23 protein-coding genes are annotated in these 42185 nt (G+C 36.3%); all 23 read right to left on the bottom strand.

Going from position 1 to position 42185, the window contains the following annotated elements; genetic code table 11:
- Positions 1-1537: KS-MAT linker domain-containing protein (locus ACTNDN_RS18315; protein WP_441131701.1), on the bottom strand; the 1537-nt coding region annotated here is incomplete at its 3' end.
- A gap of 37 nt (positions 1538-1574) precedes the next feature.
- The gene (locus ACTNDN_RS18310; RefSeq protein WP_441131699.1) at positions 1575-12227 is read right to left on the bottom strand and encodes an SDR family NAD(P)-dependent oxidoreductase; all 10653 of its coding nucleotides are present in this window, start codon (positions 12225-12227) and stop codon (positions 1575-1577) included.
- Positions 12228-12749: 522 nt separating this feature from the next.
- Complete coding sequence (locus tag ACTNDN_RS18305; protein ID WP_441131697.1) at positions 12750-13475, bottom strand: hypothetical protein; 726 nt, start codon at positions 13473-13475, stop codon at positions 12750-12752.
- Positions 13463-14200 (bottom strand): hypothetical protein, encoded by a 738-nt coding sequence (locus ACTNDN_RS18300; protein WP_441131695.1) that lies wholly within the window; start codon positions 14198-14200, stop codon positions 13463-13465. The genes ACTNDN_RS18305 and ACTNDN_RS18300 overlap by 13 nt, the downstream gene beginning before the upstream one ends.
- A 2-nt stretch (positions 14201-14202) precedes the next feature.
- The gene (locus ACTNDN_RS18295; protein ID WP_441131694.1) at positions 14203-15132 is read right to left on the bottom strand and encodes an ABC transporter ATP-binding protein; all 930 of its coding nucleotides are present in this window, start codon (positions 15130-15132) and stop codon (positions 14203-14205) included.
- Positions 15133-15316: 184 nt separating this feature from the next.
- Entirely contained in the window at positions 15317-20233 is a 4917-nt protein-coding gene (locus ACTNDN_RS18290) for a beta-ketoacyl synthase N-terminal-like domain-containing protein (protein ID WP_441131692.1), read from the bottom strand.
- 35 nt (positions 20234-20268) lie between these two features.
- Positions 20269-21081 carry a hypothetical protein gene (locus ACTNDN_RS18285; protein WP_441131691.1) on the bottom strand — a complete coding sequence of 271 codons (813 nt, stop codon included), beginning with the start codon at positions 21079-21081 and terminating at the stop codon, positions 20269-20271.
- 57 nt (positions 21082-21138) lie between these two features.
- The gene (locus ACTNDN_RS18280) at positions 21139-22416 is read right to left on the bottom strand and encodes a beta-ketoacyl synthase N-terminal-like domain-containing protein (RefSeq protein WP_441131690.1); all 1278 of its coding nucleotides are present in this window, start codon (positions 22414-22416) and stop codon (positions 21139-21141) included.
- Between the two features lie 33 nt (positions 22417-22449).
- Entirely contained in the window at positions 22450-22710 is a 261-nt protein-coding gene (locus tag ACTNDN_RS18275; protein ID WP_031536442.1) for an acyl carrier protein, read from the bottom strand.
- A 211-nt stretch (positions 22711-22921) separates the two neighbouring features.
- Positions 22922-23698 carry a polyketide synthase gene (locus ACTNDN_RS18270; protein ID WP_031536443.1) on the bottom strand — a complete coding sequence of 259 codons (777 nt, stop codon included), beginning with the start codon at positions 23696-23698 and terminating at the stop codon, positions 22922-22924.
- Complete coding sequence (locus ACTNDN_RS18265; RefSeq protein ID WP_031536444.1) at positions 23699-24457, bottom strand: enoyl-CoA hydratase/isomerase; 759 nt, start codon at positions 24455-24457, stop codon at positions 23699-23701. It abuts the gene before it with no gap.
- Positions 24458-24501: 44 nt separating this feature from the next.
- Complete coding sequence (locus ACTNDN_RS18260; protein WP_031536445.1) at positions 24502-25395, bottom strand: sensor histidine kinase; 894 nt, start codon at positions 25393-25395, stop codon at positions 24502-24504.
- An 18-nt stretch (positions 25396-25413) separates the two neighbouring features.
- Complete coding sequence (locus ACTNDN_RS18255; protein WP_031536446.1) at positions 25414-26214, bottom strand: ABC transporter permease; 801 nt, start codon at positions 26212-26214, stop codon at positions 25414-25416.
- Positions 26207-27130, bottom strand: coding sequence for an ABC transporter ATP-binding protein (locus ACTNDN_RS18250; RefSeq protein ID WP_031536447.1), 924 nt, complete (start codon positions 27128-27130; stop codon positions 26207-26209). The genes ACTNDN_RS18255 and ACTNDN_RS18250 overlap by 8 nt, the downstream gene beginning before the upstream one ends.
- An 82-nt stretch (positions 27131-27212) precedes the next feature.
- A complete protein-coding gene (locus tag ACTNDN_RS18245; protein WP_031536448.1) occupies positions 27213-27893 on the bottom strand; it encodes a response regulator transcription factor in 681 nt (226 codons plus the stop codon).
- A 435-nt stretch (positions 27894-28328) separates the two neighbouring features.
- Positions 28329-31241, bottom strand: a complete 2913-nt coding sequence (locus tag ACTNDN_RS18240) for a glycosyl hydrolase 115 family protein (protein ID WP_441131687.1) — start codon at positions 31239-31241, stop codon at positions 28329-28331.
- A gap of 185 nt (positions 31242-31426) precedes the next feature.
- Entirely contained in the window at positions 31427-32767 is a 1341-nt protein-coding gene (locus ACTNDN_RS18235; protein ID WP_441131686.1) for an amidohydrolase family protein, read from the bottom strand.
- A gap of 12 nt (positions 32768-32779) precedes the next feature.
- A complete protein-coding gene (locus ACTNDN_RS18230) occupies positions 32780-34024 on the bottom strand; it encodes a Zn-dependent hydrolase (protein WP_441131684.1) in 1245 nt (414 codons plus the stop codon).
- 107 nt (positions 34025-34131) lie between these two features.
- On the bottom strand, positions 34132-35466 hold the full coding sequence (locus ACTNDN_RS18225; protein WP_441131683.1) for a YjiH family protein: 1335 nt from the start codon (positions 35464-35466) through the stop codon (positions 34132-34134).
- A gap of 85 nt (positions 35467-35551) precedes the next feature.
- A complete protein-coding gene (gene hutI, locus ACTNDN_RS18220) occupies positions 35552-36826 on the bottom strand; it encodes an imidazolonepropionase (protein ID WP_441131682.1) in 1275 nt (424 codons plus the stop codon).
- Between the two features lie 3 nt (positions 36827-36829).
- On the bottom strand, positions 36830-38509 hold the full coding sequence (gene hutU, locus ACTNDN_RS18215) for a urocanate hydratase (RefSeq protein WP_235252014.1): 1680 nt from the start codon (positions 38507-38509) through the stop codon (positions 36830-36832).
- A gap of 463 nt (positions 38510-38972) precedes the next feature.
- Positions 38973-40439: a helix-turn-helix domain-containing protein gene (locus ACTNDN_RS18210; protein ID WP_349204738.1), complete on the bottom strand. Its 1467-nt coding sequence runs from the start codon at positions 40437-40439 to the stop codon at positions 38973-38975.
- A gap of 83 nt (positions 40440-40522) precedes the next feature.
- Positions 40523-42022: a histidine ammonia-lyase gene (gene hutH / locus ACTNDN_RS18205; protein ID WP_031536456.1), complete on the bottom strand. Its 1500-nt coding sequence runs from the start codon at positions 42020-42022 to the stop codon at positions 40523-40525.
- Between the last annotated feature and the right edge of the window lie 163 nt (positions 42023-42185).

The raw sequence follows: 42185 nt of genomic DNA, 5'->3' as shown, positions 1-42185 counted from the left end.
TTATTTCCGTATCAGGGCTAAGTTGTTTTATTGACTTTTCTATCATTTGACGACGATTTTCATCCGTCACAAAAATAACTAAGGTTCTAAGGGTTTTTTCTTTTAGCGTTAATGCTGATTCCTGCCATGTTTCCTCAAACGTCATCATTTCATTCTGTTCTATAGATACAGGTTTTTGTTCCACTGGACGATACTCTTCCATATCCCTTGTTTCAAATCTAAGTCCAGTAATGGACGCCACTACTTTTTCTGATTCATCATATAACCTAATATCAAGCTCAGAAACTACATCTCTATCTGAATTTTTTGTACTAATCATCCCCCATACTGGCTGTCTGGATTGTACAGAAATTTCTATCTTTTTCATCGTGATCGCTCTACTTGAACCCTTTTTATTTACATTCACTGTTTCCAAACAGGCCTCAAGCATTCCTGCATGTAATACCTCTAATTCCTTGTACCCGTTATCGCTTTTTTCTTCTATCTTCTTAAAACGAACCAAAAGCTTTCTATCTTCGTCATGATCTGACCAAATCTCTTCCATATACTTTTCTATTCTTTTACTAGCTTTGTCAGTGTTTATTGTATGTTTAGTTTGAAAACGTGAACGTAAATCCTGTAGTTGTGGGACAGCTTCCATTGCTTCCTTTCTGCTTAATTTTCCTTCACTATTCACTTCTGGCTCCTCTTCAGAAGCCTCATTTTGTGCATATATCTCCCATTCAAGATCACCATTAATACTCGGGTAAAGCGCTATATGAACCATCGTGTTTTTATCTATTATCGCTGGTTCTATCCATTCAACATCCTTTAAAACCAAGATAGAATCCTTCGTAACCGTCATGGAACGCTTAGCAGCGACCCTAATCATCTCTAGGTGTGCTAATTCCGATAAATAGTGATTACCCTCATCAATAGAATGAATAAAATCCTCTATACCAGAAAATTTGGAACTGAACCGTTGGCCACTAAGATCGGATGTATTTTCCTGAACTAAAGGATGGATAGTGCCAGATTGAGAGGATGGTATCAAAGATTGTTTCATTTCAGTCGGAATCCAGTACTTCTCTTTTGCAAATGGATAGGTGGGTAGACTAATCGAATGCGGTCTAACTTCCATGCTATGATAATATTTTGTCCAATCTATCCAAACACCCTTCGTCCATAAATCAAGAACTTTACCGTATTTCCTATTTTTTAATAGTTTATCTACAGCATGTTCAAATTCCTCTTCTTTACTAAAAACAGTTGCAATTTCTTTATTACTATTTGTGGATCCGCGATAAGAATCGACTATGTTTTTATCACTAGCTATATATATATCCAGTTTTCCCATAAGATCTGCGATACTATGCACTAATAAGGCTAAACGTTCTTCCATATGTTCTCGTCCAACAGAAAGTGTAAAGCTAATATTTATAAGGTCTTTATCCGTCAATTTCTTTTTATCAATTGCTGCAGCCAACTGACGAACTTGTTCTAGAAGTCGCTCATTATCCTTAGCAGACAATAAAATGATTGTGGGTTGTAGTAACATTTTTTCCCCTCTTTCTAAACAAGAATTAGTAGATTCTTTACATTTCATATTCTTCAATTACAACATGTGCATTTGATCCTCCTGCACCAAATGAAGATACACCTGCAATTCGAGGGTATTCTTTCTTTATACCGTTTTGTTCTATAACCGGCCTATTCCACTCTTTTAGTTCTCTTTGGACGTAAAACGGACTCTTTTCAAAATCAATATATGGATTTAATTCATCCGCATTAAGAGATGGCGCAATTTGACCGTGTTTCATTTGCAGAATTGTTTTCATTACTCCAGCAATACCCGCAGCCCCTTCCAAGTGCCCAATGTTAGATTTTGCTGAACCAATGGCACAGAATTGCAAATCGTCTGTATCACTTCGAAACGCATGTGAAAGTCCTGCAATTTCAATTGGATCCCCTAGTTCTGTACCTGTTCCATGAGCTTCAATATAACTAACAACTCGAGCATTAACACCTGCCTTATCCAATGCATCACGAACCAGTTTAGCCTGTGCCTTAGGATTGGGAACTGTATAACCGTTCGTTTTCCCACCATGATTAATACTTGTTCCTCTGATAACAGCGCAAATATTATCACCGTCTTGAATTGCTTTTGAAAGGGGTTTTAAGAGTATTACTCCAACACCCTCACCAGGTACAAAACCATTCGCTTCCTTTCCAAAACTCTTACACCTTCCATCTTTTGATAACATATTTTTTTCACAGAGTAGTACATATGTTGATGGATGTGTATATACATTAACACCTCCAGCTACAGCCATTTCGCAATGACCACGTCTAATGTTCTCGCAAGCTTCATGTATAGCCGATAATGAGGAAGAACACATTGTATCAATTGGTAAGCTTGGTCCTTGTAAATCAAAAATATATGAAATACGATTAGCTACTGAACTAAAAGAAGTGCTCGGATGAATCCTCTCCTCTTGTCTCCATATATCCGGTCCATATAAATCAAATCCTGTTCTTGTTATTCCTATAAATACCCCCACATTACCTTTATGTTGTCGCTTAATCCTTTCCCTACTATAACCAGCATCTTCAAAAGTTCTCCAGCATTCTTGCAAGATTAATCTTTCCTGTGGATCCATGTTTATCGCTTCTCGTGGAGAAATTTTAAAGAAAAGAGGATCAAATTCGGTAAAGCCATCAATAAATCCGCCCCATTTACAATAGCTCTTTCTTTGCTCCAAAGCTTTTTTTACATCACTTACGTAAAATTCATCTAAAGACCATCGATCTTGTGGAATTTCAGTAATACTATCTTTCCCTGCTTTTAAATTCTCCCAATATTCATCGAGATCATTGGCTCCTGGGACTCGTCCGCTCATTCCAATAATAGCAATTGGCATATCTGTATTAACATTTTCCTGATACTTCCGATAAGAGTCTTGATTTAAGAAGTTTATTTTGCCAAACTTCTTACTTTTTAAATTATCAGCCTTAGAATTATCCACATTCTTTGTTGAAGAACCATTTAAATTCACAAGTTTCTCTTCGCTAATTTCAAACAAATTCATAAATACTTCCTTTTGGTTACTTATCAAGTATTCGACCAATTCATCAATACTTTTACACTCAAAAAACAGAGTGCTGTCTATATTCTTAAAAACCTTACGGAAAGAATAGGTTAAATGTTTAACCATTATAGAATCTATACCATATTTTTCAAGTTCTTCTCTTGTATCTAATTGCTGATGTGGAATCTTAAGTGCTTCTCCAACCAATTTCTTTATATACGTTGTACTCTTTTCTAATAATAGGTAATCATTTACGGTACTATTCTTTTCTTGCTTTGATTCTTGATATGGAATTTCTTTACTACTAGAATCAATTATTCTACCTTCCACCATTGTATTCGCCTTCGACTTGTCATGTCTCATATATAGGATCTGGCTCTCTGGGTAACACAAAATAGAATCTAGATTTCCCATAGCTTCTATAGGTTCAATTGGACTCATACCAGACATGGATAGTCTAATCTTATAAGCTTCAGAAAGTGACTCACCAACGCCAACATTCCCCCAATATCCCCAATTAATTGTTTTCACTTTGCATGACATTTCTTTAGAAAGCCTTTGTGCAAAACCATCTTTAAATGTACAGCCTGTGGCATAGCCACTTTGTCCACCTAATTTACTAAAAGATGCAACAGATGAAAAATAAAGAATTAAATCAAGTGGCTCATTCTCAAATACCATTGCCATATGGACACTCGCATTTATTTTTACTCCAATAATAGTTTTATACATATCTATATCCATTTCAGAAATACTTTTATCAAGTATTCCAACAGCTGAATGTACCATTCCATTAACAAATGGATATTTTTTCTTTATTTCTTTATATACACTTTTCATAGAGTCTAAATTCGTAGCATCTGCTGATAGATAATATGGTTCTTGTCCTATTAAACTAAGTCTCTTAATTTTTTCATCTATTTCCTTATTCTTTTTACTTCGACCAATCCAAATGATTTTTGCTTGGAAGTTGCGAATCATATATTCACTCCATAATTCTCCAATCCCGCCAGCACCACCTATAACGACGTAAACACCACCTTTACGATAAATGGTATTTTGACTTACTGTAGGATGAATTGTTTCTCTGTAATCCACAAGTTCCATTGTGTACCACTTATTACCTCTACTCGCCACTGCGTTCCCTTCAATATTTGGTGGGATAGATAATATCCTACTAATTGGCCAGTTTTGTGTGGTTCCAAGATCGATTAAACGAACACTCCAGTTAGGAAATTCTTTAGCAACTGAACCTACTAATCCATGTACGCCCGTATGTGTTGGATTAACTACGTCATCCTCTAAAACGGGTAGAGATTTATACGTAATAAAGGTTAATTCCAACTCCTTATCGGCATATCCAAGTTTATGCAGAGCCTTTATCATTTTAAATAGAAAAAGTACACCGAATTCTTGTTCCTTTACTATTTCTTCGTCAATAACAGACTTAGTTTCATGAAGTGGATCAATCCAAACGATATGATTTAAATTCTCATAAACTATCAAACTATCCACCATTTCATCAATGGAATATTCACCACTCCCAATATTCCATATTGCCCCCTTCGGACATGAACGTAAAAATTCTGTTCTCACTTCCTCTGTGCCGCCTGTAATTAAAATATCCCTATTATATGGTAATCCCCCTTTAGTTTCCATTAGGATTTCATTCCATCTTGGAATCATTATTACATTTTCTTTACTTTCATTAAGTCTTGCATAATGCTTGTTTCGTGACATCGAAGCAATATTTATCTTATTTTCATCATCAGAGGTTTTCACCTGGTATTCTTCTGATAAAGTATAGGTATAATTATTTAATTTCACGCAAATTTTTCCCTCATCATCACATAACACGATATCTACCTTTTGGGGTGATTCTAGTATTGAATTGTGGCTATCTTCATGTAAGCTTATATATATCCACATTTTACTGACATAGGCACTAATAATTTCGAGTTCCTTCAGAGCTTTTCCAACAGGTTTTCTCACAGTTATTATGTCATGCGATTTATTGTGATGTAGGGTAAGACCTATAACTGATTGTAATGCAGAATCAATCAATTTAGGATGCAGCATATATAAGTTCATAGGCTCACTTTCGTTAGTTGACATTTCTACTTTAGCTAAAACAATCTTCTCACCCATGTATAGTTTCTTAATTCCACTAAATCTACTATTATCTATCTCTGCAGCCTCTAATATTCTATAATATTCATTTGAATTTAAAATACCGCGGTCACAGTTCTCTTTTATATTTTTGATATCTAAATAGTCGACCACATTCTTTTGTGTGAAACTACCTTTTCCCTGACAGTATACAGATTGTTCCTTCTCATTTTTGCTATATATTTCATATGCAAGTGTTTTGTCATCTTCCAGATATACTTCTGTATACACTTCTCCCTGATTAACATCAGAATTATTATCAAACCACTTTATATCTTGAAGTGTTATCCCTGCTGTTTCTTCAACGAAATCACTTCCAGCATCTATTAAAGCCATTCTTGCCATCTCTAAGTGAACTCCCTTAGATTTTCCAAAAACCACATTGTCCATAAGGTTGCTTAAGTAATCTTGATAATCCTCAAAATTAGTACGATAGCACTGTCTTGATAAGGACGATACATTTTGATGAAGTAGAGGATGAATTATTCCTATTTTTGATTGACTTATAGTTTTAGACACTTCTGCTTTTTCGACCCAGTAATTCTGCCTTACAAACGAATAGGTAGGAAGATTAACTTTAGTTAGTTTTACATTACTTAGAATTTCTTCACATGATACTTCATACCCCAAACAGTAATATTCGGCCAATGCATAAAGATTTTCTTTATACGCTTTGGAATCATCTTCCATATTTATACATTCCTCAATTAAATCCTCTATTGTTCTAGAAATAGCTGCCTGACTAGTAAAGTCTCTTGTCACTATTCCCTTAAAAAAACTAGGCGTAATTCCATCTTTCTCTACTTGTCTAAATACTTGGAAAGCTTCCTGTGCATCCTTTATTACTACTGCACATCGATGTTGAAAATGTTGTCTTCCCTCCATCAATGTATAGCTTATATTTGCCATTTCTGATGACCTCATATCCTGATTTTGTTCAAACATCACTTTTATATCATGGATTTTCTGCTGTAATGCTTCTGAAGTCTTTGCTGATATGGCAAGCAAATAGTAAGGTATTACTTTTTGCTTAGTCTGACAATTTTTTTCTTTTTCTTCTGGAATATAACTTTGAACCACAACATGAGCATTTGTACCACTCATGCCGAAAGAACTAACAGCACTAAGTCGCTTCTTTCCATCTCTATCCTTCCATTCCCTATTCTCTCTATTGACATAAAACGGGCTGTTTTCCCAATGAATATAATCATTTAGTTGCTCACAGTTGATACTCGCGGGAATTGTTTCATGCTTTAATGCCATGACAGCGCTAATAAGGCTTACTATTCCTGATGCAGCAAGGGTATGTCCGATATTTGGCTTAACAGATGTTAGTGCACAGTAACTGTTTTCTTCTGTAAAATCTTTAAATGCCTCTATAAGTGCATTTATTTCTACAGGATCACCAAGCCTTGTCCCCGTTCCATGGGTAACAATATATTCCATATCTTTCGGGTTAATTTTAAAATGATTATATACTTCTCTGATGAGTCTGCTTTGTGAACTCCCGCTTGGAGCTGTTATGCCGTTCGTCTTCCCATCATAGTTGATGCCATTCCCCACAATATTTGCGTAAATAGGATTGCGGTCCTCTTCTGCTTTCGACAGTCTTTTTAATACGACGACACCGATCGCCTCAGCTGGTACCATTCCGTTTGCCCGTTTGTCAAAGGCATAACACTTTCCATCTTCCGAAAGCATTCCCGCTTTAATCATACTTGTGTAAAGATCCGGGGTAATCATAAGATTTATTCCTGCAACAATGGCAGTATCACATTCTCCATTTCGGAGGCTCTGACATGCTTGATGTACGGCTACAAGCCCTGAGGAACATGCTGTATTGATTGCCATATTTGGTCCGTCCAAGTTTAAGAAATAAGAAAGTCGAGCTGCAAGTATAGCATTATGATTGGAGGTAATCCCCCCTTCATCTCCAGCTATTATCTTGTAATCCCCTTCTTCTATTCCTACAAATATACCAACCTTTTCATTTTCAAATGACTTAGATCCATATCCTGCATCCTCTAATGCTTTCCATGTTTCCTGAAGTAATATCCGCTGTCTCGGATCCATATGTACCGCTTCACGAGGGGATATTTCAAAAAATAAAGGATCAAATTCTGCCATTCCTGGCATTACTCCAAACTTTTTATCAATTCCATCAGCCACTGCCCATTCAGTACGTTCATGAGATACCTTGCGAATTACTTCCTTCCCTTCAACTAGTATGGACCAAAGCTCGTTTATACTTCGTGATTCTGGGAATCTTCCACTCATTCCAATAATTGCAATTGGCTCTTCTCTACTCAAACTACGAGTTTTCTCGCCAAAATTCTTGCTCCTTATCTTCTTTTCTTTACTTCTAGCACTTTTTTCTACAGTTGCAGCTACTCCGCCAAATGCAAAAGAAACCTCCTCAGCTTCAACCGGTAATTCCTCACCATCCCGATAAAATTCGTTCATCTGAACACCATAACGGTCTAGTAAATAATTACTTAATCTTTCCATTGTCGGATAACCAAAGAATAAATCAGGTGTTATATCAATTTTATATCGGTCGCTTAATTCTCCGGCAAATTCACCAAGGCTTACAGAATCAAAGCCGAAATCAGCAAGATTTTCCTCTATACCCAGTTTCTCCTTAGGAATTTTAAGAATATTACTGATGGTATCTTTTAATTCCCATAGCAAGCATTGCTCGATGGTCCAACCTTTCATTTCCAGTTGTCTACCTTTGCCAGGAAGCACCATAACCTTTTTCTTTTCCTGTTCTTCCTTTACTACTACTTCTGATTTCTCTACTAATCCGAGAAACTTGCATATTCTCTCCTTATTTCCAGTCATGACAAGGTGCTGGATATTCGTTTGTTGGAGCAATTCCTCAAATATTTCTGTTCCTTCCTCGGATTCTATGAATCTTTGTCCGCTGGACTTTAGATACATCTTACTTCCTTCCTCATCAGCAAAGCCCATTCCTTCGCTCTTCCATAGCGGCCAGTTGATGACGACCGTTTTTCCAGTGTATCCTGCTTTATTACGATACATCCCATAACTCATAAGGAACCTGTTTCCAACAGCGTAATCACCATTACCAAAATCCCCTAAGATGGCGGAACTGGAGGAAAAATAACACATGAAATCTAGCTTTTCTCCCTGTAATGCTTCTTCAAGGGAAAGCGTTCCTTGTACTTTTGGTCCCAAACATCGAAGATAGTCTTCAACACTTTTCTCTAATATGCTTCCCTTTCCTTCTATTCCTGCAGCATGAATAACACCATCTATTTTTCCAAAACGTTCTTTTCCAGCCTGAACTGCTCGTTTTAGCTGCTCTGAATCACACACATCTGCACTGAAATACACAACTTCAGCTCCTATGTCTCGCAATTCTTGAAGCTTGTCCCTCTTTGACTCCAAGCTACTACGATTGATCAGGATTAATTTTGCGTGATACTTTTCTGCCAGCCAACGAGAAAAAATCATTCCCAGTCCACCGACTCCACCAGTAAGGAGGTAGACTCCTCCTTTTTTGAGGGGAACATTACTTGCTTCTTTCTTTAATTGGATAGGGTTAATCCTAGTAATCTTTCTATCATTGCCCTCATACCATACGCTTTCCGCTTTTTCTGTATGTAATTCCTTCCACATACGTTCTGCCCATTCGACAGATTTTGTTTCCTTACGGTTAGCAAAGACTATGTTTACCTTGGTTCCTGGCATAACCAACCCAGTAGAACGTCCTATTCCAATCCACGATTCTATGTGACAGCGTTCCAGCTCGTCTTTATATCCTCCTGTAATTAAGATCCTTTCAGTCTTTACCCTAGCTTCTGCCATGCCTTGAAGCATGTATAATATTCCAGTTGGATCCGTGATCCATTCTCCGTCCTCGGTCGGCCACATATAGAGGACAGCATCCACATTGCCGACAGATGCCTTAATCTTCTTAAAACTTGTCACATAACCGCTTTTGTCTCTGCTGTTTACGGTATAAAGATTTGTTGATTCCTTTGTATAGCTTTTTCCACATCCAATGAAGATTATTTCCGTATCAGGGCTAAGTTGTTTTATTGACTTTTCTATCATTTGACGACGATTTTCATCCGTCACAAAAATAACTAAGGTTCTAAGTGTTTTTTCTTTTAGCGTTAATGCTGATTCCTGCCATGTTTCCTCAAACGTCATCATTTCATTCTGTTCTATAGATACAGGCTTTTGTTCCACTTGACGATACTCTTCCATATCCCTAGTATCAAATTTAAGTCCAGTAATAGCCGCCACGACTTTTTCTGATTCGTCATATAACACAATATCAAGGTCAGAAACTACATCTCTATCTGAATTTTTCATCCCGATTATCCCCCACACAGGCTGGCCAGCCTGTGCAGGAATCTCTATCTTTTTCATCGAGAGCAGTCTATTCGGATTCTTCCTATTTGCAAGATAAACATTGACCATTTCTAAACAAGCCTCAAGCATTCCTGCATCTAACATTTCTAATTCCTTGTATCCTTTATTACTTTTTTCTTCTATATGCTTAAAACGAACTAGAAGCTTTCTATCTTCGTCATGATTCGACCAAATGGCTTCGATATATTTCTCCATTATTTCACTAGCTTTGTCATTGTTATGTTGCCTTTGGAAGTATGTACGTAAATCATGAAGTGAGGTACCAGCTTCCATTGTTTCTTTCATGCTTACTTTTCCTTCACTATTCACTACTGGCTCCTCTTCAGAACCCTCATTTTGTGCATATAGCTCCCATTCAAAATCACCATTTGCACTTGGGTAAAGTGCCATGTGAACCATCGTATTTTTATCTATTAGCATTGGTTCTATCCATTCAACATCCTTTAAAACCAAAATAGAATCTTTCGTAACCGACATGGAACGCTTAGCAGCAACTCTAATCATTTCTAAATGTGCTAATTCCGATAAATAATGATTATTTTCATTAACGGAATGGATGAAATCCTCTGTACCAGTAAAGATGGAACTGAACCGTTGTCCACTAAAATCCGATGTATTTTCATGAACTAAAGGATGAATGATACCAGCTGAAGATGCTGATCTGTATTCGTTAGTAAGACTACTTCCATCAGCCTTTACATATACTTCAGGCATCCAACATCTTTCTTTAATAAAAGGATAGGTTGGAAGATTGATTCTTCTTCCAGTAATGTTTAATATTTGATTCCATTCTATACTGAATCCTTTTACATAAAAATCAGCCAACTGAATAAGCTTTTCCCTATATTCCATAGTATAGAAATTTTTAGTTTGTTTGATAGACTCTGATACTTTTCTAAATTCACTATAGACAGATGGAGGAAAATCTTCTTTTTTCAAAACTTCTCCCTTAACACTGTCAATATTTTTATTCTCAAGCACAGCTAAAAGTTTTTTGTTTAAATCTACTAAATTATCTGAAATTATCGCTATTCTTTTTTGAAAATGTTCACGACCTAATAACAAGCTTGTGCTTATATCAGCAATTTCAGCGTCATTATTTTTCTCAATCCAGTTATGTAAGTCTATTACTCTTTGTTTTAGAGATTCATCCGTTTTAGCAGATAAGGTCAAGAAATGATAGGAACGTGAATGCTTTCTTGTTTCTCGAACCACAGGAGGTTCTTCTAAAATTACATGTCCATTAGTTCCCCCGAATCCAAAAGAACTCACACCTGCTCTACGAGGAGTATTTACTCCTTTATTATTTATTTGTTTCCATTCTTGTAGTTGATCAATGATGAAAAAAGGGGTATTATGAGGAGAAATTTTTGGGTTTAGTTGATTAAAATTTAATATTCCAGGAAGTTTTTTATTTTTCATTGCCATTAAAACTTTAATAACTCCAGCTATTCCTGCAGCTGCCTCTAGATGACCAATATTGGTTTTAACTGTCCCAATTCCACAGTAATTTATCTTACTCTCATTATTAGTCGATAAACTATTAAAAGCTTTTGTAAGTCCTTCAAATTCTATTGGGTCTCCTTTTGGAGTTCCAGTTCCATGAGCTTCAATATAATTAATACTTTCCAGCTCAACACCTGCCCTTTTAATTGCTTGCGTAATTACACTTGCTTGGGCATCAGAACTCGGATAAGTTAACGTACGTACTTTACCACTATGATTAATTGCACTTCCTTTTATAATGCCATGAATCGTATCCCCATCTTCTAAGGCTTTATGGAGCGATTTTAACAGTACAATCCCTGCCCCTTCTCCACGAACATATCCATCGGCATCTTTATCAAATGTCTTACATTTCCCAGAAGGAGACAGCATACCCATTTGTGAGAAGGAAATTTGCCTTGTTGGTGAAAGCAAAATATTAATTCCTCCAGCTAATGCCATCTTACAATCTTCATTAATTATAGACTGACATGCTGTATGCAAAGCGCTGAGAGAGCCAGAACATGCATTATCTATTTCAAGGCTTGGTCCTTTTAAATTAAAATAATAGGAAATACGATTCGGGATAATGGTAGACGCAGTACCTGTCGAATGATGTGGTACAATCTTTTCCTGACCTCTCTCGATAAGCTCTTTAAAGTCATGATTAAATGCGCCAATATAAACACCAATATTATCCCCTGATACACTACTTGGGCAAATGCCTGCATCCTCCAAGCAAGACCAAGTAAGTTCTAACATTATTCTCTGTTGGGGATCCATTGCATCTACTTCTCTATTGGATAAACCAAAAAATCTCGTATCGAAAGTGTCTACTTGATTTATAAACCCTCCCCATTTACTCACACTTTTACTTTTATAGCCTTCAGGTAATTCGGTAAATTCTCCGTATTTCCACCTATCGCCAGGAATTTCCTTTATACTAAATCGACCATTTTCGAGATTTTCCCAATACTCATCATAATTAGCAGCATCCGGAAATCGACATCCTATACCAATAATGGCAATATCTTTAACTTTAGACTTCCATTCTTTTTTTACATATTTTTCTTTAAACTGCGATATTTTTTTTTTCAAAATAAACCTCCAAAAAATAGATAGTTTATAATTCCAATATTCAACAAAAAATTCCATATATTACTTATTTATTAGATTAACATGATACATTATTTTTAGCAAATTCATTACATTTACAATATATTGAATATTTCGACATAATCTGCAATCTAATCATTGTAAAAAAAACTTATTATTAACATGTAAAATATCATGTTAACTCTACGTAATGACACTACTAGAAAAGTTTTTAACAAAATTGTTTCTTGTAATAACTTGAAGAAGATTTTTTCGTAGTGCAGGATAGGTGATTTTACCATGAAGTATTCAGTTCATTTCTTCCTTCTCCAACTAATTTTCTTTACAATAATTTTACGTAATATTAGATTATGCTTGCAGTAATTAGTAAAATTAATGAAAATTCATTAATTAAGAAGAGAACGTTAAGAGCATCAGTCATGTTTGATTTGAGGCAATTTCGTAATTCGAAGTATTCTAATTCATTCAAATCATAGATGAGTTAGATAGGAAAGAAAGCAACCACTATTTTGATAGAATGATTCGTTCTTTAGTAAGTAAAATAGAATAAACCCAAACCAAAATCCAAATAATCACAGTTAATGATGTACAAATTAGAGTAAAGCTCCAAGATGTAATATCTATATATGAAGTGATTGAGCCGACGGGTATTCCGATTAATAACAACATTCCAAAAAGATAGGAAGGTGCAATAGATAATTCGGAACTTAGAATCATTGACAATTGTACTGTAAATATAGTAAATCCTAAATAAAGGAGTGGTATTATCAAAAATATGGAAAATAATAATGCTACTGGGATAGTTATTATATTACTTACCGCAAATGTAGCAACCAATGATGAAATAAAGGAAATAGTAAAGGTAGGGACAAATACAGCAAAGCTTTTTCCTAACCATATTTCCGATGGTCTAAGTTGCGTTGATAACAGGGCTGAAATAACCCCATTTGCTTTTTCTCTTGTAAACGGTCCGCTAGTAAAAAGAGGTATACTAATAAGCAGTGGAGTCATTTCCAAAAACAAGAGAAGATGAAAAGTAACCAGATTATAAATTTGATTTCCACTTTCCTCATTTATCCATGCACTATTAGGCAGAATTATATTAGTCATTATAACAACTACTATTGTCAGAATTCCAAATAAAAGAAGGAGAATATTATAAGATTGCCATCTTATAAATTCACTATAATCCCGGTTAAATACCACGAAAATTCTTTTTAATTTTTGCATGACAGAACTATATCCTCCTTGTTAAGTTTCGAACTATTTGCCATACATATAAAGAAAAGAATTAATGCAATTCCTATATTACAAATAAAGAATATTGGAGTATCTAACGCTATTACATTTCGGGCCAAAAGATTGATTATAAGGGCAGAAATAACAGGTAAGAATATGGTTGCAATCACTATTCCATTCTCAACATTTCCAACAAGCCCGACAATATGTATTAGTAAACTAAGGCATAAGTATATGATAGGTACTGCAAGATATGTACTCAAAACAATCCACATATTCGCAAAAGGAATATAACTAGAAGATAAATAAGTCAAGCTAAAAAATTCCGTCAACAAATATGGAATAATAACCCCGATTAGGAACCCTGGTATGAAAAGAGCAATACTTTTTGCAAACCAAACTTCCTTAACACTTGATGCTGTAGCCAAAAGAGATTCTATAACTCTATTGACTTTCTCACGCGTTAAAGGTACTGAAAACAAAACACAATAATTAATCCCTGTTAAAATAAAGGCAGTACTATAGCCAATAATTCCAATATAATAGCGTAGATTACTTTCATTAATCATTCCATAATTAACAATGGGTTCAATAATTAACTTAGCTCCAATTAATCCAATAGCCAAAGCACAAATTAGTACAATTCCCAAGTAAACCATTATTAATGATTTAAATTGAAAAATATTTTTTAAACTAGCATTAATTATTGATCCCATTCTCATTTCTCTTCAGCCTCTCTTACGATATTATTGTACATTTCCTCCAATGACGATTCTTCTTTGACTACTCCCTCCACTTCAATTCCTGCTTTAACAAGAAGGTTAATTATGTCAGAGGTTTTTACATTTTTTGAAGGCGTAAATAAAAGATTTCCTTTATTTACTTTATAAAACCCTATATCCTCAATATCATTGAACTTATTTAGAATATCGTTAGTTATTTCACTACTTGTATGCACAGTTAGAATGTTCTTTCCCATTTGTTGACGTAATTTATCCAAACGTCCATATAATTTGATTTCTCCCTTATGAAGCAAAACAATTTTATTACAAATTTTTTGAACTTCATCCATATTATGCGAACTAAAAAATACCGTTTTATTCTCATTTTGAACAATATCGAGTAAAATTTTCCTTATATCCAATTGAACAGATGGGTCTATCCCAGATGTTGGTTCGTCCAAAATAAGAATATCTGGGTCATGAACTAGAGCCCTCGCCAGTGCTAACCTCTGTCTCATTCCTTTAGAAAATGTTTTTGCCTTATCTTTAGCCCTATCTGCCAGACCGACAAGTTCCAATACTTGTTCTATCTTCTTCTTATCCACCGACTTATCATAAATCTTTTGATAATACTCAAGGTTAGCTGCAGCACTCATATTATCATATAAGCCGTCCCCATCAATAACAAATCCAACCTTTTTTCTTGACTCATCATCGCTAACATCACGTCCCATTATGGAAGCATTGCCCGAATCAACCTTGTAAAGTCCTAACAAAATTCTAATTGTTGTAGTTTTTCCAGCTCCATTTGGACCAATAAAGCCAAAAATATCTCCTTGTTCCACTTCAAAGGTTATCCCTTTTAAAATTTCTCTTCCTTGGAGTGTTTTTTTTATGTTCTTTACCTCAATTGGTGATGTATGCATAATTAACCTCTTTTCCCATCATTTTAATAAGTACATTCTTAGGAGTTGAAATTTTTCTCAAATAAGCGCTTTTTTAAGCTGATGTAAAATCAAAATAGTTCAATGAAGAAATTCTAATTAATAGAATTTCTCCATTTTATATGAGTGAATATGTGATTTCTTCTGCAACTTCCTAAAGGCTATTTTATCTCTTTATTTTAATACTCTCGTCAACTTCCTCCTTTAATATCTTTAGAATTCTTTCCTCAGACTGGCTTTTATCAATAAAAACATGGTCTCCAGCCATCGTGTACAGCTTAAATGAATCTGTTGTAATATCATCCCATGCATTCATATCTTCCAATAAAACTCTTTCATCGTCGACACCGTGAAAACCAACGATAGGAACATGGAATTTCTCGGATCTATCATATACATAGCTTTCAACAATACGATATGCGGATAAAATTAATGGCAATGTTAATTTAGTTCCCTCTAATACATCATTAATTTCCTCTTCTTCGATCCCCCATCCTTTCATAAAGGCTTTACTTACTAGATCAGCAGAAGATGTTGCCTTTATTTCTTCAAATTCAGGAATATGAGGGATACCTAGAAGGTTCAATTCATTTAAAATTTCCATTAGACTTGTATTTGGTAAGACTGGTGATGTATATCCAGATACAAATAATTTTAGAAAATCAACACCAGATTTATTTGACAGTTTGTAAGCCATTCTGTAGGCAAATAGCGATCCCCAACTATGACCAAATGTCATACAAGGAATATCATAAATGACATCTTCCAATGCATTTACAACCGTATCCATAAATTCATCTATTTCTTCTGGAATATCTTCTTTCATTCTCTCAAAATCGAAACCTGGCAACTTAATAGGACAAACATCAATTTCCGGACCAAGTCTTTCCTGCCACTCTCTATACATATCCGCACTTCCAAATCCATATGGGAAGCAAAAAATACGAATTTTTGCTTCATCATTTGGTTTATAATCATAAATCCAATTCTCTATACTGTCTTCTATCTGCGTAATTTCTTTACTTTCTATCTGCTCTGCAAATTCTTCGCTCCCTGGAAGAAATTGAGTTAAGGTTAACGCAACCTCAGCTATTGTAGTAGATTGAATTAATTCTATAAAAGAAAGTGTCGTATCTAGCACTAACGTAAGTTTACTATGAAATTGTAATCCCATCATAGAATCAAACCCATATTCATCCATTGGTTCATTTATATCTAGTTCTTCCGGTTCCATTTCTACAATAGAAGCAAATATACCACGAACATAATCAGTTAATAATACCAATCTGTGCTCCGTATCTGCCTCTTCATATTTTCTTAAGAATGAAATTTCTTCTTTCGTCCTTGATGCAGGCGTTGATTCCATAAGCTCCTTCATAACACCAAGATACTCCTCACTAAATTCCTTCATCATTACTTGATCAAGGAATATTAGTATTTTCCCAGTTTCATCTATTAACTTAATTTCTCCTCTTATTTCACCTTTATCATCGTTATACTGAGAAACATTAATATAGGCAAATAACTGTTTCATTTCCTCTATGGATTCAAAAACCGATTCCCCTAATCTAGAAATCATAAATTTTTTCCTACCTGAAATTGATTCGATGGGCACGAAGTTAAATACTTGTGCACAACTATCAATAACTCCTGGATGAACCTTCAACGCATATTCATTTTCAGTAACTGCATTATGTTTAATTTTTATAAGGGCTTTGCTACCTTGATACCATATCTCGTCAACCCATTGAACAGATGGACCAAATTGGAAGCCACGTTGTTCCAGAATATTATAAAAATTCTCTCCGGTGTTATTCTCCTTACAATTAAGGATAAAAGAATTTACAGAGAATACATCTCCAAGCATCTGTTCTTCCTTGTCCATAGTAGTCATGGTTCCTTGAACATGAAGATTCCAAGACTTTTGTCCCTTGCTCTTACTATAGAACTGGTAATGAATAACCTTATTCTTTTCTTCTATAACTAATAAGACTTCTTTTACCTCTTTTTCAAAAATCATCAACGGACTTAAAAACTCCATATCCTTTACCACATACTTTGCATCGGCGTGAAGATTTTTCACTATATCTGCAAGCATCTCTGTATAATACCCCACATGAACAACACCTGAATTATCAACCAATTCAGGAAAATTCTGATAATTAAAAATGAATTTATATTGTTTTTGTCGATATGGTAAGTCTATTTCTTTTCCTTTTAATGGATTTATCTTATCATAAGTGCTTGCATCTTCATTTAAGGCTTCCAAAGAAGGTGGAGTAATCCAGAATTTTGTCTTAGCAAAGGGATAATTGGGCAAGGAAAGCTTATTATAAGAATATCCTTGATAAAAACGATTCCAGTTAATTGTAGAACCTAGACACAATAGTTTTGCAATTCCCTGCAATACCTTTGTAAAACTATTATATCCATCACTAATTAATGGAATATATACTACATCCTCTTTCTCAAATAATGAACAATTGTTATCTTCGGAAGTAGTCGAAGCTCCTATTACAACAATATGACGATACCCCTGTTGATAGAGTGAATCTAACGATTTATCATAGTTAATAGATGAAATGAGATTCTTTTTCCAATCATCAATCGTTAGCTTTTGGGAGTTACGAATCGCTTCACCTGTATATCCCAATACATACCGACATTTAGGTTTTAAGAAAATCTCGTCACTTATTTTTTCTACATATTCGTCTACATATTTTTCAAAGATTCCAGAAGGCCAGCCAATTCCATTATATTCTTCTGTTTTAATACCTAACTTAGTAAATTGTTTTTCTGCTCTTTCCATATCAGAAGCTTGACCTGAAATAATAATCTCATTTTCAGAATAAGAAGCTGATATATATACTTTACCAATAAACTCTTTTAAAATGGCTTCTACCTTTTTCCTATCTGTAAAAACAGTTGTATATTTTATATCCAACTTACTAGTAATAGTTTGAGCCTCTACAAAAAGTTTAACTGCAGATTGAACGCTTAATATTCCTGCTGTTACAGCAGCAATATAATTTCCCGTTCTTTCACCAAAAGTAATTTCAGGTTTAATACCAAATGACTCCAGTAATCTCATCATGGCATACTCAACAACAAACAAATACATGGATTTTACATCCTGCATGTTACCAGAAATACTCTTATTCAGGAAAGCATCTATTAGACTAGGACCATAGTAAGGTTCAAAATATTGGATACATTCATTAAACTCTTCTTCAAATACGGAAAACATATGATATATATTTACTGCGTTTCCAAGGATTTCATTTGCATTTCCACCAAATATTAAAGCAACTTTTGGAGGAAATTGTTCATTTATTTTTGCTGCATAGATTCGACCATTATGTAATTCTTTAAATAGAGTTCTGTTTGAGAGATTATTTTCAATAGTTTGATTGATTGTTTTTCCTTTATCATAAATAGGCTTGTCCAACTTAACTCTTTCTAAATATCCCTTAAAACTCCCTCTAAAATCAGCTGCATTTTTTCCTAGGAAAACAGCACGATGCGTATAATTTGGACGACAAGCATTGGTGACATAACAAATGTCCTCTACATTAACTTCCGGGTGATTCTCGAAATACTCATCATACCGTGAAATTAATTCCCTTAATGCATTTTCATCTTTCGCACTTAAAAGCAATAAGTTTGATGGAAAAAGATCACGATTTGGAGACTCATTCTTTGGTGCTTCAGACAGTATCATATGTGCATTGGTACCACTAAATCCAAAAGAACTAATACCCGCTATTCTTTCTTTTCCTTCTGGAACAATCCATGGCGTATGTTCACGAGGAAGCCTTGCTGGTATTTTCTCAAAATTGATTCTCGGATTTGGAACATCTGAGTTAGCTATAGGTGGTATTTCTTTATGATAAAGGCTTAGGACTACTTTCATAACTGCAGCTACACCTGCCGCACTTTCAAGATGTCCTATATTCCCTTTTACTGCTCCAATCAATAATGGCTCCAATCTATTTTCATTTTGAAACACTTCCGTGATTGCGCCAACCTCAATCGGATCCCCTAAAGGGGTCCCTGTACCATGGGCTTCTAAGTAACTTATTTCTTCTGGCTTTATAGAGCATGCCTCTAATGCCGACTCGATTACCATCTTCTGCGCTTTTCCATTAGGAACAGTAAGACCGCTACTAGCTCCATCATTATTTACTGAACCGCCCCGAATTAATGCATAAATAGTATCACCATCTCGCTTAGCGTCCTTTAGCCTTTTTAATACAAGTACTCCACATCCTTCACCACGTCCATAGCCGGTTCCATTTGCATCAAAGGGTTTACATTTCCCATCTTTTGAAATAGCATTCATCATAGTAAGATTAGACATAACAATAGGGGATAGCATAAGATTTACACCACCTGATAGTGCCATATTACATTCCCCTCGACGCAGTGATTCAACAGCCAAATGTGTACTAACTAATGAAGACGAACAGGCAGTGTCAATCGACATCGATGGACCATTAAAACCGAAAACATAGGATATTCTTCCTGAAGCTATACTTGCTGTAGTACCTGTTCCAATATACTGATTTACTTTTGATTGATCCTGAGGAAGCATAGAATATTCATTCGTTCCTGAAATTCCTATAAATACTCCAGTCTTGCTGCCCTTAAGCTGATTTGGATTTTGACCTGCATTCTCTAACGATTCCCAACATACCTCTAACAACTGACGTTGCTGCGGGTCCATAGAATTTGCTTCAGCAGAAGATATTTTAAAAAATCTCGCATCAAACTCGGATACATCATGTTGTAAAAAGTTCCCCTGCTTAACATACATTTTACCGATAGTATCTGGTGATGGGTCGTAATGTTCTTCTGCATCCCACCGATCACCTGGAATATCAACTATGGTATCCTTACCAGTCTTCAATAATTCCCAATATTTCTCTGGTGAGTTACAACCGCCAGGCAATCTACATGCCATACCCACAACTGCTATAGGCTCTTCAATTTTATTATTGTTAGCATCATCAAGCTGTTTACGTAATTTCTGAATAGTAAAAAGCGACTGTTTTAATAGCTTGCTATTTGTTGTATCACTCATCGTATTATCTCCTTTCTATTTTAACGAATTTCATTTCAGTTAGGATAACCAGCAACATACACAACTGGTGGTCCTTTTTTCTCGGTTTTCACCATGTCTATTTCCCAGGTATAGCCCTCTATGTTAATGGATTCTGTTAATTTCTCTAATTCTTCTTTCGTATAGACCCTTACTATTGAAATAAATGTGTCAAACATCATTACTAATGGTGCAATCGGAATCAGGTAGGTAAAGATTAATCTTCCAATAACTGTCGAAGGTTTTCCTTTCATTACCTTTGCAAACTGAAACCAATAAAAGATCAAAAACAATGGAGAAAGAAGTATCTGAATAGGAAGTGTAATCCATGCGAATGCTGGAGGCATTAACATGACCTCTCCAACAACAATGCCCTCACGCTTCTCTGCAGCATCCTTAAGAATGGTAGAAGCTACTGATGGTTTCATATGGTGAAATCCACCGAATATCGTTCTTACACCATTTAAACTACTTGGCACTTCTGCAGCATCAACAGAAGCAGGAAAATATTCCACATCTCCTTTAAAATCCTCTGAGATTCGTTCAATTGATTCTTTATTTGGGAACTTATCTGTTAATGTAAGTTTAATAGATTTATCTTCATTTTGAACCCCATCTATAATACTAAGCCATGGGCCACCAGCACCTGAGCATAAATCAACAATCTGATTTGAGTTTGTCTGTGTCTGTACCTTTTTTACAATTGGAATAATCTGCAGAAAAAAAGTCTCTTTCGATGCCATTGAATAAAGTACATCCGTAATTAAATCTCTTAAAAACTTCGGGAACCATTCAAAATCCATAAATTCAAATAAATGAACACGTTTCATTTTCTAAGTCATCCCTTTCTATTTATACATTTTACACTTATTGATAATTCTAATAATTCAAATGTTAAATGACGACTTTCTTAAAATTATAGATGTATTTATTCCACCAAAACCAAATGAATTACTCATCACAGTACCAATATCAGCCTTTACTGATTGTCTACCTGTAAAACGCATATCAGAATCTATTGGATCCTCCAAATTAAGATTTGGATGAATGAATCCTTTATTCATCTGTTGTATGCATGCAATAATTTCGATAATACCTGCAGAAAAAAGGCAATGCCCTGTTATACTTTTAGTAGAATTAATCCAAATCCTATTTATTTCATTTTTAAAAATAGATTTTATGGAGCGTACTTCTATTTCATCGCCTAAAGGAGTAGAAGTGGCATGTGCATTAATATAATCAATATCTTCAATCGATAAATTACAATCCCTAAGTGCTTTTTTCATAGTATCAATCTCCCCGCTCTCCCTAGGATCTGAAAGACGATTACCATCTAACACCATTGCTCCACCAACTAATTCAGCTAGAACATCCGCCCCCCTGTTCTTAGCAGATTCGATAGATTCCAATATCAGACATCCACTTCCCTGTCCATAAACAAACCCATCATGACCTTTATCAAAAGGTCGGCAAGCTGATGTAGGATCTTGATCCACCTGATTACCTCCTAATGCTCCGAGATTATAAAAGCCCTGCAATTCTAATGGTGATAGATCGGCCATTGGCCCAGCCACTAAACAAATATCTGCATATCCATTTTTTATTAACCTATACGCTTGGAGCAGAGCTGAATTTCCACTTGCAGAAGCACCACCTACTGTAATCCCTTCACCATGAATATTAAACAATTCGCTAAGCGTCCCCACAATATTGGTATCAAAAAACTGTAAGGCATAGTTAGGACTGACAAATTCTAAGGAATTACGATATCGTTCTGCTGTTAAGAAATTAAGATTTTGGGAAAGATTATTTCCAGCTACCACAATCGATATCCTTTCTGTTGAATCATTATTATGAATTAATCCTGCATATTCCATTGCCTGTAACGCTGAGGCAACTACAGTCTCCATTAGAAGCGGTGCCCGCCTTAAAATCGCTTTAATTTTATTAACAATCTCTTTCGAATAGTTTTGTTCTTCGAAAGCATTCTTAAATGAAAACCCTCTTATTTCCGCTCCTATATTAACTCCAATCCCGGGAGTCCTATTTTTAAGACAACTGATCCCTGACTTTCCAGTTCTTAAAGCTTCTGTAAACTCCTTACAATTATGACCAACTGAGCAAACAATGCCATGTCCTGTTATTGCTACTCCTTGATTATCCATCCATGACACTCCTAACCGAGGCTAATATCAGATTTATATTTCAACATGTGATTCATTGATTACAGTAGCTATAATGTCTACAATTTCATTGATATTCTTAGCTTCACCAAATTTAATCATCGGAATAGAAGCATTGACTATCTCTAATGTGTTAATAATAATCTCAGCACGGTCAATCGAGTTTGCTCCTAATTCTTGTAAGCTATCCTGAATCATAATATTTACACCCTCAAGTTCAGGAACAATCTCATAAATACTTTCTTTAATAACTTTAAATATTTCGTTTTTTAGCATATTCATCTACATCCTTTTCACTCAAATTATTTGTACTAAAAGAGTATATAGAAGCATATTTTATAATATAGGAGATGCATTCTTTGTTTGTTGTAATAGACGTACTTCTATATGTTAATTAGGCATTATAATTGATTACTTAAATATCTTCGAAAATAGGTTAAAAGAAACCCATTTTAAGCTAAACAGTGAAAAAATCCGATTTTTTTCATTATACTTGTCTAGGATTTATGTATAATTTCTCAATTTTTTCTTTAACTTCTGGACGATGAAAGGTTATATCATGCATTTTAATCTCTTGTTTAACAACTTCAGAAATTTTTTTTCGATGCTCGTTGACAAGTTGATCCTTTAATGAAACTAACGATATTCTAGGTTTTTCTGCAATGATTTCAGCAAGCTCTAGTGCTTGATTTAATACCTCTTTACGTGGATATACTTCAAAAGGGATACCTCTTTTTTTTAGCTCCTCCCCACGAAAGGTTCTAGCACTCATCAAAATGTCTTCAGCCAGAGCTATTCCAAATTTAGCAGGGAATATATAAGTTGAACCAAAACCTGGTGTAAATCCGAAATTCATAAAGTTAGCAGTATAAACACTTTCTTTTGAAAAAATTACGAAATCCGAAAACATCGCAAACGCTAAACCGCCACCTATTGCATGCCCCTGTACAGCAGCTATTACAGGAATTCTACAATCTAAAGGAAGGCTATAGATATTAGTAGTTCCAGGTGAAATTTTATCAAAATTAGCCTTTCCTTCCTGAATAGCTAATAAAGCATCCTTCGTGCCCCCTGTCGCAAAGTAGTTATCATAACCAGTAATAACCATTACTTTATATTTAGAATTTTTATCAACTTCCGCAAATGCTTCCCTAATTCCTAGTAACAATTCATTTGTAAATGTATTTTTGTTTTCTCTGTCTTGCATTTTTATTAATGCAATTCCTGGTTTGATTTCCTTTAGCTCTACTACCGAATTCATTATTCAACCCTCCCATGGATACACTCCATTTTCTACAAATTGATAAATCCGACTTAAGTTATCTTTATCTGTAAATATCTGCTGATTAGCAGTAACAGCACCATTCTTACTCTTGATAAGCATGTCATTTAGGTCACCCATATAGTTTTTATAATGTTGAATTGCCGATTTAGGCAGCTTAGTTAGGCGAGTAAGATGTTGTTTTAAGAGCACATTACTTTTTGCCTGATATGCATCAACTAATCCCCAGTTATGAGCTTGCTTTACATCTATGCCATTTGTTTTAAGAGTTAAATAATGTGCTCTTTGATAACCTATTTTACGTGTCAGAAAAGGTAGAACCATTGCTGGGTATAAACCAAACAATAACTCGGACAAGCTAAATACAGCAGTTTCGTCAGCTATAACAATATCGCTTGCAGCAACAAATCCCACTCCCCCAGCATTGGTAGTTCCACGTACATGTGAAATGGTAACAAACGGACCATTCGTCATTTTCAACCACAAGTCATAAAGTATATCTGGTCTATAGGCTTGTTCACTACTTTGCTTCATGTCTACTTCTTGTAAATCTGCACCAAAACAGAATACTTCTGGGGAACCTTCAAAAATAACGATACTACTTCTTTCTTTACATATCTTCATAACCTGTGTACATTCTCTTATCAGTACCTCATTAATTGTATTTTTTGCCTCTGGACGATTAAATTGTATAAAACAAATAGGATCTTCAAACCGGACTTTTAGTGTTTTCCACTCCAACCTTATACACCCACTTGAAATTTACTTTACATTAACCTGCATCACTAATTCGTATACAGCGGTAAACTCACCCTAATTTCTAATGTATTATTCTGTATGATTGCTTGAGTGCTTCCACCCATCTGTTCGGCAAGAAGCTTTACTATAGATAGCCCTAGACCGCCAGATTTACTTCTTGCTTGATCCCCAGTATAGAAACGTTCAAAAAGCCGTTCCCCCTCATTTGCTGTCAAGTTTTCTACCTGGTTTTTGAAGGAAATAATGGCATTTTCCTCCATAAGTAAACTTACTTGGATTTGCCCTTGTGAATGTTGAATACAATTATGAATAAGATTTTTTATTATTCTTTGAACCAAATGTTTATCAGCTAAAACGAAAATAGATGGTGTCTGATTTAATTGAATGGATAATTTATTTTCTTCCAGGTAGGGAATAAAAGTCACAAGACATTCTCCTACAAGGCTATTAAGGTTTGTTCGTTCTAAATTAATCATTGGCTCAGCATTTGAAAGATAAGAGTACTCAAAGAAATGTTGAATCAAATTTTCTAAGTCTTCTGTATGTTTTTCAGCAATTTTAAGCCTTCTTATTTGCTCTTGAGACAACTCTTCTCGTTTCATTAATTGTTGATAGCCCTTAATTGCAGTAAGTGGCGTTCGCAAGTCATGAGAAATATTAACGATTAATTCCTTAAACTTCTTATCTTCACGTATACTTTTAAGACGAATATTCTCTTCGACCTTTAGATATTTGTTAACAATAGTTGTCAGTTTATTAATGTCTTTATTTATTAATTCAACACTTACAGGCTGACGGGTATGTTCTCTTAAACGTTTTTCAAGCTGCAAATTTATTTTACGGAGTTGTAGTTGCATAAGTCCGATATAGATGACTAATACAAGAATTATTACTATTAAAATAACAACTACAATATTCACTTCTGACCAGCCTTCCAATTATTTAATTTCTGACTTTCTAAAAACTCCATTTGTAATGCTAAGCATCCATACAATAAATAATAGGCTGACACCAATAGCTTTTAAAATATCAGCTATTTCTGAATCCATGAAAAGATCCTGATTATTTACAGAAAACGGTGTAAAAGAAAGGATATTTTCTATAGCCGAAATTTCAGTCCCCAAACCTCCTAGTATTTGTAAAACCATGATAATACCGAAGCCTAAGAAGATAACTAACGAAGTCTTTCTTACGATAAACGCAAGAAGTATACCTATACTCATTTGGGAAGCATATGCTAACATCATAACAAGCATAATAACAAGCATTTTTCCTACTACTGCTCCTGTTAAATTTAGTTCTGTCTGATTTGCTAAAATATGAAGGAATATCGATGCAGAAAACGGTTCGGAAAACTCCGCTCCAGTGGAAAACGCAATGATTGTAACGACCGTGTACGGTAAAATCATAAGGAATACTAATAAATATAAAACAATCGCTTTACTAATAATTACAACGCCTCTACTATTGCCACAAGAGGAAATCGTATCATTTATTGATTTGTTACTAAAATCGCTACATATATAGATACCTGCTAAAAATGGTCCAACAATTGCTATTGTCATAACATCACTTAATCCTGATATGGGTCCACTTATTTCAGCACCTACTTTTCCTTGAGCCACTAAATAGGATACTAATGTCACAATTGCGGCGGCAGCCCACATAATTAAAAACAATATTTGAATAGATTTAGACTTTTTTAATTTATATAGATCAGCCTGAATGATATTAATCATTTTTTTCACCTCCAATAACAGAAATAAAATAGTTTTCTAACGTATCTCCCTCTACAGAAAAATTTGTTGCAATAATTCCGTTTTCAAAAATAGTCTTGGCAACTTTTTTCTTATCATCAACATAGCTATAAAGTTTTATAGTCTTATCAGGCATTATTTTATAATTGGTAGTGCCTAATTCTGTTTCTAATATAACTAGAAGATCCTCCGGGTTTTCACATTCAATAAGAAGATGTCTCTGACATTTATTCTCCAGCTCTTCTAGCGTTAAGGTTTGTTTGATTTCTCCATCATGGATAATAATATAATCTGTTGCTACCTGATATAACTCAGGGAGATTATGACTTGAAATAATAACGGTTATATGTCTCTCTTCACATAGCTTCTTAAGTAAAACTCTTATTTCTTTCACACCAATTGGATCTAGCCCATTAATTGGTTCATCAAGAATAAGTAATTCAGGATTATTAATCAAAGAAACTGCAATTCCCAATCTCTGCTTCATACCAAGTGAAAAATCTTTAACCTGTTTTTTTCCTGTATCACCCAATCCCACTAACTGTATTAGTTCATCCTCAATTTCTTCATTCGAAATACCTCGTAAAACTCTATGATATCTGATGTTTTCCTTTGCTGATAGACTGAGGTTAACACTCGGTGATTCTATCATGCACCCAATTCTCTTACGTTCAGCTTGAATATCTTTAGGACTTTCTTTCCCAAAAAGCTCCATTTTCCCTGATGTCGGAAAACTTAGACCTGCAATAATCCTCATTAAAGTACTTTTACCAGCCCCATTACTTCCAATTAATCCATATATTTTTCCAGATTCTATTGTAATGGAAACATTTCGTAACGCATCTGCCTTACGAAATGTTTTGGTAATATCGCTTGTTTTTAACATATAATCTATCATCCATCATCACCTCAATTCCAAATATAATATCTAAAAGTTAAGAAAAGGTTAAGAATAAAAAAAGGGTTAAGAAAATTTTTTCTTAAGCCTTATACATGCGATATCCTAATCCCCATACTGTTTCTACATAGTCGATATCAGGGTTAACCGTTTTTAATTTATTTCGCAAATTACTGATATGTGTTTTTACTGAATTATCATCTCCTAAATATTCTTTATTCCATAAAGATTCATAAATATTACTTTTCGAATAAACTTTTCCAGGATTCCGCATTAATAATTCCATGATGAGATATTCCTTTGCAGTTAGGTCTAATTTTACTCCAGATAAAGTAAGTTCTTTATTCGTAATATCTAAGTTTAAATCTCTATACTTCAATACATTATTTGCTTTCTTCTGACTATTATAATGACGTAGGTTAGTCATTATTCTAGCGGAAACTTCTCCTAAGTTAAATGGCTTTGTTATGTAATCATCGGCACCTAATCTTAATAAGTCAATCTTCGTTGAAACCATATCTTTAGCCGAAATAATGATTATCGGAATGTCGTGAAATGCTCGAATTTCTTTTAAAATTTCCTCGCCACTTTTATATGGAAGCATGATATCTAACAAAATCAAGTTGTATTGATTCTTTTTAGCTTCCATTAGACCTTCCATTCCATTAAGTTCAATGCTCACTTCATATCCTTCATCTTTTAAAAACTCTGCTAGCAATCTACTTACATCTTCATTATCTTCAATAATCAGTATTTTTTCCATTTGTGATTAATATAGAAGTAGTGCTGTTTTCCTGCACTTTACTTCCAACTGTATGTGATCCTAAAATACAGTTTCTCCTTTCCTTCATTTTCTAGTTTATAATTAAATAAAAATTGCTACTCTGAAAGTCTCTTGTTGTCCGAATTTTAAACCTATTAAGCTATTCGACCAAAGGATAGTATAACCCTCTTATTTCTTTATTTACTAAACAAATTGCTTCTAAAGTTTTATAAATTTAACATCATTCCCTTACCCCAAGTCCTATATTGTTGCTATTTTGTTTAAACATACCAAGGTACTAAAGAGAATTCATAAGAAGTAACAAATAAATAAAGAGGATGTTTAAAAAAATAGAACACCCTCCGCTACTGAAATTCATTTGTTAGATGACTCTTCAAAACTTTCATAATAGTAAATATTCTTAAAATAACTTATTCACTTTCCAACATAATAAGTTTCCGTCGGCCCTAAATAGCTAGCTGCCGGCTTCTTACCTTCTGGATAGATTACTAGCTTTTCTAATACATATCCTGGGCTTACTGCATAAATTCTTAGTGTATTCAATCCTGCTTTACACTCGATTCGATGACAGTATCGATGGATATTATTCAGCACATCCACTCCCCAATTATCACTTTCCCCAACGATATATTCTTCTGGGATAATATTAACAATGTTGATGTCATCCTCATTTGCTTGGATACCACAGAATAACGTATTATCCTTTGTAACTGGATTAGAAGGCTGTAGATATAATTCTACTTCATGCGTTCCAGCTTCCAGTACGACAAAATGATATTCCAGATAGGGTGCATCCTCCCCTACTGAAAAATGCTTGGTTGTTGGAAAAGCCTTCATGGCAGATAATGTTTTGCCATAGCCTTCAAGCACTTCAAATCGATACATGTCCCCCTGTTGATTCACTGCTTCCTTGTTTAGAAAATAATGCTCGGCTTCTATCGAAATATAGCCATTCGTATCTATAAAAGTCCGCTCAGGGAATTCTTTGTAATCATTTTGGGCTGCGTATACTAGAATGGTACACGTACCACAAGGCATTTCTACGACAATACGCCCCTCTGAATCGTCTCCCATTTCCTTACGATTAATGCTCACCTGAATGACTTCCGATGTTTTATCTCTACCATCCAAACTACCACTCGTTTTCGAACATGTTAGCCATTGGTTTTCACAAGTAATCATAAACTCTGCATTTTTTTCACTTAAGCTAGAAATAGTGAATGTCGCTTCCTCTATATGCGGCTGTAGAAATGCATCTAAATACAGTGTATTATTATGCCATGCTGGGCCTTCCGAATGCTGATTCGTCCCATCTATGGAAACAATTAATCTCGGTTTATTAGCGGGGAACACTTGCATAAGAATTGGGTTTTGACATCCTTCTTCATTCCAGTTCGTAAAACCGATATGCTCAGACATCCCCATTCCATACCACTTCCCATTATCAATGGTATGATATTGCTCAACCAGTTCTCTATCTCTGGTCAAACACGCTCTAATTTGTTCCGCTAATTTGTTTGCTTCCATTTTACCAAGCTTGGCATCATCATGATTTTTCCCGGTAAGAAGCCACATCTTCTGCAAGTTCAAGTTTCCTACAGCAGGATAATAGACTAAAGAGAAAAACTTTGGTAATTTCTCTGAATCCACTTGTTTATATAGTTCCTCTGCAGCCTTTAAAAGATAATCGATTTGCTGTAATGTCTGATCTGTTTCCCTATAATGAACAGGATGATAGACTTCTGCATTCATATGCTCTGGTCTGCGATTATGTGCCATTTTCGTGTAGCCTGTTAGGAGTTCAAAAACCTTCTCCTTTTTCACTTCATTAAATACACCGTCAAACTGGGTATCAATCCATTTTCTCGTATAATCATCTGTCTTATTTTTGGCAGAGGTTCCCCATTTTTCAAAGTCATAAGCCAAATCTAAGAAATAAGATAACGGGAATTCCTGTGTAGCAATATCTCCTACATTTACAATCCATAAATCCCGAACACCAAAATCGTAAGCCATTGTCATCTGTTCCCATATCTTCGGAAGATACGAACTATTTATCCATTCATAGGAAATGGGTCCACCATGATAATCAAAATGATAGTACATCCCATAGCCACCTGAATGGCTGCGCATTTCTTCTGTTGGCAATGTACGCAGATTTCCATGGTTATCATCACAGAGCATAAGAATGATATCTTCAAGCTCCTCCGATCCGATTAAGCCAGCCGTATGTTCATCCCCATAAAAGAAGGGTTCTACTTCTTTATATAAAGCTAGCATTCTTGGAACTTCGGAAAGATTTGGATTGATATTTTCTCGGATTAATTGATTTTGCGTTTGGATGACATTTCGCAGTAATTCGATATTATCTGCAAGGGTAGCATCTTTCCCCATAATAGTTGTATCCGCTTCCCCACGCATCCCAACCGTAATGACATTTTCAAAGTTTCCGTTCCGCTTCAGACCATCTTTCCAAAACTTCGTAATGCCTTCTCTATTTGCAATAAAATTCCAGGCGTCTCCATAAATAGAGTCCTTCCCACGCAAATATTTATATTCCTCTCCATTTCGCAAACAAGGCTCATGATGGGACGCCCCCATGACTACCCCATATTCATCTGCTAATACTGCATTTAACAATCCTGGTCCATCCTCGCTAAAACGAGCAGACCACATAGCTGGCCATAGATAATTTCCTTTCAATCTCAGCAATAATTCAAAAACATGGTCATACATTTCCGCATTAAAGCCGCCAAAATTCTTCGTCGTCCAGTTTCCAAAAGCAGGCCATTCATCATTGATAAAAAAACCACGGTAACGCACATACGGCTCTTTCGAAAGATATTTTAAATCTCCACTCAATGAGAATGACTCTTTATGCTTTGGTTTAACATCACACCAATCCACCAACGGAGAAACGCCAAGGAGCTCTGATAAATGAAATAGCCCGTAGATTGTTCCACGCTTATCACTCCCAGCGATTACTAGTGCTTTTTCTACATCTTCAAAGGGATTTTCAATGACTTGAAATAAATAAACTTCCCTCTTTCCTTTCACTTCTGACAGATCAATCAGCTGTTTCTCTTCCAATTCATGAAGCATTGGGCTATGGTTCAAGGTTCCATATAAAACAGCATGCTTTCCAAGCTTCTTTCTGTCCGAAGTCGCTTGTGGTGCATAGCCAAACACTAACTCCACATCCCCCATAACCTTTCTAGCAATTTTATGTATTCCACTAAATGCCTCTTTTTCTTGGTAAATTAAGGAGCCAGTATGATCAACTGCTGTTACACTTTTTAACATGTCTCTGTTAATCGTAAATTCCATATAAACACCTCTTCTATTGGTTAGGTTTATGACAGATTTTTTACTAGTGGTTGATATAATTGTAAGCGATTACTATTAGTTCTATAATAATACCATATTCTATTTTCCAAATGTGCAAAAGAATACAAATTACAGCTTTCTATTAAAAAAACAGTAGGATTCCCTACTGCTCAGCACTATTTATTTCATCTTTTAGATCCTGAATTCATTTCATCTCTAGTCTTTTCAAAAAAATCATTCACCCGCTTCCCAATAGCCCCCTCTGAAATGGTCAAAAGCTTACCATCACCGACAATCTGCTTCCCTTTCACATACACATCCTTGATAGCATTTGGCTGCATCGAATAGACAATATTTGCAATTAAATTAGTTTTTGGTAATAATGACAAATCATTCGTATCAATCGCCACAAAATCAGCTTGCATTCCCTGTTCTAATTTTCCGATTGGTAAACGCAGGATTTCTCCAGCATTTTTTGTGCCCATATCAAATACTTGCTGGGCATTTACAATCGTTCCATCCAATCTATCAACCTTTTGCAAAATCGAGCACATTCTCATTTCCTCAAAAACAGAAATGCGATTATTGCTACATGCACCATCTGATCCCAATGTAATGTTCACACCTGCCTTCACCAAATCAGGAATCTTTGTAATTCCATCAGCTAAAAACATATTGCTAGATGGACAATAAGCAAGAGATGTGTTTCTAGAACCAAGGAGGTCTATTTCAGCTTGTTCTAGCCAAACCAAATGAATCGCGATCATTCGCTCATCCACTACTCCTAATGAATCTAAGTAATGGACTGGTCTAAGCCCATATTTCGCTAGCGTCTCTTCCACCTCAAAGGGTTCTTCTGCTACATGAATATGGAACGGTGTGTCAATCTCACAAGCAAGACGATGCCCGGCTTTAATCATTTCCGGAGATGCAGCATGTGGACTATGCGGCGCTGGTTGGATATGGATCATCGAATTGCCTTGATATTTCTTCGCAAGCGCATAGGTTCTGGAAACAGCATCATCAATTGTCTCGATATACGCTTTTGGAGCACCGTCCCAATCATACATTGTTCGTGCTAACACAAGTCTGATCCCAACATCCTTCGCAGCCTGGATAACTGCTTCATCATAGGCTATCCCATTGTTATGCACATAGAAAAAGTCACTGACCGTTGTCACCCCATAGCGGAGCATTTCTCCAAACGCAAACAAAGCACCAGTGTAAATCGCCTCTTCATCTAAGTAAGGCGTATATTTATATAATGCCTCATCTCGCCATTCCAAAAATGGTCGATCGACCGCAATTCCTCTTAGTAAACTTTGAAAGGAATGATTATGCGAATTGACAGTGCCTGGAATAATCGTTTTTCCTTCTAATGAATGAACAGTAGCTCCTTGATACTTTCCCTTTAACTGCTCAGTCGGACCAATTTCCTTAATCACTCCATCTTCCACATACAAACTATATTGCTCTTTAAAAGTTCCGTTCGTATAAATACTCTCCGCTATAAATAAGTTCCCCACCAATTCTCCTCCTTAGTGACTGTTATCCAATGCTAAAATAGAATGTAGTAAAACGTTGCCGACTTTTTCAATGTCCTCCATCCTGCTCTCCTCTTCTGGACAATGACTTTTCCCAGCTAAACTCGGAACAAATAACATACCTGCTTGGGTAACCGATGCCATATGGGCAGCATCATGACCTGCCATGCTTCCTAATCGGTAAGACGGATAGCTAAGATTAGCCGCCTGCTCCTCACAGCATGCTACTATCTTTTCACTCATCGGTACCGGTGCTTGATCAAGCTTTACTATTCGTTTTAATTCCACCTTTCTATGCCTATGCATGATTTGCACCTTCTCTTCCCATTTTGCTAACACATCTTGAATTTTCTCCTTTGTTTGCCCTCTAAGTTCTAAAGAGAATGTCACTTCACCTGGTACAATATTCGTTGCATTTGGCTTTACGAAAACCTGACCAATTGTCCCAACAACCTCTTCATCAGGGTAGTTTCGTAAAATTTCTTCTAGGGCAAGCGCCATGCTTGCTGCTGCTAAAAATGCATCCACTCTATCCTTCATTAGTGTTGTCCCTGCATGATTCGCATCCCCTCTAACCGTTACTTCTTCCCGATAAATACCAGTAATGCCTGTCACAACCCCAACTGGGATATCACGTTGCAGCAACCGTTTCCCTTGTTCAATATGAACCTCCAAATAAGCGGCAAATTCATGAGGGTTTCTTACAGCACTTGCAAAATCATTGGGATTTCCCCCTGCTTCCCATAATGCGTCTGTTAATAATCGCCCGTCTGGATCCGTGACACCGACAATATCTTCAGCTGTTAATTTTCCAGTTATCGCTCTACTGCCAAAAGTGGAGAAACCAAATGGGTTAGGCTCCTCTGCGCTGAATGAAACTAGCTCTAATGGATGCATTGTTTTTACGTTATTTTCTTCTAACACACGCATCACTTCCAATGCGAGAATCACTCCAAGCGCTCCATCATAGATGCCGCCATTTGGAACTGAATCAATATGAGAACCAAATGTAAGGACAGGTAATTCTGGATTAGTCCCTTCTCTTCTCCCCCAAATATTTGCCGCTTCATCTACATGAACAGCTAGATTCAAGGAATGAAGCTCCTGCTTCAACCAATTTCTCGCTTCCATTTCAGCGGGAGTAAATGTCATCCGATCCATCCCTCCATTTGCATTACGACCAATCTCCCCTAAAGCAAACAGCTTCTGTTCTATTCGTTGTTTATTTACATTAAGCATTTTCCCCCTCGCTCCCTCTCGTAATTCTTTCAATCTATGATTAACAACCAAACTCCCCTAACCAAAAGTCAGGAGAGTTTTAGATTGTCATTTCTTAAAAAAACAAACTATAAAAGCAAAAATGCTAGTGGCGTTACAATAATCAGTGTTAAGATTGTTCGCTCAATCCAGATGACAAGCAATTTAGGAATACTAATTGGAATATCTGTTGATAGAATACATGGAACGAGAGAAGAGAAAAAGATAACGGCTGAAACGGATAACGTACCAATGACGAATCTAGTAATTAATTCCGCCTCTGCTACAAGCCCTGCTGGCAAGAACATTTCTGCAATCTCAACGGCTGATGCTTTTGCAGCTAGCATCGGATCTGGAATTTGCAGGATCCATGTAAATGGATAGAAAATCATTCCGATAATATCAAAAACCGGTGTATATTCTGCTAACACTAAGCCGAGTAACCCAACAGATAATATCGATGGCAAAATAGCCATTGTCATAATAAATCCATCTTTTAAATTACTAACGATATTTTTATAGATTGGTAATGAATGATCAACAGCCTCCATCGCTTGTTTCCATGCATGTTGAAATCGCTTCTCTTTAATGACCTCTTCTGGATTCGCATTTCCTTGATAATACTCCTCACTCATTCTGTTAAGTGGCCATATGCGCACCGTGATAGCTGTTACGGCAAATGTTACAACTAACGTAACCCAGAAATAAATATTCCAAATGTCCATTAAACCTAGTGTTTTCGCCACAACGATCATAAAGGTGGTGGAGACAGTAGAAAACCCTGTTGCAATAATTGTTGCTTCTTTGATATTGTATTTTCCTTCTTTATACACTTTGTTTGTAATCAACAGACCAATCGAATAGCTTCCTACAAAGGATGCAACAGCATCAATCGCAGAACGACCCGGAGTTTTCCAAATAGGGCGCATAACTGGCTGCAATAAAACTCCAATAAATTCTAATAATCCATACCCAGCTAATAATGCTAAAAACACAGCGCCAATTGGTACAAGCACCCCAACAGGAATCACTAGCTTATCAAATAGGAATGGTCCCATTCCTGGTTCAAAAAACCATGCAGGTCCAACTTTAAAAACATAAAATATCGCAAAAACAAGACCGATGATTTTGAAAAAGGATAAGACGATATTGACCGCATTTTTTTTCCATGATTTATTAACAAATGGATAAATAGCGCCAAATAAGATAACAAGTAATGCATAATATGGTAAGGCCGCTGGAACAGATTGTTGAACATAGGTGACTAGATGATCGAGTGGAATTGTGGAGCTGTCATTGATGGTAATAGGAATAAAAAAAGTAAAAATACCGATTAAGCTGTAAACAATAAACTTAAAAACTTTTAGACTATTATTTGGGATTTTTTCTTCTGCAAAAGGGATTTGTTTTTCCGTATTTTCCATGTAAGTTCCTCCATTTTATGATTTTTTATACATCTTGCTTTTGGTGGAGAAAATGCTAGTAATCTCCACCAAATCATTACCACCTTCATTGAAGCTGTTTTTGTATAACGACTGGTATTCCTTTTTTTATCACAGTATCCACATGGTTCATTCCATACTGATAGGATAGGGTTAGGTAATTGGGTACATCGAAAATGGTTATGTCTGCTTGCTTTCCTTTTTCCAAGCTCCCTATCGTGTCAGCACGACCAATGGCATGTGCTGCATTGATAGTTGTTGCGGTTATAACTTCTTCTGGTGTCATGCCCATTTTCAAGCATCCTAAATTCATAATGAATGGGAGTGATAGGGTTGGCGAGGAACCTGGATTGGCATCTGTTGATAGGGCTACAGCAACTCCTCTATCTATCATTTTTCTTGCCTCTGCAAATTCTGCCATTAGGAAAAATGCGGTACCTGGTAATAAAACAGCTATGACATCACGCTCTGCCATCTGTTCAATCCCTTGACTAGAAGCTCTTAATAAGTGATCTGCAGATATCGCACCTACTTCAGCTGCTAGTTCTGCCCCTCCGTATGGTTCAATTTCATCGGCATGAATTTTCGGAATTAATCCATGTTCCTTCCCAGCTTCTAAAATGCGACGTGATTGTTCTGGTGTAAACACACCACGCTCACAAAAGACGTCATTAAAAGTTGCTAAGCCCCTACGTGCCACTTCTGGAATCATCTCGTCAATGACTTGATCAACAAATCGTTCTGGATCGTCTTTATCTGCCAGCGGGATGGCATGTGCTCCCATAAAAGTAGAAACGATATCCATGTGATGATTCTGCTGTAGTTTTTTTGCAACCTCGAGTTGTTTTATTTCATGCTCTAGGGACAAGCCATAGCCACTTTTAGCCTCTACTGTTGTCACACCATGGGTTAAAAATTTATCTAATCTAGCTTTTGACTCCGCATATAATTGCTCAAATGATGCTTCCTGTGTCGCCCGAGTGGTGGCATGAATCCCTCCCCCTGCGTTCATAATATCCATATAGGTTTTTCCTTGTAGACGCATCGCATATTCATTCTCTCTTGTTCCGGCATGGACTAAATGTGTATGCGGATCGATTAAACCAGGGGTTACCGTCTTATTCGTTGCATCGATATGATTTGCAGCGGCAATCAATTCTGGATATTTTGCTTCGATTGCACTTGTTTCTCCAACATCAAGAACCTTACCATCCTGCACGAGTACTGCTCCATTTTCTATCACAGTAATCTCACTCATTGCTTGTTTTTTAGCTGGCTTTTCCGTATGACCTTCTACAGTAATTAGTTGTGCTGCATGTTTAATAAACAGTAAATCCGTCAAGCATTACACCTCCGCATTTTTTAGCATCGGAATATGGATTCCTTTTTCTTTCGCTGTTTTCACAGCAGATTCATAACCTGCATCGACATGTCTAACTACCCCCATACCTGGGTCTGTCGTCAATACTCGTTCGATTCGCTTTTCCGCATCTTTTGTCCCATCTGCAACAATGACCATGCCTGCATGAAGTGAGTAACCCATCCCAACACCGCCACCATGATGAACACTCACCCAGCTAGCTCCACCGACACTATTGATTAATGCATTTAGAATCGGCCAATCTGCTACCGCATCACTCCCATCCTTCATTCCTTCTGTTTCACGGTTTGGTGATGCAACAGAGCCAGAATCTAAATGGTCACGTCCGATAACGATTGGTGCTTTTAATTCTCCACTTGCCACCATATCATTAATGATTTTTCCAAACCTTGCCCGTTCCCCATAGCCAAGCCAGCAAATGCGGGATGGCAAGCCTTGGAAACTGATTTTGTCCTGTGCCATTTTGATCCACTTACATAAAGATTCATTGTCGCTAAATTCCCTTAAAATAACCTCATCTGTTTTGTAAATATCTTCCGGATCACCTGATAATGCTACCCACCGAAACGGCCCTTTTCCTTCACAGAATTGAGGACGAATATACGCTGGGACAAAGCCAGGAAAATCAAAGGCATTCTCAACCCCTTCATCTTTTGCAACCTGGCGAATATTGTTTCCATAGTCGAATGTTACTGCCCCTTTAGCTTGCATATCTAACATTGCCTGCACATGTGTTGCAATACTTTTTTTCGCTAATATGGTATACGCTTCTGGATTGGTATTTCTTAATTCTGCTGCTTCTTCAAGCGACATCTGAGCAGGTACATAGCCGTTCAAAGGATCATGGGAAGAGGTTTGATCTGTTAGTACCTCAGGAATAAATCCTCTCTCCAACATTTGAGGTAAAATTTCAGCAGCATTTCCGAGTAAGCCAATCGAAAGAGCACGACCTTTTTGCTTTGCCTCTTTTGCCATTTGGATAGCCTCATCTAAACTATCTGTGGAAATATCCAAGTATTTCGTCTCTAGTCTGCGGTCGATACGATGTTGATCCACTTCTATCGCAATACAAACACCTTCATTTAAGGTTACTGCTAACGGTTGAGCTCCACCCATTCCGCCAAGACCAGCAGTTAGTGTGATTGTTCCTTTCAGGCTGGATCCAAAATGCTGACGGGCACATTCTGCAAAAGTTTCATAAGTACCTTGAACAATCCCCTGGCTGCCGATGTAAATCCAGCTTCCAGCAGTCATCTGCCCGTACATCATTAATCCTTTTCTATCTAATTCATTAAAGTGGTCCCAATTGGCCCATGCAGGGACAAGATTGGAATTGGCAATTAACACTTTTGGCGCGTCTTTATGTGTTCTAAACACTGCAACTGGCTTTCCTGACTGAACAAGTAATGTTTCGTCCTCCTCCAATTGCTTTAATTCCTTTACAATCGCTTCATAGCATTCCCAGTTACGAGCGGCTTTCCCTATACCTCCATAAACAACTAATTGATCGGGATTTTCTGCTACTTCTGGATTGAGGTTATTATTTAACATCCGTAATGCTGCTTCTGAGATCCAATTTTTCGCGTGTAATGTAGTACCTGTATATTGTTCGACTTGTCTTTTTATTTGTGTCACATGTACCATCCCCCTAAATGATTAAATTTTCTTATAATTTAAACTTTATCAAAATTAATAAATTATAATAGGTAATTATCTTATGAAAAAGGATAATTATTTACGGGTTGTATCTGACAAGCTGTATGTAAACGGTTAAATTTATGATGATAATTTTGGATTGGATAAAAATATTAGATAATAACCTGTTTTATTGTTTTCAACGCAGTTAAAAATCAAAATATCTAAAGACGTCCCTGCCAATTATTTCTCAATAGGAGGCATCTTCTTAAGGCTTTTTTCGTAAAGTTTGTTGCTATCGCCCGCAGCCGGAATACACTTCGCTTTCCGTGGGGCTCGCGCTGAGCCGCTTCGTCGCTACGCTCCTGCAGGGTCTCAGGCTGTCTCGCTAATCCCACAGGAGTCTACGTGTATTCCGGCTGCTAATTGTTTCCAACTAATTCTTTTTACCTATTGAAGATAACAGCCTATATTAAAGTGTTTGCTGCCTGATAAATTCTCTTGGGGATAGTCCTGTTTGTTTTCTAAAGATGCGGCTGAAGTAATTTGGGTTATTAAAGCCGACTAATTTTGCTGTGTTTTGGATTGGTGTATCGGAGGTGCTTAAGATGTCCTTTGCCTTTTGAATACGGATATTTGTCAGGATTTCTCGAAAGCTTCTATTGTTTTTGTTTGTTAATAAATAGCTGAAATAGGATGGACTACGACCGATATGATTTGCTACTTCGACTAACGATAAATCAGAACGATAATAATTTTTTTCCATATAAGTAATCGCTGCTTCCATGATGTCCAGCTTCGGTTTTTCTACTCGTTGATTTTGGATATCAAATAAGTAATCAATAAACAAAATTATTTCCTGGACAATTCGATAAAGAACACTATAATTTAAGATTTTATTAAAAACATCCTTATAATAATTCTCACTGCTGCTATCTTGCAGTCCGCTTTTAATCATATAGCGACGAACCTGTGCAAGAATACTCGTTAACCTTGTTCGAAGCATACTAGGAGAAGGATAAGGACTTTTCATACTGAAAAATTCTCCGTACATCCATGCCTTAATTTCACTAATTTCCTTTTCATCAAGCATATGGACCCAATCCCGTTGCTGTTCCATCGTTAAAAAAGGATCTCTTTCGACCCAATCGTGAAAATCATTGGCGAGAATTACTTGGCGGTATCCTGTATAAAACGTTACGTTAATTGCTTTTCTTAAGTGATTATATGTCTGGTAGAGAGAATGCTGGTCGCGATGACTAATCGCAATTGCAAGAGGCGCATCATGCTCGATTTCCCATTCTCTTAAGAAACGCTTTGCTTCATTGATTTCATCCTGCAGTTCATGTTGAAAGGCAAGGACAAGATGATCACTCGTTGAAAAAATAACAGGCTTGTAATAAAAATCAAATTCATTACTAAATACTCTTATTTCATCCAATGCATCATTCCATTCACTTTCTATGAGAAATACTGGATATTCATACGGAATCATATCATCAATAAACAGTGCTTCATATTTCGAGTCATATGCTGTTCTCGAGGTATTTTTTTCATCTTTCAAAAGGGGTAATTGCATGCGCATTAATTCTTGAAAGGCTTTCTTGACGAGATTCGGCGTTAATGGTTTTACCAGTAAATCAACTGCTTTGACGGACATCGCCTGCATTGCACGCTCAAATGTAGTTTCAGCTGTAAGAGTAACGACCTTCTTTGCATATCTATTAATATAGGATTGAACCATCTTCCAATGGGTGTCTGGAATCATATCTAATTCAATAAACAAAATATCCGGTAAATCTGTTTCAAGCACTGCTAATACTTCTGCCAGTTCATTTCTTTTTTCCATGATAAAATCTGGGGATGAATATTTTGAAACAAGCCATTCTATTCCATTCACTTCTTGCCTGTCACGATCTGCAATCAAGATTTTAAACATAAAAACCTGCTCCCTTATTCATAATGACTTTGACACTATTATAACAGTAGACAGGCATTAGAATAATGCTATAATTTTCATTCTTAAATCTCTGAATCGATTTCAAATGATTCCTTCAATGCTTTACTTAACTTTTCGATATCATCCGCGAAAATCCGATCCTCCTCAATTGGAGCAACATAGTTTCTTACTTGCTCCACTACCTTTTTCGTAAAAGCTCCCATTCTATCTTTTCCGCGAATTTCCGCAGCTTGAGTCGCACAAATTAATTCAATCGCTAACACTTTTCGTGTATGTTCAATAATTTGATAGGCATGCCTCGCACCAATGGTCCCCATACTAACATGGTCCTCCTGATTTGCAGAAGACGGAATCGAATCCACACTAGCTGGATGGGCAAGAATTTTATTTTCCGACACCAATGAAGCTGCGACATACTGCATAATCATCGCCCCAGATTGCAATCCAGGCTTCGAGCTTAAGAATGCTGGCAAATCATTTAATTGAGGATTAACTAATCGTTCAATCCGCCGCTCCGAAATATTCGCCAATTCTGCCATCGCAATCCCCATAAAGTCCATCGCAAGTGCAATCGGCTGACCATGAAAATTCCCGCCAGAAATAACCTTTTCCCCATCGTTAAAAATTAAAGGATTATCTGTCGCTGCATTCATCTCTATTTCTAGTTTATGTTTCACATACTGCAACGTCTGCCAAGTAGCACCATGCACTTGGGGAATACAACGAAGCGAATAAGCATCCTGAATACGTAGTTCCCCTTGTACCGTTATTAGCTTACTACCAGCAAGATATGCGCGCATTCGCTGAGCGACATCAATTTGTTCTTGATATCCTCTTGCTTGGTGCACGTCATCATCGAATGCATCAATAATTCCCCTTAATCCTTCCATCGTAACTGCGGCAATTTGTTCCGATTGATAGGCTAGCTTCTCCGCTTCTAAGTAAGCAACAGCACCCATAGCAGTCATTGCTTGTGTTCCATTTATCAGTGCTAGCCCTTCCTTTGCGGAAAGCCTGATTGGTTCTATGCCTTCAGCTTGTAAAGCTTCCAATGAAGGTCTTCTTTTTCCTTTATAAAATACTTCTCCTTCTCCGAGAAGTGCTAAGGCAAGATGAGATAAGGGCGCAAGATCGCCGCTTGCTCCAAGGGATCCTTGCTGTGGTATGACGGGATGAATGGCTTTATTGAGAAGTGCTAGTAATCTATCAATAATGAGCGGTCGAACTCCTGAATATCCTTTTAGTAAGGCATTCGCCCTTAGAAGAAGAATAGCTCTTGAAACCACTTCAGCAAAAGGTTCACCTACTCCACAAGCATGGGAATGGATTAAATTGAGCTGTAGTGTTTCTACATCTTCCTTATCAATACGGACGTCGCTTAATTTGCCGAAGCCCGTATTAATGCCATAAACCGTTTTTCCTTGGTTTACGATTTCCTCGACGGCTTTTCGACTGTTTTTTACTTTTGTTAGGCTTTCTTTTGATGGTTGGACGGTTTCGTTGGTGTAGAGGATTTTTTTTAGGGTGGGTAAGGTTAGGTTGTTGCCGGTTAGGGTTAGCATGGTGGGTTCCTCCTTTAGGTTTAATCGGGTATAATACAAAAAACCTAATTTCTATTTTCAAGAAAAACATAAGTGAATCAATTTCATAAATTTAACGCTTAGAGCCTCAAGGTCTCAGAGACACAAAAAAAGGAGTACCTCCCCAAAATGTCGAATTTAGTAA

The organism is Niallia sp. HCP3S3_B10, from assembly GCF_052064465.1.
Lineage (GTDB): Bacteria > Bacillota > Bacilli > Bacillales > Cytobacillaceae > Niallia > Niallia hominis.
Note: the sequence above shows the minus strand (reverse complement) of the source record. Positions and strands in the feature narration are given on the sequence as shown.

What these genes read in the sequence shown, in the direction of transcription:
- ACTNDN_RS18305 (WP_441131697.1), bottom strand. Translation starts at nt 13,475, where the DNA reads ATGCAAAAATTAAAAAGAATTTTCGTGGTATTTAACCGGGATTATAGT.
- ACTNDN_RS18300 (WP_441131695.1), bottom strand. Translation starts at nt 14,200, where the DNA reads ATGGGATCAATAATTAATGCTAGTTTAAAAAATATTTTTCAATTTAAA.
- ACTNDN_RS18295 (WP_441131694.1), bottom strand. Translation starts at nt 15,132, where the DNA reads ATGCATACATCACCAATTGAGGTAAAGAACATAAAAAAAACACTCCAA.
- ACTNDN_RS18290 (WP_441131692.1), bottom strand. Translation starts at nt 20,233, where the DNA reads ATGAGTGATACAACAAATAGCAAGCTATTAAAACAGTCGCTTTTTACT.
- ACTNDN_RS18285 (WP_441131691.1), bottom strand. Translation starts at nt 21,081, where the DNA reads ATGAAACGTGTTCATTTATTTGAATTTATGGATTTTGAATGGTTCCCG.
- ACTNDN_RS18280 (WP_441131690.1), bottom strand. Translation starts at nt 22,416, where the DNA reads ATGGATAATCAAGGAGTAGCAATAACAGGACATGGCATTGTTTGCTCA.
- ACTNDN_RS18275 (WP_031536442.1), bottom strand. Translation starts at nt 22,710, where the DNA reads ATGCTAAAAAACGAAATATTTAAAGTTATTAAAGAAAGTATTTATGAG.
- ACTNDN_RS18255 (WP_031536446.1), bottom strand. Translation starts at nt 26,214, where the DNA reads ATGATTAATATCATTCAGGCTGATCTATATAAATTAAAAAAGTCTAAA.
- ACTNDN_RS18250 (WP_031536447.1), bottom strand. Translation starts at nt 27,130, where the DNA reads ATGATAGATTATATGTTAAAAACAAGCGATATTACCAAAACATTTCGT.
- ACTNDN_RS18245 (WP_031536448.1), bottom strand. Translation starts at nt 27,893, where the DNA reads ATGGAAAAAATACTGATTATTGAAGATAATGAAGATGTAAGTAGATTG.
- ACTNDN_RS18240 (WP_441131687.1), bottom strand. Translation starts at nt 31,241, where the DNA reads ATGGAATTTACGATTAACAGAGACATGTTAAAAAGTGTAACAGCAGTT.
- ACTNDN_RS18230 (WP_441131684.1), bottom strand. Translation starts at nt 34,024, where the DNA reads ATGCTTAATGTAAATAAACAACGAATAGAACAGAAGCTGTTTGCTTTA.
- ACTNDN_RS18225 (WP_441131683.1), bottom strand. Translation starts at nt 35,466, where the DNA reads ATGGAAAATACGGAAAAACAAATCCCTTTTGCAGAAGAAAAAATCCCA.
- hutU (WP_235252014.1), bottom strand. Translation starts at nt 38,509, where the DNA reads ATGGTACATGTGACACAAATAAAAAGACAAGTCGAACAATATACAGGT.
- ACTNDN_RS18210 (WP_349204738.1), bottom strand. Translation starts at nt 40,439, where the DNA reads ATGTTTAAAATCTTGATTGCAGATCGTGACAGGCAAGAAGTGAATGGA.
- hutH (WP_031536456.1), bottom strand. Translation starts at nt 42,022, where the DNA reads ATGCTAACCCTAACCGGCAACAACCTAACCTTACCCACCCTAAAAAAA.